This window comes from Microlunatus sp. GCM10028923 (genome assembly GCF_042666975.1).
GTDB lineage: Bacteria > Actinomycetota > Actinomycetes > Propionibacteriales > Propionibacteriaceae > Microlunatus.
This window is the reverse complement of the sequence record NZ_JBHTFF010000002.1, coordinates 114,457-169,153: the sequence shown is the minus strand read 5'-3', so window position 1 is coordinate 169,153 and position 54,697 is coordinate 114,457. Positions and strand designations below refer to the sequence as shown.

Genomic DNA, 54,697 nt, shown 5'->3' with positions numbered 1-54,697 from the left:
CCGGCCGCCTCGTACTCGGCGATGATCACCTCGGGATCGGCCGTGTCGTGGACGACCAGGTCGCGGAACTCCGTGATCTCCAGCGGCGTGGTGGTGATCGACGTCAGGTAGCGGCGGATCGGCTCCCGGCCGCGCAGGTGGGCCGGCACCCCGGGCGGGGCGAACGGCAGCTCGTGGGTGCCGTCCTCGGCGAACAGGTCGGCGAAGGCGTCGAGATCCTTGCTCAGGAACAGTTCCTGGGACCGCTCCAACAGCCGGCGCGGGGTGTCGAGGGTGGTCGGGTCGGGCATCGGGTCGCTCCATTCAATCAACAACTGTTGACTGAAACCGTAGCTCGCTCTCCGGGTTCAGTCAACAGCTGTAGACTGAATTCGTGAGCACCGAACCAGCGCCGTCCAGTCGAGCCGAACGCCGGGAACGGACCCGGGCCAGGATCCTCAGCTCGGCCCGGGACCTGTTCGCCGAGAACGGCTTCGACCGCACCACCATCCGAGCCGTCGCGACCGCCGCCGCGACCGACCCGGCCCTGGTGATGCGCTACTTCGGCACGAAGGAGGAGCTCTTCCGGCAGGTCGCGGAGGCCGGTGTGGAGGAGCCGATCGCCGGCCCGCCGGGGCGGATGGAGGAACTGCTGCTCGCCTCGCTGCGGGACAAGCTGACCACCGAACACGCGGGCACGCTCGCCCTGCTCCGCTCGATGCTGACCCATCCCGCGGCCGCCGAGGGGGTCCGGCAGTCGATCACCGAGCAGCAGCGGCAGGTCGCGGCCGGGCTCGGCGGCGATGACGCGATGACCCGGGCCGCGCTGGTCGGCATGATCACCCTGGCCGCCGTGCTCGGCCGCGACCTGCTCCGGCTGGAGGGCCTGCAGGACGCCGACCCGGAGGTGATCATCGAGCTGCTCCGGCCCGCCCTGCAGACCTTGATCAGATGATCTTGCGGACCGCCGGGATCCGGCGGAGCAGTGCGGCGAGCAGCCAGCAGGCCGGGATCGACAAGATCAACAGGACGGCGAACTTGACGATCGCGGGCGCCACCAGGCCCTGCAGCAGCAGGGCCAGTGCGACCAGGACGACCGGGTGGATGACGTACACCGCGAACGCGTTGGCCGAGAGGAACTGCCGGATCGGGCCGGTGCCCGGGGCGAACCGGCGGAAGATCACCAGGACGACCAGGCTCAGACCGACCCCGAGGACCGCCATCGCGACTCCGCCGGCGATGCTCGAGGCGACGGGGTCGGCGGACATCAAGACCGGTCCGAGGAAGATCGCCGCCAGGACGGCCAGGCCGGCGCCGACGAAGGCCAGCGACCCCGGCATCCGTTCCAGCCAACGGCGACGGGCCGCCAGCACGCCGGCCGCGAACATCAGCGCATACTGCGGCAGGAACGATGGGGTGGGCAGGCCGACGATCGGCCAGTAGGTGCCGTCCGGGACGAACTGCCGCCAGACCGCCATCAGGATTCCCATGATCACGATCAAGCCGACGACGGTGCCGGCAGCGACGATCCAGCGGAGCTTGCCGTCGCCCTCCGGCTTCCGTACCGCTCGGGAAGTCAGGGCCCGGTAGCCGGCGTAGATCAGCGAGAAGACCAGCAACACCTCGAGGAACCAGGTCGGGCCGGGATCGATGGAGGTGACGTAGTAGAGCGGGTACGGCACGTCGGCGTGGTTGGTCCGCCAGGACCAGAGGGTGGCCAGGGGCCGGACCAAGATCACGAAGGCCAGCAACGGCAGGCCGAGCCGGATCAGCCGGTCCCGGGCGAACGCCGCCGGACCCTTGCGGTCGAGCGAGGCAGGCACGAAGTAGCCGGAGATCAGGAAGAACAGGCCCATGAAGTAGCTCTGGTTGATCACGACCAGGATGTCCAGCGCCGAGGCGGACGGGTCGTGCGGCGGCTCGTTGTAGAACCAGACCGGGATATTGCCGTAGGTGACGGCACAGTGATGAGCCAGCACCAAGATCGTCAGGGCGATCCGTACGGTGTCGATCCAGTGCAGCCGGGGCCGACCGGATGGTCGGGCGGTGTCGGCCGCCGCAGCGGCGCGAATCTCGGTGTTCATGACTTCTTCCTCGTCGTTCGCAGGGTGGGTTCGCGCCGGATGGCGTGGATGAACAGGTCGGCCAACTGCTCGGCGTGCGCGAGCAGGTCGTGCTCGGGGTGGTTGGCCCAGTAGGCGAACATCGCGTCCAGCGAGGCCTGCTGGGTGATCGCCATCACCCGGACATCGAAGTCGCGCAGCTCGCCGGTCTCCTGGCCGTGCCGATACAGCTGCTCGAGTCCGTCGTAGAAGATCTCGTTGCCCTCGGCGCCGTAGTGGAGCCGCCCGTCGGGCCGGCGCAGATGCCCCATCACCTCACCGAGGGCGAGCAGGGTCGGACGGTGGTCGAGGGCGTAGCGGGCGAGTTCGGGGAGGTGGGTCCGCAGGCTGTCGGCGACGGTCTCCTGTTCCAGGATCCTGGGCAGTACGGCTTCGACCATGCCCTGGTAGCCGTGCTCGACGACCTTGATCATCAGGTCGTCCTTGGACTTGAAGTGGTACGAGATCACGCCCTTGGAGACGCCGAGATCCTGGGCGATCCGGGCCAGCGAGGCCCCGGCGAACCCGACCTCGGAGAGCGTGGCGATCGCTCCCTCGAGGATCTGCCGACGCCGATTGGACCGGATGAAGCTCTCCGGCTTGTCCTCGGTCCGCTCAGAATCTGACCCCATGGCCAAAAATTTAGCCGACGGGTCAAATCGTGTCTACCGGGGTGTTCCCTGATTCGTCAGCGCCGCGATGATCGGGGTGTGCTCGTCGACGATGACCTCGGCGCCGGCCTGGTCCAGCGCCGGCCGCCGGCCCGACCGGGCGTAGCCGATCGTCGCCGTCCCGGTCCGCTGGCCGACCTCGATGTCGGTGACCGAGTCGCCGATCAGCACACAGTCGCGGGCGGTCCCGACGCCGTGCCGGGCCAGCAGGGCGAGCGCGCGCCGGATCGGGTCGGGATCCGGCTTCATCAGTTCCGGGCGGCCGGGGACCCGGCCGACGATCCCGTCGACCAGGTCGCGCAGCTGATGCCGCTCGAGGAAGGCCGCGACCGCCTCGGCGGAGTTGTTGCTGACCATGATCACCGGCAGCCCGGCCGTGCGGCAGGCCCGGAGCAGGGCGTCCGCGTCGGTGGTCGGCGCCGCGAGCCCGGCCGCGTCGACCTCGCCCTCGGTGCACGCGCGGTCGGCCGCCTCGGCGGCGTCGGTGCCGAGGCGCGCCGGGGTGGCCCAGTCCAGCAGGTCGAGCGGGTCCGCGGTGGTCCGGAGCGCGTCGGGGAGCTCGATCCGGCGTGCGGCCAGCGCCTGCCGGACCCGGTCGGCGACCCCGGCGTCCCGGCCATCGGCCAGCAACGGGGTCACCGGGCCGTCGAAGTCGAGCAGCACCGCCCGGATCGGAACCAGCAGGCGGCGCAGGGCGCGGTCCAGGGCGCCCGGCGTGGTGTAGCGGAGGATGGCCACCTCGCCCAGCCGGCGCACCTCGGCGAGGTGGAGCCGGTCATCGAGGCGAGCCCGAGCCAGCCCGGGTGCCTCCGGGTCACCGACGACGATCGGCGCGATCGCCAGGTGCAGTTCGTCGTAGCACCCCCGGGCCAGGAACTCGCTCAAGATCATCCCGCCGCCCTCGACCAGGAGCCGGTGGATCCCGCGCCCGGCCAGGTCCTGCAGCAGCCGGTCCAGGTCGACCTCCCGGCCGGCGTCGACGACCGCCGCGTCGAATCCGCGTTCGGCGACCTGGGCCCGGGCAGTCGAGGGCGTGTAGATGATCTTCGCTGCCGTACCGGCGACGAAGAAGGGGGAGTCCGGATCAAGATCGCCGGACGCCGTGATCGTGATCTTGACCGGATCGACCGGCAGGCCGCGGGCGACCCGGGCCGTGCGGCGCTGCGGTGACCTGATCATCAGCCGCGGCCGGTCCCGGCGGACCGTGTTGGCGCCGACCAGGATCGCGTCGTGCCGAGCCCGTACCGCATCGACGCGGTCGAAGTCCTCCGGATTGGACAGCAGCAGCCGGTCCGGCGAGGTGTCGTCCAGCCGTCCGTCCAGCGAGACGGCGCAGCTGAGGGTGACGTACGGCCGGTCGATCATGGGCAGCCGTGCCTGTGCGACGATCGGGCGATCATGACCGAGGAGGACCGATGAGCGATCGGCACTGGATGGAGTTGGCCGTCGAGCTGAGCCGGCTGTCGCCGCGCAGCGACAGCGCCTTCGCGGTCGGCGCAGTGATCATCGACCCGGCCGGGCAGGAGCTGGCCCGGGGCTATTCGCGGGAGACCGACCGGGTGCACGCCGAGGAGTCCGCCTTCGCCAAGCTGGCGGCCGGCGCCGCCGCCGGCGGCACCCTCTACTCGACCCTGGAGCCGTGCTCGACCAGGGCGTCGCGCCCGTACAGCTGCGCCGCACTGACCATCGAGGCCGGCATCCGCCGCGTCGTGATCGCCTGGCGCGAGCCCCCGATCTTCGTCGCCCGCTGCGAGGGCGTCGAACTCCTCCGAGCTGCCGGGATCACCGTCGACCTGCTGCCCGAGTACGAGACCGCCGCCCGCGAACCGAACCTTCACCTCGGACTCTGATCAGTAGCTGGCCCGGTCATGATCACCGCTGCTGGTGCGCCAGCTCGAACCGCCGCAACCGGGGCTGGGACAGGGCGAGCAGGGTGGAGCCGAGGACGATGATGCCGCCGCAGATGAACGGGAGTTTGGCCCCGAACGGTCCGGTCAGGAAGCCGGTCAGCCAGTTGCTGATCGGGACGACGCCTTCGAGGGCGAGCGAGAGTAGGCCCATCACCCGGCCGATCTCCGCCTTCGGCGTGATCGCCATGAGGTGCCCGAGCAGCAGCGTGCCGTACGCGCCGGTGCCGAACCCGAGCAGGACGGCCGTCACAACGGCCGCTTCGAGCGGCATGGCGACCGCGTGCAGGCACAACGCGATGCCCATCACCGCGAGGGCGGCGAAGGCGAACAGGCCGGCTCGCGGCGGCCGCTTGATGATCAGGAGGACGGTGGCGGTGACGGCGGCGCCGAGCCCGAGGCCGCCGAACAGGTAGCCGATGCCGACCGGTCCCCAGTCGCTCTCCTGGGCGAGCAGGGGATAGCCGAGGGTGACCGGCCCGGCGAAGCCGAAGTTGACCGCGGCGATCACGACCAGCAGCCAGAACACCGGCCGGTTGGCCCAGGTCGATCGCAGGCCGGCGACGGTGTCGCTGAGGATGGAGCGTTCCGCCATCTCGCGAAGTTCGTACGGCAGCGGGCGGGGCACCTGCAACAGCACCAGCGAGCTGACCGAGGCCACGAACAACACCGCGGCGGCGGCGAACGCGGCGGCCGGACCGAACAGGACCATCAGCCAGCCGGTGAGTGGACCGGCGGCCAGCAGGACCAGTCGCTGTCCGACCGTGCGCACGGCCGCCATCCGGCTCAGTTGATCATCGGAGGCGATCCGGGCCGGGACGGCGCCCATGGCCGGTGCGAACAGGCCGTCCAGCGCGCCGAACACCAGCGCGATCACCAGCAGTCCGATGGCGCCGATCGAGTCGGCCTGGGTGAACAGCACTACGGCCATCCCGATCAGGATCAGCGCCCGGGCGGTGTCGGTGATCAGGATGATCCGCTTCGCACTGACCCGGTCGGCGATGGCGCCGCCGACGAGCAGGATGAGCAGTCGCGGAATCGCCGAGGCCGCCACGATCACGCCCGCCATCGCCGGATCGGTGGTCTGGATCGCGACCACCGAGAGCGCGATGAAGTAGATGTTGTCGGCAAGCAGGGAGGACACGAATCCGAAGATCCAGCCGACCACGTTGCGCGGCGCGTTCATCGGGAAGACGGCGCGGCGCGGAGCGATCACCGCCTCAACCTACTCAGTCCCTGCCGGCTCATCCTCACCCCGCCCGTAGCCAACGATGTGCCGCCCGATTGGTCCCGCGAGCCGCCAGGGACCCGATGCCGGTGCCAAGTCAGGCCTCCCGCTTGGGAATCCCCGGTGCCAATCCTGGACGAACCTGCACCCTTCCGACAACAGGCACGGCGTTCGAACGACACATCGGGCCGCTCGGACAACACCTCCGCCAACACCCGGTCGCCAGCATGGACACCACAACGGACAACGACCCGGAAAGGAGCCCGATCGTGCCAACGAAGTTCGAAAGACCGAGCCGACCGGTCCGATCCGTGGTCGGTCCGGGCCGCCGTCCGGGGGACCTCGTCGGGGGAGTCCACCCGGCCGGGCGGCACCACGAGCGTCGATCCGGGCACGGACCGGAGGTCGAGTGGCCACTCACGGAGTTACTCCAGGGCCGTGCTCGGATCGGCATCCAGGCGGCGGTGATCGCGACGACACGCCGGGAGAGATGCGTCCGGTTGAGGACATGTCATCAAGCGGTCACGGTGTTTCCGATCGGATCTGCGGCGGGTTGGCCTAGCGTTAGCGGGAACACGTACTTCCGGGCAGGGGTCATCGGGGACCCGGCTCGGCACCACGGACCAGAGCGACCGGCGGGGCAAGTGCGGCCGTTTGCTGCGGACCACCTCAGGGCGGCTTCACCGGTCACGCCCGCATTCGACCGGTGGTGAAGGAGGAATTCGATGCACCAGCTCCGGCAACAACTCCAGCTCCTGATCGGCATGGTCGTGTCGCTGCGATCTCCGGCGGTCCGTGACGAGCGAGGACTCAGCCAGTCGGCCGAGAACGCGATCCTGCTGGCCGGTGCGGTCGCGGTCGCCACGATCGTCATCGGCGCGATCACGATTTACGTCACGAATCACATGCCCAGGTGATCCGGGGTGACGACCTCGCGAAGACCGTCGGAGCGTGGCGCCGCCGAGTCGCTTCAACTCGTGCTGATCTGGCCGGTGGTGCTGATGGCCACCGTCGCCGTCATCCAGGCAGGCCTGTGGCTGCACGGCCGCAACGCGGCGATTCGCGCGGCCAACGTGGCCGTCGACGAGGCTCGCGGCGCCGCCGGGTCGCCGGATCGGGCCCGGGCCCTCGCCCTTGACGTGGCGGCCCACGCCGGCCTGACCGAGGTCAAGGTCCGGGTGCTGCGGATCGAGGGCCGGGTCGAGGCCCAGGTCACCGGGCAGGCCCACTCCGTGATCGGGTTCGGGCTCGGCCGGGTCGAAGAACGGGCGACCGCGCCCCTGGAACGAGTGCCGGGTCGATGAACGGGGGCGGCGGTCGAGGACCCTTCGGCCCGCGGGACCAACGTGGTGCCGCGACCGCCGAACTGGCCATGATCGTCCCGGCCTTCATGCTGATGCTGGCGCTGCTCGTCGCCGGCGGTCGACTCTGGTACGCGCGGACGATCGTCTTCGAGGCGGGTTACGCGGCGGCCCGGGCCGGTTCGCTGGCCCGTACCGCGAACGAGGCGCGGATCGCCGGGGACTCGGCCGGCCGCCAGTCGCTCGCCACCGCCGGCCTGGTCTGCGAGCAGGCCGGCGTCTCGGTGAGCACGGCGGCCTTCCGGGTCCCGGCCGGGCGGCCCGCGACCGTCTCGGCGACGGTCCGCTGCACCGTGTCCCTGGCCGACGTGGTGCTGCCGGGGCTGCCCGGCGCGATGGAGCTGTCCGCGACCGGGGCGGCAGCGCTCGACACGTACCGGAGCCGGGGATGAGACCGGCGCCGGAGCGTGATCAACGGGGCCAGTCGGTCAGCGTGTACGCGATCGTCGTGCTGGCCGCGCTGATCATCGCCACCGGACTGGTCGTCGACGGCGGTCAGCAGATCGCGGCGGCCAGCCGGGCCGAGGCGGTGGCGGCCGAGGCGGCGCGCGCGGCCGGCAACGCGGCGGCGTCGCAACGGCTGGCGGGGTACCGGCAGGCCACCGCCGCCGTCCGGGCCGCCCGGACCTATCTGGCCGGGCAGCCCGAGGTGACCGGCGAGGTCAGGGTGAGCGGCGGCACCGTCCGGGTGGCGACCGTGACCCGCGAACCGACGCTGTTCCTCGGCGTGATCGGGATCCGTGAGGTGACCGCGCGCGGGTCGGCCGAGGCGCGGCTGGTCCCGACCGGGGCCGACGGCTGACGGGCGGGTGCTGGAACCGGCGGGGTGCAGGTGAACGGTGGGCGCGTTTGACGGGTGGGTCGATGGGGAGAGGGGTAGGCACGGATGCTCAGGATCGAGCGACGGGACAGGGGCCGCGACGGTGCAGCGGGTGACGGCTGGCCGGATGACGGTGCGGCCGCGGGCGAGGCCGGCGCCGCGGTCCCGGACGGCCAGACCTCGCTGCCGCCGCGGCTTCCCGGCCGCCGCAACCCGAAGTGGATCGCGCTCGGAGTGATCGCGATCTGCCTCGGCGCCCTGCTCTCGTACCTGATCTATGCGAGGGTCGCCGCCGAGAGTTCCGTGTTGATCATGACCAGGACGGTCTATCGCGGCTCGGTGATCGCCGCGGCGGACCTGGCGACGGTGACGGTCAGCGGGTCCGGACTCGGCAACGCGCTGCCGGCCGCCCGGTCCGCCGATCTGGTCGGGCAGACCGCGGTGTACGACCTGGTGGCTGGGAACATCGTCCCGGCCGGAGCAATCGGCGAAGTGATCACTCCGGCGGACGGCCGGACGGTCGTCGGCCTCCGGCTGGTCGAGGGCCGGGCACCGACCGGCCTGCTCCACCCGGGCGCACCCGTCCGGCTGATCGCGATCCCGCCCCAGGGTGCCGAGCCCGACTTCACCGACCAGCACACCGGCAGTGCGTATCCGGCCCTGGTGGTGGACGCGGTCCCCGGCGCGGACGGCATGTCCGTGCTGGTCAACGTCGACGTACCGGCCGATCAGGCCGCGGCCGTTGCGCTGCTCGCCGCCCAGGACCGGCTGGCCGCGGTCCGTGACGCGGACGGCGGGCGCTGAGATGGCGATCCTCGCGTTGACCGCGGCCGGCGGAAGTCCGGGCGCCACCACGACGGCGGTCGGCCTCGCCCTGTGCTGGCCGCGCTCGGTGGTGTTGGTCGACGCCGACCCGGGCGCTCACCAGGCCGTGCTCGCCGGCTTCCTGGCCGGGCAGGATCCGGGCGGCCGGGGCCTGGTCCGGGTCGCCGAGGCGCACCGGGACCAGCGTCCGCTGCGCGAAGTGATCATCGACCAGGCGATCCAGCTCGCCGAGGACGGTGGCTCGCGGCGACTGTTCCTGCCCGGCTTCGCCAAGCCCGGCAACGCCCGCCTGTTCGCCGGGGTGTGGCCGGAGCTGCTCGAGGCGATGCGGCGCCTGGACGAGTTCGGCATCGACGTGATCATCGATCTTGGCCGCTCGACTGGGGACGGGCTGCCGCCGGCCCTCGTCGACGCGGCCGAACTGGTCGGGATCGTGCTCCGGTCCAGCCTGCGTTCGGTGATGTCGACCAGGGTGCTGCTGTCCGCGATCGAGGACCGCGGTCTACCCGCCGGCGGCGCCACCGGGCTCGGGCTGGTCGTCGTCGGTGAGGGCCGGCCCTATCCGGGCGGTGAGATCGCCGCCGCGCTCGGTCGGCCGGTGCTGGCCAGGCTCGCGCTGGATCCGGTGGCCGCCGCGCACCTCTCGGACGGGGCCCCGCGACCGCGCCGGTTCGAGCGGTCGGCGCTGACCCGTTCGCTGCACACGACCGCGCAGGCGTTCCGGGACCGGTGCGCCGAGGCCGCGGAACTGGTCGGGCGATGATCATGGACGATGCGACGACCACCGGTCCCGCCCTGGCCGACAGCCCGCTCTTCGCCGGCTACTCCGCCGCCGGCCGGGAGGTCCCCGAGACCGACGCCGATGATCATGGTGCGGAGGAGCTCGAGCGGATCGACGTCTTCGGTCGGGAGACGCTCGAAGCACACCGGGAGGCGCTGCCGACGCATGACGTCGACTGGGCCCAGGTGGTCGAGCTGCGCCGGCTCGCGTCGGATGCGATCACGGCCGAGACGGAGGCGGCCCGCTCCCGTACCGGAACGCCGCTGACCGAGACCGACCGGGTGCTGCTCGGCCGATCACTGATCCGGCGGATCGTCGGTGATCACGTACGGGCCCTGCACCGGTCCGGCGCTGAACTGTGGTCGACCGGCCAGGAGGAGACCTACGTCCAGGCGGTCGAGGACGCCGTCTTCCGGTACGGCCGCCTGCAACCGCTGCTGTTGCGGCCGGACGTGGAGAACATCGAGATCAACGGCTGGGACTGCGTTACGGTCCAGTACGGCGACGGCCGCCGGGAATCCATGCCGCCGGTCGCCGACAGCGATGCCGAACTCGTCGACGCGATCCGCTTCATCGGACAGAACAGCCAGCCCTCGCGTCCGTTCGACGATGCACACCCGACCCTCACCCTCGCGCTCGGCGACCGGTTCCGGCTGCACGCCATCGGGTTCGGCCTGTCCCACCGGCCGAGCGTCGTGATCCGGCAGCACACGCTGACCAACGTCACCCTGGCCGACCTGGCCCGATCCGGCACCATGCCGGTCGAGGTGGCCCGATTCCTCGACGCCGCCGTCCTGGCCCGGAAGTCGATCATCATCTCCGGGGACCAGGGAGCGGGAAAGACCACGCTGCTCCGCGCCCTGATCAGTTCGATTCCGGAGACCGAGCGGTTCGGCACGCTCGAGACCGACTACGAGCTGATGACCCACCTGCAACCCGGCCGGCAGCACGTCGTCGCGCTGCAGTCCCGGGTCGGGCACGGCGAGACGGCCGGCGGTGCCGCGGTCGGCGAGTTCGGCCTGTCCGAGTTGATGCCGGAGGCGTTGCGGCAGAACCTGTCCCGGCTGATCGTCGGCGAGGTCCGGGGACGGGAGGCGGCCGCGATGTTCGAGGCCGCCCAAACCGGCCTGGGCACGATGTCCACGACCCATTCGCACTCGGCCGAGTCGACGATGGACCGGCTGGCCTCCCGGGTCGCCCAGGGCGGCGTGCTGACGATCGACGAGGCCTACCGTCAGATTGCCCTGAACGTTGACCTGCTGCTGCACCTCGCGCTGGTCGACGAGACCTGGCGGGGTGGCGGGCGGCGGCGCTACGTGGCGGAGATCAGGCAGCTCACCCGGGCGATCGAGAACAACCGGCCGGTCACCCACCTGACCTATCAGGCCGCACCGACCAGCAGCGAGCCGGCCGGCTTCTTTCCGCACCCCGACCTGGCGAACGAGCTCGACGCCTTCCGGCGCCCCCTGCCCGCGGCGATCGACGGGGAGGCGCGATGAACGCCGTCGTCGCCGCAGCCGCCGGCATCCTCGTCGCGGCCGGTCTGGTCGCGGTCGTCGCCGGGCTGCAGCGGACCTGGACTCCGCCGACCCGGCGCAGGATCGGGCTCGGCGCGACGTGGTCGCGGCTGACCCGCCGCCCGCCGGGGCGTCGCGGCCGGCAGCGTGACCTGGTGCTGGTCGGCAGTCTTCTGGTCGGTTTTGTGTTCGCGCTGATCACCGGCTGGCTGATCGCCATCCCGTTGGGACCGGTGCTGGCCTTCGGGATCCCGTACCTGTTGCTGCTGCCGAAGGCGCAGGACGTGATCATGCTCGAGGCGCTGGATCGTTGGGTACGGTCCCTCGCCTCGACCCTGTCCACCGGGAAGTCGATCACCGACTCGATCCGGACCTCCCGCCGGACCGCGCCGCCGATCATCGCGGAGTCCCTGCAGCTGCTGGTGAATCGGCTGAACAACCGGTGGCCGACCGCAGACGCACTGCTCCGGTTCGCCGACGAACTGGACTCCGCCGATGCGGACTCGGTGATCGCCGCGGTGATCTTGGCGGACCGGCGCGGGGCGACCGGTGCCTCCGTGACGCTGCAGGCCCTGGCCGATTCCCTGCAGGCGCAGTTGAAGGGGCGCCGGCTGATCGAGACGGAACGCGCCAAGCCCTACATCGTGGTCCGGCAGGTCACGGTGATCACGTTGGTCGTGCTGACCCTCGCGTTCGTCTTCAACGGTGCCTTCTTCGAGCCGTACCGGACACCGCTCGGGCAGGTGCTGCTGGCGGTGTTGATCATGGCCTACGTCGGGTCGCTGGTGCTGATGCGCCGCAAGGCCCGGCATCGCGCCGGTGATCGAATCCTGGTCGGGACGCCGTCATGACGGGAGCCACCGGATGACCGTCGGAATGGTGTTGCTGGCCGGGCTGCTCGTCGCCGGCGGCGTCGTCGCGTGCCTCGCCGCCGTCCTGCCGTCCACGCCCCGGCTCGCCTCGGCGCTGGCCCGGATCGAGGGCCAGTCCGGCTGGGCTGCGTCGCCGCAGCGTGATCAGCTCACCGCCGACGGCACGTCGGAACGGCTGGGTGCCTGGCTCCACCGCCGGCTGCCGTTCGCGATCACGGCGGGGCAACGTCGGCGGCTGCTGATGCAGGGCAAGTCGATGGCCGAGTTCTACGCCGACAAGGCGGTGATGGCGGTCGTCGGTGCCGTGATGCCGGCCTTCGTCTGCACCGCGTTCAGCCTGCTCGCCGGGGTCACGCCGGCGCTGCCGGTGATCGTCGCCCTGATCGGACTGGTGATCGGCTTCTTCGTGCCGGACCTGTTGTTGTTGCGTACGACGGCGCAGCGGAAGTCGTCGGCGGTGGAGGCCCTGCTGGTGTACATCGACCTGGTGACGCTGGAGCGGCTGGCCAACGCGTCGGCGACCCAGGCGTTGCACAACGCGGCGGAGATCAGTGACGTGCCGCTGTTCCGGCAGCTCCGGCTGGCGCTGGACCGGGCCCGGCTCGAGCAGCAGCCCCCGTACGGGGAACTGCGCCGGCTGGCCGACCAGCTGGAACTCCCGGAGCTGGCGGACCTGGCCGACATCATGCAGCTGGACGAGACCGGTGCCGCCCTGGCCGGGACGTTGCGGGCCAGGGTGCGCGAGCTGCGGGACGCCCACATCAACGCCGAGCAGGTCGCGGCGAGCAGTGCGTCCGAGGGTATGACGATCTACATGACGGTGCCGGTGTTGATCTTCGGCCTGATCTTCATCACGCCCGCCGTACTGCGGATCGTCGGAGGCTGGTGACCATGATCATCATCGGACAACATCGCGCATCGACGGACAACACCGCAACCCTTCATTGGTGCGTTGGGATCGGTCAGGCTGGACGGATGAACGGCCCGACGCACCCGAACGATCCCCCGGAACGCGGTGCCTGATGGGGAGATTCCTGCGCGGACTCGGGGCCCTGGTCCTCCTGATCGCCGTCGTGGCGGGAGTCCCGTTCGCGCTGATCCTGCTCGGCGGCAACCCGTTCCCCGAGCGCTTCGGCTGGGACGAGTTGGTTGCCGCCCTGTTCCGGCCCGACGACGGCACCGTGTTGATGGGTTTGATCACGATCGTGGCCTGGCTGGCCTGGCTGGTGTTCACGCTGTCGATCTTCGTGGAGGTCATCGGCCGGATAGCCGGGTATCAGATCACGCTCCAACTGCCCGGCATGGCGGCACCGCAGCGGTGGGCGGCGGGCCTCGTGGTTGCGGTGATCACCATGATCGGGATCCCGGCCGAGGCCGAGCCGCGAGCGGAGCCGGCCCCGATCGTCCTGATCGAGCGCGGTGATCAAGGTGATCAAGCGGAACGGGCTCCTGACGTGTCCGCCCCACCTGCGGTGGGCGCGCCGAGGTCCACCCGGGACCGGCCACCGGAGGCGCGGACACCTCGCGCCGAGGCTCCCGCCAAGCCGCCGGCGGCGGGCTCCGAACGGCACGTGGTCAAGCCCGGCGACGATCTGTGGAGCCTGGCCGAGCACTACTACGGCGACGGTCGGCAGTGGCGCAAGATCGCCCTGGCCAACCCCGGCCTGCTGAGCGGCGGGCCCGACGTGCTGAAACCCGGTTGGCGGTTGATCATTCCCGACGCCGGCCGCCGCGCCGCACCCCCGGGCGACACCCTGCGGGTGAAGCAGGGTGACTCGCTGTGGTCGATCGCCGGCAGGATCTACGGCGATCCGGAGCGATGGCCGGAGCTGTATCGAGCCAACCGGTTCCAGCTCAGCGACCCCGACGAGATCGACGCCGGAATGCTGCTCCTGCTGCCGTCCGGGGCTGCCGCACCGCGCGACGAGGGGAGCCCTGAGCCGGGCAGGGAACCGCGCCGGGAGTCGGAGCAGGGTCGAACCTCGGAGCGGGATGGGTCGCGGGAACGGGACCGGGGGGCGGAGGACCGAGGCTCGGAGCGGGGCGGTGGATCCGATCGAGACCGCGGACCTGAGCGGGACGGTCGTTCCGAACGAGACGGAGAGACCGAGCGGGGCAGGGGTTCTGAGCGGGGCGGGGGTTCCGAACGGAGCGAGGAGTCCGAGCGGGGCTCGCGGCGCGGGCCGAGCAAGGAGTCGGAGCAGGGTCGGGAGACCGAGCATGGCAAGCCGGCGGACCGGGACGGGAACGGGGAGCGGGGGCGGGACCGCCGGGCGGAGCGGGAACGGCAAGCCGAGCAGGACCGACAATCCCAGCAGGACCGGCAAACCGAGCAGGACCGGCAGGCTGAGCGGGACCGGCAGGCTGAGCGGGACCGGCAGGCTGAGCGGGACCGGCAGGCCGAGCGGGACCGGCAAGCCGAGCAGGACCGGCAGGCCCAGCAGGACCGGCAAACCGCGCGGGGAAGGCAGGCGGAGCGGGACGGAAGCACCGAGCGGGACGGGAATTCCGAGCGGAGCAAGCAGGCGGAGCGGGACAAGCACACCGAAGGCGGGGACGGCGGGTCCAGCGGTGATCGCGAAACGCGTCGGGGCCAGGCGTCGGATCGGGACGGAGCTCCGCAGCACGAACGAGGCCCGGGTCGGTGGCGCGGGGGCCCGCAGCCCGGGCCGGAGGTCGGGACCGGGTTCGGTGCACCCGACGAGCGGACCAACGGGACGGGGCCGGGGCAACCCGGGTCCGTGCCGAGCCCCGGCCTACCGGCGGCGACGCCAGGTCCGGGGTCGCCGACCTCGGCCGGCCCCGACCGGACGCCGGTCGCTGGGCCCGGTTCGACGGGAGACGCGCCCGGCCAGCCGACCGGGTCGCAGGCGCTCGGTGCGGTCGAGTTCGAGGCACCCGAGGTTGCGGCGGCGGTGGCGGGCCTGGCCGGAGTCGGCGGCCTGTTCGCGGCGGCGGTGCTGAACGGCCTGGCCGCACGCCGGCTGGTGCAGCTGCACCGGCGGCCGCTGGGCCGTCGGCTGCTCCCGATCGCGGCGCCCGCCCGTGCGGTCGAGTCGGCGCTCGGCCGGCGGCAGCGGCCGCTCAACCTGCGCGACCTGGACCAGGTGTTGCGGGCGCTCTCGGCCCACTGCCACGCGGCCGGCACCGCGCTACCGCCGCTGCGGCTGGCGGTGGTGGGCGACGACGAGCTGGAATTGATCATGGAACAGTTCGTGGACCGGGCACCGGCCGGGTTCACGGTCCGCGGCACCACCTGGGTGATCACCGCCGACGATCTTCGTTATCTGCGGACGATTCCGGGCTTCGGTGAGGCGACCAGGCCCTATCCGGCCCTGGTCGGGATCGGCACCGACCCGCGCGGCCGGGCGGTCCTGGCGGACCTCGAAGGCATGGGCGTCCTGGCCGTCGACTCCGAGGACCCGGAGCTGGCGCCGGCCTTCCTCGCGGCCGCGGCGACAGAGCTGTCCTTCTCGCCCTGGGCCGACGAAATGGTGCTGACCCTGGTCGGCGAGCACCCCGGCCTGGCCGGGCCGTTGGGCCGGCACAACGTGACCCAGACCGACGATCTCGACCGCCTGCTGACCCAGCTGGAACACCGAGCCACCATCCAGCGCCGGGAACAGGCCGAGCGCCCGGTGGCCCTGCTGCGCAGCGATCCCGATCTCGCCGACCCGTGGGCACCGGAGATCGTCCTGATCGACCGCCGTCCCACGGATCAGCAACTGGAGCGCATCAGCCGGGTCGTCGGCGACCTCCCGACCGTGACCATGGCGATCGTCGTCCCGGGCGGTTCGGACCGGTCGGACTGGACCCTGCGACTGCACCCGTCCGATCCGACCGCGCCGTCCGTCCGGGCCGAACTCCTACCGCTGGGCCTCGAACTCGTACCGCAGCTGCTGCGGCCGGCGGCGGTCGACGCCGTGGTCGAGCTGATCGCCGCGACCGGCACCGAGGAGACCGGACCGGCGCCGTGGTGGCGGCACGACACCAACGGGCATCCGGCCCGGGGACACCGGCTCGACCAAACGGCGTTGCCCCAGCCGGACCCGCCGCCCGGAACACCACCCGACGGGACGGCCGAATCGCCACCGCTCGGCGCCGATCCCCCGGACCCGGTGCCGGCTCCGGACCGGAGACCTGGGGAGTGGGGCGAGTCAGCGACTGGGCACGAACGAGCGAGGGCGGCGATGGACGGATCGGGAGCGAATGGACCGGGCACGGTTCATCACCCGACCCTGCGCATCCTCGGTGCGATCGAACTCGCCGGCGCCTCCGGTCCGGTCCCGCCGCGCGCCGACAAGCAGTGCCTGGAGTACTGCGGCTGGCTGTTGGAGCATCCCGGCAGTACGGCTCGGGCGATGGCCGCGGCGCTGGCGGTCGCGGAGGGGACCCGGCGGTCGAACATGAGTCGGCTCCGGACCTGGCTCGGTACGTCGAGCGACGGCGATCCGTACCTGCCCGACGCCTACAGCGGCCGGATCGCGCTGCACCCGGCGGTCAGTTCCGACTGGCACCGGCTGCAGATCCTGACCCTCGGCGGCGTGAACCGGGCCGGGGACGACGCGCTGTTCGCCGCGCTCGAACTCGTCCGCGGCGCCCCGCTGGCCGACGCCGCTCCCGGCCAGTGGCACTGGGCCGAGGAGTTGCGGACCGACATGGTGTCCGTGGTCCGCGATCTCGGGGTCGAGTTGTGCCGACGGGCCCTGGACCGGAACGACATCGACCTGGCCCGCTGGTCGGCGGCGCGTGCCCTGGTGGCGGCGCCGGCTGACGAACTGCTGATGGTGGCGAGGATCCGTACCGAGCACCAGGCCGGCAACCACGCCGAGACCGAGCGGCTGGCGCTGCAGTTGGCCGGGCACGCCCGCATCCTCGGCGTCGATCTGGACCCGGAGACCGTCCGGGTACTGCAACAGGTGATGGAGGGCCAGGTCAGGGCGCGGCTCGTCTGACCGGCTCAGGAAGCAGTGATCAGGAACGGACGAGGCGGGCGATCGCCTGGGTCGCCTCGTTCAGCTTCGCGTCGGCCTCGGCGCCACCGTTCTCAAGCGCACCGGCGACACAGTGGTTCAGGTGCTCCTCGAGCAGGCCGAGGGCGACGGACTGCAGCGCACTGGTCATCGCGGACACCTGGGTGAGGATGTCGATACAGTACTTTTCCTCGTCGATCATCTTCTGCAGGCCTCTGGCCTGCCCCTCGATCCGGCGCATCCGCTTCAGGTACGCCTCTTTGTTGCTGATGTAGCCGTGACTGTGATCGTGCTCTTCGGTCATCCTGCACCTCCACCAGGCAGTGTACCCCCCTAGGGTATAGAAGCGAACTGGTTGGCAAGATCCGGCTATTCAGCCACATGTCGACAAAGTCACATAGCGATGGACTGCTTTGGTTATCCCCAGTCGCTGTGCGTAACTACTGGTCGCGTGGGGTCGGTGTCAAGTCGAACCAGGGTTACCCAAGCCGCTGGAGATTCTCGCCAACCGATTTTCGTCCACCGTGTGTAGATCACGTCGTACCTGGTCAGAAGCCCATTCAAGAAGTTGTCCCGAAGTTGTCCCCAGCTTCGTACCCAGGCTGCGCACAACGTCTGAGCGTGTCCCGCACAGGCTGCACGGAGTTGTCCCCAGGACCTGTGGATAACCGGCTTTCCGCTGGCTCCCGCAAGGCGTACGGTTGCGCGAAGTTGAGCGACACACGTCCGGAACGGCGACCTGCTGCGGGGTTGTCAGTCCTCGGTCCTACCGTTGTTCTTGCATCGGCGTCAGCGGCTCTCGCGGGTGGTTTCGGCCCTCCCGGAGCCGTACCGACCGGGTGCGGAACGACGGGCCGGTCGGAGGTGTCGCCGGCGCACGAACGAGCCACGGACAGAAGGTGTGATGAGCGTAGCCGAGGTGATGCCGTCCTACGACGAGGCTCCGCGACCCCCGGATCGCACCCCGCCGCAGGACATGGCGGCCGAGCAGTGCGTCCTGGGCGCGATGCTGATGAGCAAGGACGCGATCGCCGACGTGGTCGAGGTGATCCGCGGCGTCGACTTCTACCGCCCGGCGCACGAGCTCGTCTACGACGCGATTCTCGACCTGTACGGGCGCGGCGAGCCGGCCGACGCGATCACGGTGGCCGACGAGCTGACCAAGCGGGGCGAGGCGACCCGGGTCGGCGGCGCGCCGTACCTGCACACCCTGCTGGCGAGCGTGCCGATCGCCGCCAACGCCGGCTACTACGCCGAGATCGTGCGCGAGAAGGCGATCCTGCGCCGGCTGGCCGACGCGGCGCTGCGGATCTCGCAGCTGACCTACGCCGGGGAGGGCGACGCCGACGCCATCGTCGACCGGGCCCAGGCTGAGGTCTACGCGGTCACCGACCGACGGGCCAGCGAGGACTACAAGCCGCTGTCGGAGCTGATGCAGCCGACCCTGGACGAGATGGAGGCGATCTCCTCCCGCGGCGGCGGCCTGGCCGGCGTGCCGACCGGGTTCGCCGAGGTGGACGAGCTGACCAACGGGCTCCATCCCGGCCAGATGATCATCGTCGCGGCCCGACCCGGTTGCGGTAAGTCGACCCTGGCGCTCGACCTGGCCCGCGCCGCCTCGATCAAGAACGGCCTGACCTCGGCGATCTTCTCGCTGGAGATGAGCCAGATCGAGATCACGATGCGGCTGCTGTCCGCCGAGGCCTCGATCCCGCTGTCCCACATCCGCGGCGGCCGGATGAGCGACGACGACTGGCAGCGGGTCGCCACCAAGATGGGGCAGGTGTCGGAGGCGCCGCTCTACATCGACGACTCGCCGAACCTGACCATGATGGAGATCCGGGCCAAGGCCCGCCGGCTGAAACAGCGCCACGACCTCAAGCTCGTGCTGATCGACTACATCCAGCTGATGACGTCCGGCAAGAAGGTCGAGTCTCGCCAGCTCGAGGTCTCGGAGTTCTCCCGGCAGCTGAAGCTGCTGGCCAAGGAGCTCGAGATCCCCGTCGTCGCGCTGTCCCAGCTGAACCGTGGTCCGGAGCAGCGCACCGACAAGAAGCCGATGCTGTCCGACCTCCGCGAGTCCGGCTCGCTGGAGCAGGACGCCGACCTGGTCATGCTGCTGAACCGGCCGGATCTCTACGACAAGGAGTCCGAGCGGGCCGGCGAGGCCGACTTCGACGTCGCCAAGCACCGTAACGGCGCGACCAAGACGATCACCGTCGCCTTCCAGGGCCATTACTCGCGCTTCGTCGACATGCAGCACTGATCACTGACGCTGCGGGGCGCCGAGGGGTTCGACGCGGGCCGGTGATCTGATCAGGGTCAGCGCGATCAGCCACGAGGCGAGCATCGGCACCAGCATGATCAGGTACGTCAGCCCGGCGGCCGGGCCGAGCCGCGGGAGCAGGGCCGCGCGCTGGTCGGGATCGAGCTCGAGCAGGGTGCCCAGGCCACCGGTCAGGTCCGGCGCGGCCTGGGTGAGCATGATCGTCAGGATCGCGGTGCTGGCGGCGATGCCGAGGGCGCTGGCGATCTGTTGCAGGGTGCCCATGATCGCGGCGCCGTGCGGGGTCTGGTCGCCGTCCAGCCGGCGCAGGGTCGCGGCCATGGTGGGCAGGATCGCGGCGCCGGAGCCGATGCCGAGCAGCAGGTTCACGGCCATGATCACCGGGTAGGCAGCGTTGAGGCTGACCGAGAGGGCCAGGCCGGCCAGGCCGAGCAGGCCGACGCCGGTGCCGAAGATGACGATCCGGCGGGCCGGCAGGCGGTCGATCAGCCGGGTCGCCACCTGCATGGTGATCCCGGCGCCGAGCGCGGTCGTGATCCCGAGCAGGCCGGCCTGGGCCGCAGTGTCGCCGCGCACCGCCTGGACGTAGATCGGCAGCACGGTGCCGACGCCGAAGTACGCGGCACCGAAGAAGAACAGCACCGCGACGCCGGCGGCGAAGCCCGGGGTCTGCAGCAGCCGGATCCGGAGCAAGGGGTGGGCCAGCCGACGAGACCGTACGACGAACATGATCAACAGCACGCCGGCCGCGACCAGGGTGATCATCGGCGGCAGGGTGATCCGGCCGCCGGCGTCCCCGATCAGCGACGCGGCGAGCACCAGCGCGACCACGCTCGGCAGCAACAGGGCCAGCCCGAGGACGTCGAGCGGCCGGCGCTCCGGCTTCGGCTGACGCGGCAGCAGCCGGGCCGCGCAGATCATGGCGATGACCCCGATCGGCAGGTTGATCGCGAGGATCCAGCGCCAGGACGAGACGTCGATCAGCCAGCCGGCCAGCAGCGGACCGACCAGCGGGCCGATCAGGACGGGCAGGCCGAGGTAGCTCATCATCCGGCCGCGGCGCTCCGCCGGGACCGCGCCGAGCGCGATGGTCTGGCCGACCGGGTTGAGTACGCCGCCGCCGAGCCCCTGCAGCACCCGGAAGGCGATCAACGACTCCGGACTCCAGGCCAGGGCGCACAGCACGGAGGCGACGGTGAAGACGGCGAGCCCGCCGAGGTAGACGGGCTTGGTCCCGTACCGGCCGGTCAGGGCGGCGGTGGCCGGCAGGATCGCCACGATCGCCAGGGTGTAGCCGGTGGTGACCCACTGCAGGACCGGCAGGGTCGAGCTGAACTCGGCCACCATCGCGGGCAGCGCGATGATCGTCGCCACCGTGTCGAGGACGACCAGCAGCCCGCCCAGGACGAGGACCACCGCCAGCCGGTGTACGCCGTTCACTGCGGGTGCGGGAAGGGTTCGAGCCGACGCTGCCGGCGTAGGGCGGAGGCCCACCAGGCCAGCTCGCCGAGCGCGAAGCCGAGGGTCCGCTCAGCGGTCGCGGTCGGTTCGAGCCGGCCGTGTTGATCAAGGTGCGCCCAGGGCTCGGCGATGGTGACCGCCCGGCGGGTGGTGACCGCGTGGAGTTCGGCGAAGACGCTGCGCAGGTGTTCGGCGGCGAGGACTCCGCCGGTCATCCCGTACGTCACCGGCAGCACCGGCTTGAACATCCACTCGGCGTAGTGACAGTCGACGGCGTGCTTGAGGGTCGCCGGCAGGCCACGGTTGTACTCAGGCGTGATGATCATGAAGCCGTCGCCGGCCTCGATCCGGTCGGCGATCTCGCTGCGGGTGCCGGCGCCGCCCGGCCGCAACTCCTCCGGACCGGGCAACCGAACCTTGGCCAGGTCGATCACGTCGAGCACGAACCGGTCGCTGCGCTCGACCCGGTCCAGCACCCAGTCGGTGATCGCCGGCCCGACCCGTTCGGACCGGACACTGCCCTGCAGGACGACAAGGCGCAGCGGACCATCGTGCTGATCAGGCAACGTCATGATCAGCACCGTAGAACTTCAAGTGAAGTTCAGGTCAAGGCGGCGGCCCGAAGGGCGGGACTGTGAGTACGGTCACCGGTCCCGGTCGGACCACCAGGACCGGAACCGGGCGAACTCGGCGGCCTCACCGTCGTCGAGCGCGCTCCACGGGTGCAGCTCCGGCTCCGTCGTCGTGGTGGCGGTCCAGTCGGCCCGGACCGCTCCGTAGGTGATCATGGAGCCGGGCATCGCCCCGCCGTGGACCAAGCGTCGCTTCGCCGCGACGAGTCCGATCGAGCCGTCCCGGGAACAGAAGTAGACGTTGTCGAACTCGGGCAGCACGGCGGTGCGCCGGGGCGGCTCGTCGATGACAGGGTCGACGTCGTACGCCTCGCCGATCCGGTGGTCGGTGACCTCGGTCAGCGCCGGGCCGAGCCGGGTCATCCCGGACCAGTAGCCGGCGTCCGCGGCGGTCCGGGGTCCGAAGCTGCGCAGGAAGGTCCGGACCAGGTCGGGCGTGCCGACGTCCGGATCGGCGAGCGGCTCGTCGATCACCTGCTCGGCGAGGACGTAGCGGGTCCGGGCCGGCGACCAGCAGGAGTGGTCGGCGACCTGGACCACCGGCAGCAGCATCCGGATCGCGAAGCCGAGCCGTCGCGGTTCCGGGCCGGGGAAGTCCTCGGTCAGCGCGGCGCCGATCTCGGCGCGGGTCAGGCCCGGGCGGCTTCGGAGCAGCCGGGTGCCGGCGTCCAGGAGTCGATCATGGTCGACCTGCTTCCACAGGCCCGGATTGAAGCCGCGGACCACCCGCTCCAGCATCGGCTGCAGGGCCTGCCGCCAGGTCAGGTACTGGCGGCGGGTCACCAGGTGGACAGTGCCGCGGAGCAGGTTGGCCTTGACCAGCCGGTAATCCTGCAGGGCGGCATCGACGGCGGGTAGCGACGGGTCGGCCATCCGGGTCCACAGCCCGACGAGTGGGCCGCGGGCCGTCTGCGCGTTGAGTCCGCCGAGCGCCTCGACGAGTGGTTCGACGGCCAAGGCGGAGCTTTGGCCGAGTGCCTGGCGGCGAAGGAATGCCTCACGATCCCACATCGTGGCCATTGTGCCGTGAATGGCCGGCAGGATCGGAACAGGCGGGCGGCGGGCGAGGGAGGCAAGCCGTGGAGGAGTCCGACGACATCGAGACCGGGCGGGACAAGCTGATCATTGCGGCTCTTCGCCGGGCTCGCTGTCCTGTTCGGGGTCGCGGCCGGACGCGCCGCACTGCCGTGGACCGATGCGGCCAGAGACGCCGCCGCGGTGCCGGCCCTGTGGGCCCTCGGTGCGGTCACCAGGCGAACGGGATCCGGCACGAGGTCCCGCTCGATCCGAAGGAGGTCGGCCGGCGGGTCGCCAAGACCTTGATCGGTCGGCAGAATCGGAACCATGCCTCGTGAACGGGACGGGCTTCCCGTGATGCAGCGCGTCGAGTCCAGCAGCATCCGCGCCGTCGGGTACGACGACGAGCACGCCCGCCTGGTGATCGACTTCGCCGGCGGCGGCCGGTACGTCTACTACGGGGTGCCGGCGTCCGCGTACCGGGAACTGCTGGCGGCGGAGTCCATCGGACGGCACGTCAACACCGTGATCAAACCGCGCTACCCGGCGGAGTCGCTGGACTCCTGACCCGGCACCCGGGCCGCGAACGGCGGCCCGGGTGTGGTCAGTCTCAGCGAAGCTCGGCGGCGCCGGGTTCAGCCTCCGGCTCGGCGGTCGGCTCACCGGGTTCGTCGGGCTCTGCCTTCGTGGTGCGCAGGAACGCGGCCAGGACGATCGCCGCGATGCCCATCAGGGCGGCGATCCCGAAGGCGAGCTGGATGCCCTGGTTCTGGGCCAGCACCTCGGACGCGCCGGCGCCGAGTGCCGACTGGCTGCGGATGGTCATGATCGTCACCAGCAGCGCGACGCCGGCGGCACCGGCCACCTGTTGCAGCGTGGACAAGACGGCGCTTCCGTGGGAGTGCAGATGCACCGGCAGCGGGTTCAGGGCGGTCGTGAACGCCGGCGTGAACATGGCGGCGAGGCCGAGCGAGAGCACCAGGTGCAGCCCGATCAGCTGCCAGATCGGCGTGGTCGGGGTGACCGTGGTCAGACCCCACATCACCAGCACCATCACGGACGCCCCGAACAGGGCCAGGCCCTTCGGCCCGTACCGGTCGAACAGCCGGCCGACGATCGGGGCCAGCACGCCCATCAGGACACCGCCGGGCAGCACCAGCAGCCCGGTGGACAGCGGATCCAGCCCGCGGACGTTCTGCAGGTAGATCGGCAGCAGGATCACGGTGCCGAACAGGGCCAGCATCGCGACGCAGAGCAGGCCGACGCCGGCCCGGAACATCGGGAACCGGAACACCCGCAGGTCCAGCAGCGGGTTGCCCGGCGCGTAGAGCCGGGTCTGCCGCCAGACGAAGATCACCAGCGACACGACGCCGATCACCAGCGCACCGATCGCCACGACCATGCTGCCGCCGTGGCTCGCCTCACCGAGCTGACTCAGGCCGAACACGATGCCGCCGAAGCCGGGCACCGAGACCAGGATCGACAGGAAGTCGAGCTTCGGCCGGGACTGCTCGCCGACGTTGACCAGCTTCACGGCCCCGTACGCCAGCGCGATCAGGGCGATCGGCAGCACCAGCAGGAACATGAACCGCCAGGACAGGAACTGCAGGATCAGCCCGGACAGGGTCGGCCCGATCGCCGGGGCGACCGAGATGACGATGCTGACGTTGCCCATCACCGCGCCGCGCTTGGCGACCGGCACCAACCCGAGCACCGTGGTCATCAGCAGCGGCATCATGATCGCGGTGCCGGACGCCTGGATCACCCGGGCGATCAGCAGCACCGTGAAGCCCGGTGCCAGCCCGGCCAGCAGGGTGCCGGCGGAGAACAGCGACATGGCGAGCAGGAACACCGTCCGCGTGGTCAGCCGCTGCAGCAGGAACCCGGTGGTCGGAATCACCACGGCCATGGTCAGCATGAACACGGTGGACAGCCACTGACCGACGCCCGGCGTGATCTGCAGTTCGCCCATCAGCTGGGGCAGGGCGACGCCCATGATCGTTTCGTTCAAGATCACCACGAACGCCGCGACCAGCAGCGTGATGATGATCTTCGTATGGGAGACGGGTTTGCCGCTCCGAGAGGTCGCGTCGACGGGTTGGGTTGGCGCGGTCATCCGGTGGTCCTTCGTGACGTCGGGCTGGGGTTCGGGCAGCAGCGGCGCTGTCTTTGGTCAGGGATGAAGACTGGTCGGCGGACCGAAAGTCATCGGTGGAACGTCGGGCCGGGCCCGGATAGTCCCGCCATTCTGGCCCGTCGGCACAAATTTCCGGGATTCCCGGCGGCCTGCGGGCAGCGTGAAACTCACATGCCACCAACCCTACGGGCCGTCACTGACAGGCGTCACCGGTTTTTCGCCAGCGGCAGAGTGACGCCAGTCTCACGGCATCTCCCAGGGCGCCTGGGGCAGCGGCCGCCCGGTCTCCAGGAAGGACTTCAGGTTGGACAGGACGGCGGGCCAGCCGCTCGCCGCGCCGGCCTCGGGGACCAGGTTCTCGTGGGTGACGGTGAGCCGGACGATGCTGCCGTACGGCTCGATGTCGAAGGCGACCCGCTCCGAGTCGGCGTTCTCCGGCGCCCCGTCGTCCACCCAGTTGAACTTCAGCCGGCGCGGCGGGTCGGACTCCAGCACGGTGCCGCCGCCGTCGTTGAGTCCGCTGCCGTCGATCCGCCGGTGCTCCCAGTGCGAGCCGACCTGCCAGTCGGAGGAGACGTTGCTGTGGCCCCAGTAGGCGGCCGACAGGTCCGGATCGGTGATCGCCTGCCAGACCCGCTCGGGCGTGCTCTCGATGTACGTGACGTACACGAAGGTCGGTCGGTCAGTCATGGCTTCCGCCCTTTCCTTGATGGTGGCGAGCGCGGCCAGCCGGGGTTGCTCGAACCGGCCGATCCAGCGCTCCTGGATCTCGTTGATCGGCACCGGGTTGAGGTAGTGCAGCTTGCGCCGCCCCTGCCACACGATGCTGATCAGGTTGGCCCCTTCGAGCAGGGCCAGATGCTGAGTCGCGGACTGCCGGGTCATCGCGACCCCGGCACAGAGCTCGCCGAGCGTCTGGCCGTTCCGCTCGCGCAGCCGGTCGAGCAGCTGGCGCCGGGTCGGGTCGCTCAGTGCTCGGAACACCAGATCAACGTCCTCAGGCATGGCTCCACGATATGCAGGCAAATGCCTGCATATCAAGTCTCGGGCGTGCACAAGTCGGTCTCGGCGGTGGCTCTGCCCGGGCCTCGGGATGCCGGGCACGGTCTGTGGCACGTTTCAATCGGGTTCGGCAGGATGGAGGCCATGACTCGCCGGCTCCGTGTCGATGATCAACCCGCACCGCTGGCCGTGGCCGGCGAGCGCCCGCGCTTCAGCTGGGCGGTGACCGGGCCGGACGCCCGGCTCTCGGTCTGGCCGGCCGACGCGCCGGACCACCCAGTCTGGCAGTCCGACGAGGTGGGTGATCCGGCCACCGGGGTCGCCTACGCGGGCAGCCCGTTGCAGCCGGGCACCCGCTATCGCTGGCGGGTCGAGGAAGGCGACGGCCGGGCGGAGGCGGAGTTCCGGACCGCGCCGGCGTCGTTCCCCACGGTCGGCCGCTGGATCGGCGCACCGGGTGGTGCGGAGTACGGCGAGCCGGTGCTGCGCCGCACGGTCCGGATCGACCGGCCGGTCACCGAGGCGATCTGGTACGTCTGCGGTCTCGGCCTGCACCGTCCGTCGATCGACGGCCGGCCCGCCAACGATCACCGGCTCAGTCCGCCGTTCGCGGCGTTCGACCGGACCGTCTGGTACGTGCCGAGCGACGTCACCGACCGGTTCGGGATCGGCGAGCACGAACTCGAGATCACCCTCGGCAACGGCTTCTTCGCGGTGCCGACGCCCAACGTCTGGGACTGGCACACGCCGCCCTGGCTCGGCCCGCTGCGCGTCGTGGCCGAACTCGAGCTGCGGTACGCCGACGGCAGCCGGGAGTTGATCGGCACCGACGAGAGCTGGACCGTGACCCGCGGCGGCACGACGCTGAACTGCTACTACGCCGGCGAGGCCTACGACGCCACCGTGCCGCCCGGTGACCCGGAGCCGGCGGTTCCGCTCGACCCGCCGGCCGGCGTCCTCCGGCCGCAGGCCCATCCGCCGGTCCGGGTGACCTGGACCGGCGGTCCGACCTGGACCCGGGTCGGCGACGCCTGGGTGGCCGACTTCGGCCGCACGATCGCCGGTTGGGTCCGGCTGCGGACGGATCAGGCCGCCGGGGCCGAGGTGATGATCACCTACGCCGAGGCGGTCGAGGAGGACCGACTGCTCCGGCCGCGCAGCGTGCACGTCGAGGGTGACCGGTTCCAGGTGGACAGCTACCGGGGCAACGGCGAGCTTGATCAGGAGTGGGAGCCTCGCTATTCGTACAAGGGATTCCGGTATGTCCAGCTGGACGGGCTGACCCACCTGCCCGATGCCCGCACCCTGACCGCCTGTGCCGCGCACAACGACGTCGACCGGGTCGGCGTCTTCGACTGCGCCGAGCCGCTGTTCGTGACGTTCGCCGAGGCGATGGCCCGGACGATCAGCAACAACCTTCATCACCTGCCGACCGACACTCCGGTGTACGAGAAGAACGGCTGGACCGGCGACGCCCAGCTCGGCGCCCCGACCATGATCAACTTCTTCGATCTCCAGTCCCTGTTGGGAAAGTGGCTCGATGATCTTCGGGACGGGATGACCTCGGAGGGTGCGCTGCCGGTGATCGCGCCGACCGCCGGCTGGGGCTACAACCAGCTCGCCCCGTCGCCGGAATGGACCACCGTCTATCCGTACCTGGTGCGCGAGCTGTACCGGTACTACGGCGACCGAGGCCTGCTCGATGATCATTGGCCGGCGATGACCCGCTACCTGGACTGGGAGCTGGACAAGCTGGTCGACGGGCTGCCGGTGTCGGAGCTCGGCGACTATCTCGCGCCGGGCACCCAGGGGACCGGTCCGGACGACTCCGTGCTGACCGCGACCGCCTTTCTGATCAGGGCATTGCGGGCGGCGGTGGAGATCGCCGACCTGATCGGGACCGACGGTGCCCGGTTCGGCGCCGCGGCCGACGAGCTTCATGATCGACTTCTGCGGCGCTGCCTGGCGCCGGAGCGGGACGCGATCATCGTGGGGCCGCACTACAGCCAGACCGCGAACGCCACCGCGCTGGTGCACGGGCTGATCCCGGACGACGCGGTCGCCGCCGTCGCGGCGAGGCTGGCGGCCGATGTCGAGGAGCGCGGCCGGCACCACAACGTCGGCTGCATCGGTGCCCAGACCCTGCTCAAGGCCCTGACCTGGAACGGCTACGGCGAGCTGGCGCTGGCGGTGGCCCGGCAGCGCACGTACCCGAGTTGGGGCTACTGGTTCGATCAGGGCGCCGACACGATGTGGGAGTTCTGGGAGGACACCGCCCGGTCCCGTGATCACTACTTCCACGGCACCGTCGTGCAGTGGCTGATCGAGGACCTGGCCGGACTGACCTGCGGTGATCACGGTTGGCGGACCTTCCAGGTCCGGCCCTGGCTGCTCGGCGATGTTGATCATGCCTCGCATGCGGTCGACACGGTCCGGGGCCGGGTCGGCGTGCGCTGGTCCCGCACCGGTGGCCGGGTCGAGCTCGACGTGACCGTACCGCCTGGTGCGACGGCCACGGTCTCGGTGCCGGGCGTCGACCTGGAGCCGCCGGCCGGCGTGGCGGTGGACGCCGCGGGCGAGTTCGTCGCCAGCTCGGGCGTCTGGCGGTTCACCGGATCGCTGGCCGGCTGACTAGCTGTCGGCGACCGAACTCGGCAGCAGCGGCAGGGCGGCCCGGACGGACCAGCCGTGCGGCTCGCGCGGACCGGCGACGAAGCTGCCGCCGGCCCGGTGCACCCGCTGGGCCATCCCGGGCAGGCCGAAGCCGGCCGTGGTCGGGGTGCCGGGGCGGGCGGTGCCGTCGTCGTCGACGGTGATGATCAGCGAGCCGGTGTCGTGTTCCAGCCCGACCCGGATCGACCGGGCGGAGGCGTGCCGGATGGCGTTGGTCACGGACTCCTGGACGATCCGGTACGCGTCGTGCGGCACCGTGGCCGGGACGTCCGGGCCGATGGCCACGGTGACCGTGCGGTGCGGCGGTTCGCCGGCGTCCCGGGCCAGGGCGTTCAGGTCGGCCAGCGGGACCGGCGGCGCGGGCTCGTCGGCCCGGAGCAGGTCGAGCAGCCGCCGGATCTCGGCCAGCGCCTGGGCCGAGGTGTCGGCGATCGCCTGCAACGGCTCGTCCGTCGGGGTGGTCCGGTCGGCCAGGGCGCCGACGGCGCGCAGCCGGATCGAGCTGAGGTGGTGGCCGACCGAGTCGTGCACCTCGCGGGCGATCCTGGTGTGGTCCTCGGCTCGCGCCTGACGGTGGGCCGCCTCGCGGAGCCGGATCAGTTCGCGGGTACGGTCTCGCTGCAGCCGCAGCACCCAGCCGAGGGTGATCGGCAGCAGGGTCGAGGAGACCAGCAGGAACAGGTCCGTCGCCGTCGGGGTCTGCCCGCCGAGAAGCCCGGCCGCCGCGGTGGCGCCGGCGATCATGACGGCCAGCAGGAGCCGCCACCAGCCGGTCCGGTAGTAGGACGCCGAGGCCGCCGCGATGAAGGCGACGATCATGGGCAGACCGCCGTGGAACAAGGGGATCCGCAGGGCGAGGGCCATGATCATCACGGCGCCGACCGCCACCGCGGTGAGGACCGGGAAGCGCCGCCGGACCAGCAGCGGTGCGCAGAGCAGCGTGGTGAAGCCGAGGTGGACCGCCACCGCGGCGAGTGTCGGTTCGGCGGCCCGGGTGGACGAGTCGAGCAGCGGGAGCAGGGCCGCGCAGAGCCAGAGCACGCCGGCCGGCAGGGCGTCCCGGGCCGGGGTGGGCAGCCGCCGCCACCGTCCGGCGACCCGCTGCCAGCTCCCCGGCCGCGCGGTCATCGGGACCGTCGCTGGAACTCCAGGATGCGGTCCACGGCCTCGGCCACGGCCGCCGGACCGGCGGCCAGCGAGAGGCGGATCCAGGAGTCGCCGTGGACGCCGTCGAAGTCCAGTCCGGGGGTGACCGCGACGCCGCGATCGTCCAGCAGCGCGGTGGCCCACTCGCCGCTGGTCCGGTACCGGGTTCCGAGCTGATCATGGATGCCGGCGTAGACGTAGAACGCGCCGTCCACCGGCGCCAGCCCGGTCCAGCCCAGGTCGCCGACCGCGTCCAAGATCAACTGGCGGGCCTCGCCGTAGCCGGCGACGGCCGCGTCGGCCTCCGCGTACGAGTCCTCGGTGAACGCCTCGATCGCCGCATGCTGGGCCGGCACCGGCGGACAGAGGGCGATGTTGCCGGCCAGTGCGTCGAACCCGGGCACCAGATCCTCCGGCAGCACCGTCCAGCCGAGCCGCCAGCCGGTCATCCCCCAGTACTTGGAGAAGGAGGAGACGATCACCGACTGTTGATCATGGGCTAGCGCGCAGCTGCCGACCGACCCGGTGTAGCTGATCCCGTGATAGATCTCGTCGCTGACCAGTCGTACTCCATGATCACGACACCAGCCGGACAGGGCGGCGAGTTGGTCGTCATCGATCATGGTCCCGGTCGGGTTCGCCGGCGACGCCAGCACCAGTCCGGCCACCGGCCCGTCGGCCAGTGCCTGGTCCAGTTGATCAACACTCGGCTGGAACCGCAGCTCCGGACCGCAGTCGAGTTCGATCACGTCGCAGCCCAATGAGGCCAGGATGTTGCGGTAGGCGGGATAGCCGGGCCGGGCCAGCAGCACCCGGTCGCCGGGGTCGAACGCGGCCAGGAAGGTGTGCAGGAACCCGCCCGAACTACCCGTGGTGATCGCGATCCGGGCCGGGTCGACCTCGAGGCCGTACCAGCGCGCGTAGTGGCCGGCCAGCCGTTCCCGCAGCGGCCGGATCCCGAACGTCTCGCTGTAACCGAGCGGGATCGGCTCGGCCATCAGGTCGGCCATCCGGCGCCGTACCGCGGTCGGAGCGCCCTGGGACGGTTCGCCCGCGCACAGAGAGATCACCTCCCGGCCGGCGGCGCGCAACTCGGCCACCCGGGCCAGCACGGTCATCACCGTGAACGGGGGCACCTGGGAGCGGGTGGAGGGGCCGAGATCCTGCATGGGGCCAGCCAACCAGATCGACCCTGACGACGCAGACGGCCCAAGCCCCAACGGTGCGGGTCGACAGGCGCAGGGCGCGAGGCAGTTCACCATCCGAGCCCGAAGTCTCCCTTGCTGGGGGGAGGATCGGAGTCGCCGACCCGGCGAGGGTTGGGGCATGACTTCCAGCACGTACGCACCCACCGCGCCGCAGACCGGGTCGGCCGCGGTGCGTCGCCTCACGATCGCCGGCGGCATCGCCCTGCTGGTGATCGCGGCCCTGCATCTGTTCGCGATGAGCGCCCACGACCTGTGGCCCGGCTGGCTGGCCGGCGAGCTGCGTTCGGCGGTTCCGGGCGACTACGGCCTGGGTGCGTTCTGGGCCGGCATCGGTGGGTTCGCCGTACCGATCGGGTTCCTCGGCTTCATGATCATCCGTAGTGGTCGACAAGGGCGGCGGTGCGCTCCCTGGATCGGCTACGGACTGCTCGGCTGGGCCGCCGTCTGCTGCTTCCTGCTCGGCCCGAGCGGGTTCCTCACCTTCGGTGTCCCGGCTCTGTTGTTGATCATGGCCGAGCTGCTCGGACGCTCACGCCACCACGGGTTCCGCGGCTGACTGCACGGTACGCACGGCGGCGAGGGCGGCCACCCGGCCGGCCCGGTTGGCGCCGATGGTCGAGGCCGACGGACCGTAGCCGACGAGCTGGATCCGGTGATCACGGGCGGCGGTGGTCGGGGTGTGCTGGTCCAGCCGGGCGATCAGCCGGATCCCGCCGGTGTCCTCGCGCAGGTGCAGCGGTGCCAGGTGTCCGACGGAGGGCCGGAAGCCGGTGGCCCAGATGATCGCGTCGGCCCGCTCGAACCGGCCCTCCGGCCAGCGCACCCCGTCCGGCTCGAGGGTCGCGAACATCGGTTGCCGCCGGTACGCCCCCAGCTCCAGCGCGCGCTGCTCCTGCGGCCGCAGTTGCAGTCCGGTCACCGACACGACGCTCTGCGGCGGCAGCCCGTCCCGGACCCGCTGTTCGACCAGGGCGACCGCGGCCCGGCCGGCGTCCTCGTTGAATTCCCCGGTCCGCCAGACCGGCGGCCGCCGGGTCACCCAGAGCGTCTCGGCCACCGGGGCCAGCTCGCCGAGGATCTGCACGGCGGAGGCACCGCCGCCGACCACGACGACGCGTTGCCCACGGAACGCCTCCGGCCCGGGATAGTCGACCGGGTGCAGTTGCCGGCCGCGGAAGGTCTCCTGCCCCGGGTAGTACGGCAGGAACGGGCTCCGCCAGGTCCCGGTCGCGTTGATCAACGCCCGGGCCCGCCAGTCGCCGCGGTCGGTCCGCACCAGCAGGGTCCCGGCCGGTTCGCTCTCGACCCGGTCCACCCGCACCGGGCGGACGACGGGGAGCTCGAACCGCTGCTCGTACCGCTGGAAATAGTCCGGTACGACCTCGCGGGCCGGCCGCTCCTCGTCGTGGCCCGGGACCGCCATCCCGGGCAGCGCGGCGACCCCGTGCACGTCGGCCATGGTGAGCGTCCGCCAGCGGTGCTGCCAGGCCCCGCCGGCCCGCGCATTCCCATCCAGGACAACGAATTCGGCGCCCAACCGACGCAGGTGATAGGCGGCCGAGAGACCGGCCTGCCCGGCTCCGATCACGACGATGCCGAGCTCGCGGGGCGCCTCCATGTCCGACACAACCGTGGCCGGCGCCGGCTTGTTCCCGCACACCGCGGTGCTTGATCATTCCGGGCGGCCGGGGTTATGGTCAGACCGGTTGATCAGGCAGCCCCCGGTCCGTGGGAAGGGCACAGCCCACCTGAATCTTGATCTTGGAGTTGGCACACACCTGCCTCCTTTCGCCCGACGACACGGACAGCGGGCCAGTCGAAAGGAGGTCGGCATGCCGACCAAGATTCTGCCCGACCAGCCCAACCTCGATCACCTGCGCCAGCAGGCGAAGGCGCTGCAGCGCACCGTGCGCACCGGAGACGCCGAGGCCGCCGGTCGCGTCACCGAGTGCTACCCCGGCGGGATTCCCGCCGATCCGGGCGAGTTCGGGCTCAGTGAGGCCCAGCTGGTGATCGCCCGCGAGTACGGGTTCTCCAGCTGGCCGCGGCTGAAGCGCTACCTGGACACCGTCGCCGAGTTCCGCTGGGACCCGGACCAACCGGGCCACGGCGTCGCCGACGAGTTCTGCTGGCTCGCCTGCTTCGCGTACTCCAACGTCGACGGGCCGGACCGCTGGGCCCGGGCTCGCGCGATCCTCACCGAACACCCGGACCTGACCGCGGGCAACGTCTGGGCCGCCGCCGTGGCCGCCGATCTCGCGGAGGTGACCCGGCTGGTCCGGTCCGATCCGTCGCTGGCCACCCGCCGCGGCGGCCCGAACCGGTGGAGCCCGTTGTTCTACCTCGCCTACTCGCGGCTCGACCCGGACGTCTCGGCGGACCGGGTGCTGGGGATCGCCCGGCTGCTGCTCGAGGCGGGGGCCGACCCGAACGAGGGCTACCTGTGGAGCGGCGGGCCGTACGTCTTCACGGTGCTCACTGGCGCGTTCGGGGAGGGCGAGCAGGGTCCGGTCAAGCAGCCGCGCCACCCGCACTCGATCGCGCTGGCCCGGTTGCTGCTCGAGGCCGGGGCCGATCCGGTGGACGACCAGACGCTGTACAACCGGCAGTTCCGGCCGGACAACGATCACCTCGAGCTGCTGTTCGCGTACGGCCTCGGCACCGGTGACCGGCCGGGCCCGTGGCACGAGCGGATGAGCGACCTGCACCGGGACCCGGCGGACAAGCTCCGGGTCCAGCTGCGCTGGGCGATCGAGCACCGGTTCGCGGACCGGGTCCGGCTGCTCGGCGCGAACGGGGTGGACCTGCGCGCGCCGTACGAGGACGGCCGGACGCCGCTCGGGATCGCCGAACTCTACGGCGGGCCGGACGTGATCGCCGCGCTCCGGGACGCCGGAGTCGACCAGCCGACGGCCGAGAATCCGGCGGACGCCCTGGTCGCGGCGGCCTTCCGGCCGGACCGGGCGGCCGTCGAGGCGCTGGTCCGGGAGCATCCGGAGGCCGTCGAGGCGGTACGCGGGCCGCGCGGCTGGAACCTGCTGCCCTGGGCCGCGGCCGGGTCCGACCGCAGCGAGACCGTACGGCTGCTGGTCGGGCTCGGGCTCGACGTCAACGCCCTCGGCCGGTCCGACGTGCCGGTCGACGGCGGCTGGATCGAGACCGGCTGGGGCCGGGCCGGCGCTGAGCGCGGCGGGCACACGGCACTGCACGAGGCCGCCTACCGCGGCGACGCCGACCTGGTCCGTACCCTGCTCGACCTGGGCGCCGACCCGACCATCCTCGACACCGACCACCACGCCACGGCGCTCGGCTGGGCGGAGCATGCGGCGAGCGGAGGCGAGGACCGGGCCGTCGTGATCACGTTGCTCCGCTGACCGCAACGCTCCCTGAGCTTGTCGAAGGGCAGGCATGGTTCGGGCTTGGCCCTTCGACAGGCTCAGGGCACGGAGAACAGGCTCGGGGCACGGAGAACAGGCTCAGGGCACGGAGCCGAACAGGCTCAGGGAACGTTGTGGCCGACTGCTCCGCAATTGAACCGTGGCCACGGTCACAGGCAGAAGGTCCTAAGCTTGGGTGCTGTGTTGGAACCAACCGCCTCGGGACCGATCCCTGAGGAGCCGTGACCGTTGCTACGCACCATGTTCAAGTCGAAGATCCATCGCGCCACGGTGACCCAGGCGGACCTGAACTACATCGGTTCGCTGACGGTCGACGAGGATCTGATGGACGCGGCGGACCTGCTGCCCGGCGAACAGGTCTCGGTGGTCGACATCACCAACGGAGCACGCCTCGAGACGTACCTGATCCCGGGCGAACGCGGCTCCGGGGTGATCGGCGTCAACGGCGCGGCGGCGCACCTGGTGCAGGTCGGTGACCTGGTGATCGTCATCTCCTACGCGGCGATGTCCGACCAGGAGGCCCGCTCCTACGACCCGACCGTCGTCCACGTCGATGCCGGCAACGCCATCATCACCGTCGGCCACGACCCCGCCGAGGCCGCGCCCGGACTCGTCCTGCAGCGGGACGGCTGATGTCGGAACCCGCGCCCTACGGCCAATCCCGGGACCCTGTTCAACGCAGGGTCCGGATCGGTGACCTGCAACGGGCCAAGCAGGAGGGTCGGCCGTGGGCGATGCTGACCAGCTACGACCAGTACACGGCCGCGATCTTCGAATCGGCCGGGATCGACGTACTGCTGGTCGGCGACTCCGCCGCCAACAACGTGTACGGCTACGAGACGACGATCGGGGTCACCGTCGAGGAGCTGATCCCGCTGGCCCGGGCGGTCGTCCGGGCCACCCGGCGCGCGTTCGTCGTGGCGGACCTGCCGTTCGGCTCGTACGAGAGCGGGCCGGATCAGGCGCTCGCCACGGCCGTCCGGTTCCTCAAGGAGACCGGCTGTCATGCGGTCAAGCTCGAGGGCGGCGTCCGGACCGCGGCGCAGATCGAGGCGATCACCGCCGCCGGGATCCCGGTGATGGCGCACATCGGGTTCACGCCGCAGAGCGAGCATGCGCTCGGCGGCTACCGGGTGCAGGGTCGCGGGGCCGGCGCGGAGGCGCTGCTGGCCGACGCCGACGCGGTGGCGGCCGCGGGCGCGTTCGCTGTCGTACTCGAAATGGTGCCCGGTGAACTGGCCGGCCGGGTCACCAAGGAACTGTCCATTCCCACCATCGGCATCGGCGCCGGGCCGGAGTGTGACGCCCAGGTGCTGGTCTGGCAGGATCTGGCCGGGCTGCGCACCGGCCCGCTACCGCGCTTCGTGAAGCAGTACGCCGACCTCGCCGGCGAACTGCGGCGGGCCGCGGAGACGTACGCGGGCGACGTGCGGGAGGGCAGGTTTCCCACTGCCGAACACACCTTCGGCAACGGCCGGACGAATCCTTCCTAGGGGACGCAGCATGAAAGTCATTCACTCGATCCACGAACTGGAGCTGGCCCGGGCCCAACTCGGCGACGCCCAGGTCGGGCTGGTGCCGACGATGGGCGCCCTGCATCCGGGGCACCTGTCGCTGGTCGAGATCGCCAACAAGCTGACCGACGTCGTCGTGCTGAGCATCTTCGTCAACCCGCTCCAGTTCGGGCCGGAAGAGGACTACGCCCGCTACCCGCGGCCGCTGCAGCAGGACCTGGAGGCCTGTGAGAAGGCGGGCGTCGAGATCGTCTTCAACCCGGGCGTGAACGACCTGTTCCCGGCCGCCCGGCAGGTGAGCGTGCAGGCGGGGCCGCTCGGCACCGTGTTCGAGGGCGCGGCGCGGCCGAGCCACTTCGACGGGATGCTGACCGTCGTTCTGAAGCTGCTCAACCTGGTCCAGCCGACGATCGCGCTGTTCGGGCGGAAGGACGCGCAGCAGCTGGCCAGCGTGAAGCGGATGGTGACCGACCTCAACGTCGACGTCGAGATCGTGCCGGCCCCGATCGTCCGGGAGTCCGACGGGCTGGCGATGTCCAGCCGGAACCAGTACCTGTCGCCGCCGGACCGGCAGTCCGCCCAGGCGATCTGGCGTGCGCTGAAGGCGGCCAGCGGCGAGGTGTCCGCGTCGGCCGCCCGGCGTACGGCGCTCGAGGTGCTCGATCAGGCCGCCCTCGGCAACCCGAACTTCGTCCTCGACTATGCCGAAGTGGTCGACCCCGACACGTTCGCGGTGCTGGACGACGAGGACAGCGGCCCGGCCCTGCTCGCCGCCGCCGCGATGGTCGGCGGCACCCGACTGATCGACAACGTCGAACTCACCCTGGCCGCCCCGGCCGAGGACGAGGACGACACCGCCGACAACCGCGTCGGCGCCGCCCGCCCCTGATCCCGCCCGGCTTTGGCTGAATTCCGCCGGGAGTAACCGGCGGAGATTCACTCCTTACGTACCGGTCGCGTCACGACACGCCGCGAAACGTCGTCCTGCTGTTCCAACGCGTGTAACTTCTGTGACTGGTGTGACGCTTGGGTTGCGGGATATTTGCACGCGCCGCGCGTCCCGGTCGAAGGGGAGGCCGTACTCACATGGTCGTTGTCGCTAACCGGTTCCGGCGTGGGATCCGGATGCTGGCCGGGCTGGCCGTCGGTGGATCGCTGCTGGTCGCCGGGTGCAGCTCGCAGATCCAGTTCGCCGACCCGCTGGCGGGCCAGCCGACTCCGGTCGCCCGCCCGGCGGTGAAGCCGCACGGCCCGGTCGCCCCGACGCCCACCCCCTCCACGGCTCCGTCGACCCCGACGCCGAGGCCGTCCGAGTCCACCCCCGCGCCGACCCCGACACCGACGCCGACGAAGGCGCCGAAGCCCACGGAGGCACCGAAGCCGAAGGCGATCCTGGCCGCCGGCGCCTCCGGTGATCAGGTACGCGAGCTGCAGGCCCGGCTCAAGCAGCTGGACTGGTTCGCGGAGAAGGTCACCGGGACGTACGGCCCGGTCACCACCGCCGGCGTCAAGGGTTTCCAGGGAAAGCGCGAGCTCCGGGTGACCGGCGAGGTCGACCAGAAGACCTGGGACGCGCTGCTCGACCGGACCCGCCAGCCCACCAAGGCCGAGCTCGCCGACAAGCCGGCCAAGCCCGCGATCCTGTCTCGCGGCGACGCCGGCGACAAGGTGAAGGAATTGCAGGCGCGGCTGAAGCAGCTGGACTGGTTCGACGTGGCGATCACGGGAACGTACGGGCCGGTCACCGAGGCCGGCGTCGAGGGCTTCCAGGAGAAGCGGAAGCTGGACGTCACGGGCGCGGTGGACCAGAAGACCTGGGACACGCTGCTCGGCCTGACCCGCGAGCCGACCCGGGCCGAACTGGCCGACGCGGTCCCGACCGCCTCGACCAAGGGCCTGGACGAGCGCTGCCTGACCGGCCGCGCGATCTGCATCAGCAAGCGGACCAACCACCTGGTCTGGCTGATCGACGGCAAGCCGAAGCTCGAGATGGATGTCCGGTTCGGCTCCGACGAGCTGCCGACCCGCGAGGGCACGTTCTCCGTTCTGCGTAAGAAGAAGGACGTGATCTCGAACCTGTACCACACGAAGATGCCGTACTCGATGTTCTTCAGCGGCGGTCAGGCCGTGCACTACTCGGCCGACTTCGCCGCCCGCGGCTACAACGGCGCCTCGCACGGCTGCGTGAACGTACGGAACTGGGACGGCATCGTCGCCCTCTACGCGCAGGCCCGGGTCGGCGACAAGGTGATCGTCTACTCCTGATCAGGTCAGCGACGGGCTGCCGAGGACGGCGGCGAGCGCGAGGCGTTCGGCGTCCTCGCTGCCGGGCTCGGCGGTGTAGACCATGATCCGAAGATCATCCGCGGCCACGATCAAGGTGTCGCAGTCCAGGGCGATCCGGCCGACCCCGGGATGGTCGAATTCCTTGTGCCGTGAGGGTTCCTGCGGTCGCAGGTTGCCGCTGTCCCAGAGTTCGGCGAACCGCGGACTGGTCCTGCGGAGCTCCGTCACCAGCCGACCGACCCGGGGATCGTTCGGGTAGCGGGCGGCGGTCATTCGCAGGTCGGCGACCAGCCCGGTCTGCTGCTCGGCGAGCCCCTCCGGCGTGTGTACGGCAGCGGGTCCGGGTCCGGCGAAGTTCCGCCAAACCGCGTTGCGCTCGATGCCGCGCCAGGCGGAGGCACCGGTGAGGGCGTCGTACGGGGCGTTGGCGTCGATCAGGTTCCAGAGCGCGTCGTAGACCACCACCGGGGTGGCCGACAGCCGGTCGAGCAGGCGCTGCACGCTGGCGGGAATGCGTTGGGGAATCAGTTCGGGTCCGGGCGCGGTCGTACCGCCGAGCCGGAACAGCAGTTCGCGTTCGGGCGCGGAGAGCCGGAGCGTCCGGGCGAGCGCCTCCAGCACCTGGGCCGACGGGGAGGTCGCCCGGCCCTGTTCGAGCCGGGTCAGGTAGTCGACGGAGATCCCGGCCAGGTTCGCCAGTTCCTCGCGGCGCAGCCCGGCCGCGCGCCGATGCCCGCCGTCCGGCAGGCCGACGGCCGCCGGTGCCACCCGATCCCGCCAGCGGCGGACCGCAGTCCCGAAGGTGCGCTGCTCCACCTGGCCCAGTCTGCCCGGCTCCCGGAGAACCAGCCTGGCCCTGTCGTTCCTACGGTCGATCCGACGACTGTTGGGCGCCGGGTCCGGCGCGCAGGCTGGCCGCATGACGACAACTCTCATCACCGGCGGCAACGCCGGAATCGGCAAGGAAACCGCCCGCCTGCTCGCCGCGGCCGGGCACACCGTCTATCTGGGCGCTCGCGAGGAGGCTCGCGGCCGGGCCGCGGCCGAGGAGCTCGGCGTCCGGTTCGTCCGGCTGGACGTGACCGACGACGCCTCGGTCGCCGCGGCGCTCGCCGAGCTCGAGGCGGCCGGCGGGCTGGACGTCTTGATCAACAACGCCGGCATCGCCATCCGCACTGACACCGGCGAGGCCCTGGACGGTCCCAGTGTGCTGGCCGTGTTCGACACCAACGCGGTCGGCGTCATCCGGGTCACCGAGGCGGCGCTGTCGCTGTTGCGCCGCTCCGAGAACCCGGTCGTGGTGAACGTCTCGAGTGCGCTCGGCTCCTTCTGGGCCACCCATGAGCCGTCCCGGCCGGCGGCGCACTTCCCGTCGATCGCGTACGGCTCCAGCAAGGCGGCCGTTTCCATGATCACCGTGCAGTACGCCAAGGCGGTGCCGGAGGTGAAGTTCAACGCGGTCGAACCGGGCATCACGGCGACCCGGCTCGGCGGCGGCGACCCGGGCAGCCATCCCGGCCGGCCCGCCGAGGTCAGCGCCAAGATCGTCGCGGAGCTCGCCTGCCTCAAGGCCGACGGCCCGACCGGCACCTTCCGCGAGGACGGCGGCGTCCTGGCCTGGTGATCATCTTCGACCAAGATCAGAAGCGGATCGTGACGAACCTCGGCCGGTTGTTGTTGGCGTTGGCGAGCAGATCGTCGCCCTGCTGACTGTTCACGTTGTACGAGATCACCAGTTCGCCCGGCTTGCTGAGGCCGGGATGGGCGGCGACGTTGTACGGCGCGTACAGGTTGCCGACGCCGCCCTCCGGCGCGGTGTAGACCGGGGTCTTCGGACTCCACGGGCCGATCGGCGTGGGCGCCGTCGCGACGTACACCCGGTGATCGGTGAAGATCGCCGCGGAGGTGGTGGTCAGGACGAACTCGCCGCCCATCGGGGTGATGCTGTACGAGGCGCCGACGTCGGTGGTGATCGCGACCGTCGAGTGCGGATCGGACGACCAGCCGGAGCCGTTCCAGAACTCCCAGTCGTTGCCGGTCAATCCGCCCGCCCGGGCCCGCGCCAGGTGGATGGTGTTGTCCTTGAGCCCGTAGATGTAGGTGTGCCGGCCGCACTGCACCAGCTCGGTGCCCCAGCTGACGCCGCCGGCCTCGCCGTACGAGGTGGTGACCCGCTCGACCTTGAAGTCCTCCGTGTACGTGACGATGTCGGTGCTGATCCAGCCGAAGTTCCACGGCGGCTCGCCGTCGGTCTTCCCGATCCGGTACTCGAAGACGCGGAGCTTGCCGCCGTCCATGATGCCGTCGCCGTTCCAGTACCAGGGGTCGCCGTCGACCGCGCCCGGCGGGTCCGCGATCGACTTCGGCTCGTCCCGGGTGCCGCCGGTGATCGTGGTGTCCGGCAGGCCGTCCGCGCCGCCGAGCAGGATCGAGCCGTGGATGAAGCCGGGCTCGGTCATGCTCTCGTCCTGATTGACCGGGCCGAGGAACGTGTCGTTCATCAGCCAGACGACGCCCTTCCCCGGGACGGTCGTCGAATAGACCCCGTCCGAGGCCGCCCAGCCGCCCTGGTTCGGCCAGCCGCCGCCGTTGTTGCCGAAGGTCCGGAACGCCTCGGTCACCTCGGTGTTCGCGGTGGCGGTCGGGGTGCCGAGCGGTCCGCGGGAGTGGTACGGCGCGCCGGCGCTGCACCGGTCCGCCGGTACGGTTCCGGCCGCCGGCCCGGTCGTCGCGGCCAGCGCCGACGTACCGAGGACGCCGCACAGGGCGACGCCGGCAAGCAACGCGGCGCCGACGGTCTTCGAAGATCCAGCCATCGCAGGTGGTCCTTTCCGGCCCGGACCACGCACTCGGACGGGCCGCGGTCACGAAATGTCAACGTTGTCAATCGTGTCGGGACGACTGTAGGCAGGCGCGAAATCGGGTGTCAACGCTCCGCCTACAATCCCGAGATGAGCACCGACCGACCGGCCGTCCCACCGCCCGGTCCGCGTCGGCCCCGGCTGCAGGAGGTGTCCGAGGCCGCCGGGGTCAGCATCAAGACCGTGTCCCGGGCACTCCGCGGCGATCCGGGGGTACGCGCCTCGACCCGGCAGCGGATCGTCGCCGAGGCCGACCGGCTCGGCTTCCGCCTGAACGACGTGGCGGCCGGGCTGCGCCGCAAGAGCCAGGCGATGACGACGATCGGCGTCACGCTGGGCGACTGCATGAACCCGTTCTTCGCCCCGATCCTGCGCGGCATCCACGCCGTCGCCGCCGAGCGCGGCTATCTGGTGCTGACCGCCGACGCGCAGAACGATCCCGAGCTGGAACGCCGCCAGATCCAGTCCTTCTTCGCGCACCGGGTGGCCGGCCTGGTCATCGCGCCGGTCGGTGATGATCTTGGTTATCTGGCGCACGAGGCCGCGTACGGCTCGGCGATCGTGTTCGTCGACTCGCCGCCGCCCGGGCTCGGCGGAGCCATGGACGCCGTGACCACGACCAACGAGGCCAGCACCCGGCGCGGCGTTGAGCACCTGCTGGCCGCGGGGCGGCGGCGGATCGCCTTCCTCGGCCACCCCCGCCGGGGCAGCGGCGCGCAGGAACGTTGGGCCGGCTACGTCGCCGCCCTGACCGCCGCCGGCCTGCCCGTCGATCCGGCCCTGGTCCGGGACGAGTTGATCACCGAGGACGACGCCCGGCGGGCGGCCGCCGAGTTGTTGATCAAGGAGGAACCGGACGCGATCTTCGTCGACAACAACCGGCTCTGCGTCGGCCTGCTGCAGTCCGAGGCCTTCGTCGCGGCACGTCCCGACGTGGTCAGCTTCGACGATTTCCCGATGGCTGCCGCCTTCGGCATCACGGTGATCGACAGCCTCCCGTACGAGGTCGGCCGGGCCGGCGCCGAGCTCCTCTTCGAGCGCCTGGCCGACCCCGCCGCACCCCCGCGCCGCCGCGAGCTGGACGCGAAGTTGATCATCAACGCCCAGGGCCGCTACTAGCTGATAGCTTGCTGCAACGACCGAACGGGAGGGCCTGATGCCGGACGAACCCGATGCCGAGCTCCGCCGCCGAGTCGAACAGGCCCTGGGCCGGCCGACCACGTCGTGGGCCGTCCCCGACACCGGTCTGTCGAGCGCGAGCCGGCACTCCGTCGGATTGGCCGACGGCAGCCGCGTCTTCGTCAAGGCCGCCACCGACGACGACACCGAGCACTGGCTCCGCACCGAACACCTTTCCCTGCAACACGTTCCGGAGCGGTTCGCGACGAAGATCATCGCGTGGCTCGACGGGCCCGGCCGCCCGATTCTCGTCACGGAAGATCTCAGCCGGGCGCACTGGCCGGCCAACCATCAGGGCGTGGTCTGGCGCCCCGGCGATGTCGAGCTCCTGCTCACCGCGGTCGCCGAGCTGGCCCGGATCGAGGCACCGGACGTCTTCCCGGCCACGCCGCGCATCCAGGCTCGCTGGCCCGGCCTGCTGTCCGGCCCGGAGCGGACGGCCTTCCTCGCCTTGCAGCTGTGCTCGGAGGGCTGGCTCGACGACGCCGGGCCGCAGCTCGTCGCCGCCGAAGCCCGTTGCGACGAGGGCGGAACGAGCCTGGTGCACGGTGATCTTCGCAGCGACAACATCTGCATCGACGGCGACCGTGCGGTCTTCGTCGACTGGAGCCAGACCACCCGCGGCAGCGCCGACCACGATCTGGCCGGTCTGCTCCCGACCCTGCACCTGGAAGGCGGCGCGCTTCCGTACGACGTCATGCCCGACGGCGCACCCTGGGCCGCCGCCGGTGCCGCCACCCTCACCCGTCGGGTTCTCCACGATCCGCTGCCGGGCTGGCTGGCGGCGGTGATGACCCGGCTGGTCGCGATCGACCTGGCCTGGGCAGCGTCATCGCTGGGGCTTCCGCCGCCCGACGGCACCGCCTCACACAGCTAGGGCAGCCGGCCGGTCTCGTGCAGGGCGTCGAAGACGAGCGCGTCGACGACCGACACCCGATCCCGATCCTCGTAACGGAACCAGGCCTTCTCGGCGATCTCCTGCGACGGCACCAGGTCGCCCCGGTGATCGGCGGAGTAGCAGATCATCCGGAACGGGCCGTGGGCCGGATGGCCGGGCGGGATCTCGGCGGTGTGGACGTGTTGCATCGTCGCCGGGTCGATCGCCGTCTGCAGTTCCTCGTCGATCTCGCGGACCAGGGTCTGGCTGTCCGACTCGCCGGTCTCCCGCATGCCGCCGGGCAGATAGAACACCTCCCGGCCGTGCACCCTCGTCACCAGAAGTTGATCATCGCGGAGCAGGATCCAGGCGACCTTCTCCCGTACCCGATGATCATTGATCATGGTCGGCACCGAGCGTGGTCACGTCGAGTTCCTGCTCGCGGTAGGACCGGCGGAGCCGCTTCTTGTCGAACTTGCCGACGCTGGTCTTCGGGATCTCGGCCACGATCGTCCACCGTTCCGGCAGTTGCCAGCGGGCCACCTTGCCGGTCAGGAATTCCCGCAACTCCTCGAAGGTGATCGTCGCGCCCTCCCGGACCACGACGGCGGCCAGTGGGCGTTCGCCCCACTTCTCATCCGGTACGCCGACGACGGACGCCTCGACCACGTCGGGATGCGCCGCGAGCTGGCCCTCCAGCTCGACCGAACTGATCCATTCGCCGCCGGACTTGATCACGTCCTTCGACCGATCGGTCAGCCGCAGGTAGCCGTCCGGGCTGATCACGCCGACGTCGCCGGTACGCAACCAGCCGTCGTGGAACTTCTCCTGATCATCGACGCCGTAGTAGGCGTCGGCCACCCACGGCCCACGCACCTCCAGCTCGCCGACTGACTCGTCGTCCCAGGGCAGGACGGCGCCGTCCGGCCCGATCAGCCGCGGCTCCACCGACGCGACGAACCGGCCCTGGCTGAGCCGGTAGCGCTCGACGTCGACCTCGGCGGCGCCGGCCGGCGGCCGGGCCAGGGTGCCGAGCGGGCTCATCTCGGTCATCCCCCAGGCGTGCACCATGGTGATGCCGCGATCGCCGTACGCGCGCAGCATGCCGGGCGGCAGGGCCGAGCCGCCGACCACCAACTCCTCCAGCGAGGACACGTCGGCGTCCGGGTTGGCGGCCAGATACTGCAGCAGGCCGGCCCAGACCGTCGGCACCCCGGCACCCTTGTTCGGCCGGGCCTCGGCGATGAACCGGGCCAGCGGTTCCGGCGCCAGGAATCGGTCCGGCATCGCCATCGAGCACCCGGTCGCGAACGCCGCGTACGGCAGTCCCCAGGCGAGCACGTGGAACTGCGGGACGACGCCGAGGATCAGGTCGCGCGAGGACAGGCCGAACACGTCCGGCAGCGACTCGCCCAGCGCGTGCAGGTAGATCGAACGGTGGCTGTAGACGACGCCCTTGGGTTCGCCGGTGGTGCCGGAGGTGTAACACATCGCGGCGCCGCTGCGTTCGTCGACGTCGGGCCAGTCGTAGGTCGTCTCCCGGTCCTTGATCAACTCCTCGTACGACAGCACCGCGACATCAAGATCATCGAAGACGGCGAGATCGGCCCGGTCGCCGGCGACGATCACGTGCTCGACCTTCGGCAGCGCCGGCAGCAGCTTGGCGAAGCCCGGCACCAGCGAGTCGTCGACGATGATCACCCGGTCGACGGCGTGATTGGCGGTGAAGATCAACTGCTCCGGGAACAGCCGGATGTTCAGCGGGTGCACGACGGCACCCATCGACGGCACCGCGAGGTAGGCCTCGACGTGCCGGTCGTTGTTCCAGAGGAAGGTGCCGACCCGATCGCCGGCGCCGATGCCGAGGTCGCGCAGGCCGTGCGCCAGCTGGGCCGCCCGCGCTCCGGTCTCGGCGAAGGTCCGGGTCCGTATCCCGTCATCGGTCGCCGTCACCACCCGGCTGGACCCGTGGATCCGGGTCCCGTGTTCGAGCAGCCGCCGGACTTGCAGCGGGACGTCCATCATGGTGCTGGCGAAACTCATCCCCGGTCCCCTCTCACTCCGGCTTGACGACGCGCGCCGCGCCGCCGCCACCGCGCTCGGTCTCGGCCGCAGCGGTCAGCCGGTCCTCGGCGACGGCGATCCCGGAGGCGTTGCCGATCCAGGTCGCCGCCTCCAGGTTGTGGCCGAGCGACCGCAGCGCCGCGCCGGTCTCGGAGTCGACCAGGCCGAGGTCGGCCTGCTCGGTCCCGTTGCGCGAGCTCAGCCGGGCCGCCGCGATCGCTTCGACCAGCGGCAGCCCGCGGCCGAGGTGGCCGGCGATGATCTGGGCGACGCTGGTGATGATCGTCGCGCCACCCGGGGTACCGGCGGCCAGCACCGGCTGGTCGCCCTCGAGGATGATCGTCGGGCTCATCGAGGAGCGCGGCCGCTTGCCCGGGCCGGGCAGGTTCGGGTCGGGCACGCCCGCCGTCACCGGGACGAAGTTGAAGTCGGTCAGCTCGTTGTTGAGCAGGAATCCGTGGCCCGGCACCGTGATCCCGGAGCCGCCGGTCTGCTCGATGGTCAGCGTGTACGCGACCACGTTGCCCCACCGGTCCACCGCGTTGAGGTGGGTCGTCGAGCGCCCCTCGTACGGCTCGGACTGCCGGTCGCCGCTGACCGGCGGCTCCTCGTAGTCGCCGTCCGGGAAGCCGAACGGGATCGGCCGCGGCTGCGCCTTGTCCGGATCGAACAGGCTCGCCCGCTCGTGCGCGAATCCCTTGCTGAGCAGCTCTTTCACCGGCACGTCGGGCACGTCGCCGATCCAGCGGTTCCGGTCCGCGAAGGCGGTCGCGCAGGCCTCCGAGAACTGGTGCAGATACTCCACCTCGGTCAGCTCGGACAGCGGCAGCCCGGACACCTCGAGGTAGGCATCGAGCAGGTTGAGCACCGCGCCGACCGCGATCCCGCCGGAGCTCGGCACGCTCATCCCGTACACGTCCAGGTGGCCGAACTTGCTCTTGGTCGGCTGCTGCACCGGCGCCGAGTAGTGCCGCAGGTCGCCCGGCGTCATCTTGCCGCCGAGCACCTCGACGCCCGGCGCCGTGGACGGCCGGCGGGACTCGGAGACCACGGCGCGGGCCAGCCGGCCGCGGTAGAAGTCGCCGATCCCGCGTTCCCGGAGCCGCCGGTAGGTGTCGGCCAGGTCCGGGTTGCGCAGCGCGCTGCCGACCTCGGGGACCTCGCCGCCGGGCAGGAACACCCGGATCGTCTCCGGGAACATCGCGAACCGCTCGGCGTTGGCCGCGGTCTGAGCGTTGAAGTTCGCGTCGACGACGAAGCCGCGCCGGGCCAGGTCCTCGGCCGGCCGGAGCAGCTCGTCCAACTTGCGGGTGCCGAACCGGCGGGCCGCCACGGCCCAGGTGGCCGGTGTGCCGGGCACCCCGACCGACAGGCCGGAGTTGACCACCGTGTCGAAGTCGAGCGCCTTGCCGCTGCCGTCGGTGAACTGAGCCTCGGTGAAGCTGGCCGGCGCGGTCTCCCGCCCGTTGATCGTTCTGATCTTGCCGCTGCGGGCGTCGTAGAACACGAAGAAGCCGCCGCCGCCGAGCCCGCAGGAGTACGGCTCCGTCACGCCGAGCGTCGCCGCCATCGCGATCGCCGCGTCGGCCGCGTTGCCGCCGTCCTGGAGCACCTTGATCCCGACCTCGCTGGCGTACGGGTCGACCGAGGCCACCGCACCGCCGCGCCCGATCGCCTCCGGCACCTTGAGCGGTTCCGGCACCGTCCCGCCGCCACCACCACCGCCACGTCCGCGGCGGTCGGCGTACGCCACCGGGACGCCGGCCACCGTCGCTCCGAGTGCCGCCGACCCTCCGGCCGCGATCAGGGTTCGTCGGGACACTCGATCGGACATCGCCGTCTCCTTCGGTTCGCAGGCTCCCATTCTTGGCAGAACGGGTGCCCGTGCCAAGTGGCGACGCGCGATCGTCCGGCGGGTCGGATCGATGAACCGGATTCTCTCCGGCGCCGGGCCAGGTTTCGTGTCGTCATCGCGGGCTCGGGTCGGACCAGGATGCTGGATTTGTTCAAGCCATCCGGGGTCGGTCCTTCGTACCTTCGAGCCATGGCTGACCTGGAACCGACCCTGCACCGGGTCCCCGATCTCGTGATCATCGAATGGCGTGGGGCCTGTGACCGCGGAGCCGAGCGATGATCCTCGTCACCGGCGGTCTCGGCATGATCGGCGCGAACACCGCCGCCGCGCTCGCCGACCTCGGCGAAGAGGTGATCGTGACGGGGCATCGCTCGACGGACCTGCCCTCCTTCCTCGCCGGCCGCGTCACCGTGGAACGCCTGGACATCACCGACCGGGACGCGTTCCTGGCTCTCGGTGACCGGTACGCCATCGACGCCATCGTGCATCTGGCCGGCAGCATCCCGGAGCCGGATCCGATGGACTTCTTCCGGCGCGACCTGGCCGGGCTCGTCAACGCCTTGGACGCGGCGCGAACCTGGCGGGTGCGGCGGTTCGCCGTCGCCAGCAGCATCAGCGTGTACGAGGGACGGCCGGAGCGGCCCTGGACCGAGGACCTCGACCTCCCGCTCGCCGAGCTGCCGCACGCGATCGCCGCCTTCAAGAAGGCCGTCGAGCCGATCACCCAGTTCGCGCTCGCCGGCACCGGGGTGCAGCCGGTGCTGCTGCGGATCGGTAGCACCTGGGGGCCGCTGATGCACCCGGAGTCGCCGTTCAATCCGGTCCCGCCGCTGGTGAGCGCCGTCCTGCGCGGCGAGCGACCGGGTGCCCTCGCCGCCGACGGGGGAGGAGACTTCGGCTACGCCCGCGACACCGGGCGCGCGATCGCGCTCCTGATCACCGCCGAGGTGCTCCGGCACACCGCCTACAACGTCGGCAGCGGGTTCCCGTACACGCCGCGCGAACTCGCCGACGCCCTGACGGCCGCCCTGCCCGGCACCGGGATCGAGCTCAGCGGCGCTCCCGCAGCGGATGCGCCGGAGCACCCGTACCTGGACATCTCGCGCCTCCGCGCCGAGACGGGCTTCGAACCCGCGTTCGATGTGGCGGGAGCGGTCGCCGATTACGTGGCCTGGCGCACGGAGAACCCGCGTTGACGGCCGACGGCAGGCCTCGTCCGGGCGTGCGCAGCTTCGACCACGTCGGGATCACCGTCGCCGACCTCGAAGGCGTCACCGCCTTCTTCGCCGCGCTCGGGCTGGAGGTGCTCGGCGATCCGATGACCGTGGAGGGCGAGTTCCTCGACACGGTGATCGGCATCCCCGACTCCAGCACCCGGATCGTCATGCTCCGCGCGCCCACCGGCGGCACCACCCTCGAGCTGTCCAGCTTCACCCGCCCCGACCACCGGCCGGGCTCGCCGACGGCGATGGCCAACGAACTCGGATTGCGGAACGTGGCCTTCATGGTCGACGACCTCGACGCGATGGTCGACCAGGTCACGGCGGCCGGCTACCGGCTGGTCGGGTCGGTCGGTGAGTGGCAGCACGCCATCCGGATGGCCTACGTCCGCGGTCCCGAAGGCATCATCGTCTCCCTTGCCGAGTCGATCGGCTGAGCGGCCCTGCTGTCGCCAGGGCGACGTCGAGGGCGTCGGCCGCCGGACAGGGATGGTCCGGGACGACGCCGACCTGCTCCCAGTTCGTGCCGGTCACCGCGTTCACCGACCGGGCGATCGGGATCAGCGTCTCGAGCACCTCGGTCAGCCGGAACGCCTCGACCGGATGGGCGCCGCCGCCGGTCGTCTCGCCGATCACCGTCGCCCGGCCCAGGGCCTGCAGGTTGTACGCGAGCTCCTCGCCGCCGGACACCGTCCCGGAACCGGTGAGGACGTCGACCCGTAGGTCGGGCCGCAGCGGCCGGGGTACCGGCCGGGTCCAGAACTGCCGCGGCGGCGCGCCGCGGAACACCATGTCCTGCAGGTGCACCGGCTGCCGGCCGGTCAGCTGGGAGCAGATCAGGGCGACCGTCTCCGGGGTGCCGCCCCGGGTCTCGCGGACGTCGATCACCAGGTGCCGCGCGTCGGCCAGCAGGGTGAACGCGGCCTCGACGTACGGGGCGGCCAGATGCACCTCGGACAGGTACGGGGCGATGCCGAGCAGCCAGACCCCGTCCTGGATCCGGCGGACCTCCTTGATGCCGCCGGAGTTGGTCCGGGCCTCGGCCGCGTATTTCCGTTCGTACGCGTCGGAGTCGAAGCCGTCGATCGCGCCGTCCGGACGATGCCGTACCCGCAGATGGCCGTCGTGGTTGACCGACTGGAGGCGCCGGGTCAGTTCTCCGGCGAGCTCTTCCGGCGGTTCGGGCAGCGGGCCGCCGGCGTGCAGCGCGGTCACGATCGGGTCGATCGCGGGTTCGAGGATGTAGTGGTTCCGGACCAGCCGTTCCAGGTCGTCCAGCAGGGTCGTCGTCATGGTCCGCAGTTCAGCAACGGGCTTGACCAAGCGACAACAGTTCTTGACGCTTGATGGATGGACCAGGATCTTGCCGATGTCATCGACGCCACCCGGCCGGACCAGCTGCGGGCGCTGTCCCATCCGCTGCGGAACCGCATCCTGACCTCGCTCGACCGGGACGGGGCGACGATCAGTCAGCTGGCCAACCGGCTGCGCATCAACAAGGGCAACGTGGCGCACCACCTCGGCGTCCTCGTCAGCGCCGGGCTGGTCCGCAAGGGCCGGACTCGTACGGTGCGCGGCGGCACCGAGCAGTACTTCCAGCCGGTCGGTCGGCGGGTCCGCTTCGGCACCGGCCCGGACGGCGCCCCGATTCGGGCGATGCTGGCGACCGTCGCGGACGAGATCCCGCCCGATGATCACCTGCTCAACCTCCGGCACCTTCGGCTCACGGCGAATCAGGCCGCGGCGCTCAGTGATCACCTCGAGAAGTTGATCACCGACCTGCGCCCGGCGGGTCCGCGCGAGCTGGAGCACGGCGTGATCGTCGGCGTCTGGCGCAAGGCCGAGTGAGTGGTCAGAAGTCCTTTCGCTGACGGGCTCGGAGCCGGCCGATGATCGAGATCAGCAGGGCGAGCACCAGCAGGCTGAGGATGATCACGGCGATCGGGCTGCTGACGAAGACCGCGTAGTCGCCGTCGGAGCTGAGCAGGGCGTCGCGCAGGTTGGTCTCGGCGAGCGGTCCGAGCACCATCCCGATCAGCAAGGGCGCGATCGGGAACTCGTACCGGCGCATCAGGAAGGCCAGCATGCCAATGCCGAGCAGCAGGAACAGGTCGAACACCGACGACGAGGTCGCATAGACGCCGAGGCCGCAGAAGACGGCGATCCCCGCATAGAGGTAGGGCCGCGGGATCAGCAGCAGTTTCGCCCAGAGCTGGGCGAACGGCAGGTTCAAGATCAACAGGACGATCATGGCCAGGAAGAAGCTGGCCAGCAGGCCCCAGACCAGCTCGGGTGCCCGCTCGAACAGCAACGGTCCCGGCTGCAGGCCGTACTGCCGGAAGGCGGCGAGCATGATCGCCGCGGTCGCGGAGACCGGCAGGCCGAGGGCCAGCAGGGCGCCCATCGCGGTGCCGGTGGTGGCGTTGCCCGCCGCCTCCGGCGCGGCCAGGCCGCGGATCGCGCCCTTGCCGAACTGCGGATCCTTGCGGCGCCGGTCCAGGGCCCGCTCGGCTCCGTACGCGATGAAGGTCGGTACGTCGGCGCCGCCGACCGGGATCACCCCGAACGGCAGCCCGATGCCCGTGCCGCGCAGCCAGGCCGGCAGCGCCTCCCGGAACTCGCGCAGCGAAAGGAACGGCCGGCCGGAGCGCCGGATCGAGCTCGACGCCGGGTCCCGCCGGATCCGGGAGGCGATGTGGAACACCTCGCCCAGCGCCAGCAGGGCCACCGTCACGGTGACCAGCGAGATGCCGTCGAACAGGTCGGGGACGCCGAAGCTGAGCCGCTCGGTGCCGGTCACCGAGTCGATCCCGATGGTGGCGATGCCGAGCCCGAGGACCAGCGAGGCGATCCCCTTCAGCACCGAGTCGGCGACCACCGACGACGTCGCCACGAAGGCGAACAGGGCCAGCGCGAAGTACTCCGCCGGGCCGAAGCTGGTCGAGATGTCGGCCAGCGTCGGCGCCAGGAACACGACGACGATGCAGGAGATCATGCCGCCGATGAACGCGCCGATCGCGGCCGTCGCCAGCGCCTGCGGGGCGCGACCGCCGCGGGCCATCTTGTGTCCCTCGTACGTGGACGCGATGGCCGACGCCTGACCCGGCGTGTTCATCAGGATCGCCATCGTGGAGTCGCCGAACAGCCCGCCGAAGTAGACGCCGGCGAACATGATGAACGCCGCGGTCGGGTCGAGCGCGAAGGTCATCGGCAGCAACAGCGCGACCGCCATCGACGAGCCGAGGCCGGGCAGGATGCCGACCGCGGTGCCGAGCAGGCAGCCGACCACGACGAAGAGCAGATTGATCGGGGTGAACGCGTGCGCGAACCCCTCCATCAGCATGGTCAGGGCTTCCATCACAGACCACCTCCGATGATCCCGGACGGAAGATTGAGGCCCAGCGCGACGTCGAAGGCCAGGTAGACCAGGCTGCTCACCGTCAGCGCCAGGGTCAGGTCGAACAACGGCCGCCGGCTGCCCATCGCCCGCGCCACGCACCAGAACAGCAGCGCGGCGGCGACGATCCAGCCGGCGAACTCCAGCAGCGCGGCGAAGGCGACGAAGCCGCCGAACGCCCAGGCGATCGAGGTCCAGTCGGAGAAGGCGCGGTAGGGCACCTTGGCCGCTTCCTCGGCCTCCCGGCGTTCCTCGTCGGAGACGTCGTCGTCCTCGGCGTAGGTGGCCGGCGTGGCCGGGGTCGGAGTCCGCAGCCAGCTGATCGCGAGCAGCACCGCGATCACGTACCCGGCGATCGCGATGATCGTCGGGAACACCTCGGGCCCGGGCGGGTCGGTGCCCTCCGGAATCTCCATCACGGCGACGCCGATGATCAAATAGGTGGCGAACCCGGCCATGATCGCGGCCATGATCAAACCGGAATGCCCTTCCCTCCAACGGGTCTTGGGCTGATCGGAAACGGCCGTGGCGGTCACAGTCCCAGCTCCTTGATCAGTTCGGCGATCCGTTGTTGATCTTGGGTGATGAACTGGTCGAACTCGGCTCCGGTCAAGTAGGAGTCGATCCACTTGTTCCGGGTCAGCGCGTCCTGCCAGGCGGCCGAGTTCCGGGTCTCCTCGATGATCGCCTTGAGCTCGGTGTATTCCTCCTCGGTGATCCCGGGCGGCGCCAGCACGCCGCGCCAGTTGACCAGGTCGACCTGGTAGCCGGCCTCGACCAGGGTCGGCAGGTCGACGCCGGGCAGCCGGTCGGGTGCCGAGATGGCCAGCGCCCGGACCCGGCCCGACTCCACCTGGTCGGCGATCTCGTTGTAGCCGGTGACCGCGACGTCGGTGGTTCCGTTGAGCAGGGTCTGCATCGCCTCGCCGCCGCCGGACTTGGGGATGAAGGTCATGCCGGCCGGGTCGACGCCGACGTCCAGGGCCAGCGCCGCGATGATCAAATGGTCGATCGAGCCGGCCGAGCCGCCGGTCCAGGTGACCGCCTTCACGTCCTTGCGCCAGGCCGCGACGATGTCGTCGATGCTCTGGTACGGCGAGTCGGCCCCGACCACGATCGCGTCGTAGTCCTCGGCCACCCGGGCGATCGGCCGGACGTCGCTCAGGTCCACCGGCGAATCGTTCAGCTCGATCCCGCCGAGCATCGCGGTCCCGGTCGCCATCACGTTGGTCGACTGGCCGGTCATGGTGGTGAACTTGCTCAGCCCGATCGTCCCGCCGGCACCGGGGATGTTGACCACCTGGACGTTGTTGACGATGCCCTCGGTCCGCATGGCCTGTTGTTGTTCCCGGGCGAACGAGTCCCAGCCGCCGCCGACGCCGGCCGGCGCGATGTAGGTCAGGTTGGACCGCAGATCGGTGTCGGAACTCGCCGACCGTACGGAGAAGACGACGGCGGTCGTGGTCGCGGTGACGAAGACAATCGCGTAGATGATCAAGCCGATCAACTTCGGCCTGGAGCGGGGTGGGGACATGGCACCTACTCGGCGTCGGGCGGGCTCGGAACCGAGGGCCCGGTCGCAGGAATCCTGGACCCCCGAGGTTGTCCGCAGGCTACAACACGCCATCGCGACTGACCATGTGGTAAGTTCACTGACCATTCGGTTAGGAGGATGGAGATGGCGCAACGACGAGGACGGGTCCTGGTTCCCGTGCTGGCCGGTCTGCTGGTCGCCGCGGGGGTGGTGACGTTCGTGCTGCGGGAGCCGTCGCCGGTCGGGCACTTCCGGTCCGCCGACGGGTACGACCGGTTCGGCACCGCATACGACCGGGCGATGGCCGAGCTGCCGAAGCCGGACCAGGTGCTCGACCTGCGGACGAGCTTCGGGGTGGTCCGGCTCTACCGCTGGACCGGCACCGCGACGGGAACGCCGCCGGTGGTGCTGCTGCCCGGCACCTCGGCCTCGGCGCCGATGTGGGCGGACAACGTGCCCGCGCTGCTCCGGTTCGGCGACGTCTACGCGCTGGACATGATCGGCGAGCCCGGCCGCAGCGTCCAGGAGCGGCCGATCACGTCGGGCGCTGACCAGGCGCGCTGGCTGGACGAGGCGCTGGCCCAGTTGCCCGAGGAGAAGGTGCTGCTGTTCGGGGTGTCGCTGGGCGGCTGGAACGTGCTGAACCATGTCGTGCACCGGACCGGGAAGGTGGCCGGGGCGGTGGTGCTCGATCCGGCGGGGTCGTTCAACGACCTGCCGCTGTCGGTGATCCTGCGGTCCATCCCGGTGTCGCTGCCGTTCGCGCCGAAGAGCTGGCGGGACGACTTCAACAGCTGGACGGCCAACGGGGCGTCGGTCGAGGACGTACCGGTGGCTGACCTGATCGAGGTCGGCATGCAGAGCTACGCCAAGCAGCTGCCGGCCCCGGCCCGCTTCCCGGCCGAGCAGCTCGCCGCGATCGACGTACCGGTCCTGGTGATCATGGCCGGGAAGTCCGTCATGCACGACTCGGCGGAGGCCGCCCGGGTCGCCGAGCAGACCCTGCGGCACGGCACGGTCAAGGTCTATGCGGAGGCGTCGCACGCGATCAGCGGTGAGTATCCGCAGGAGATCGCCGATGATCTTGCTGCTTTCGCCAAAGGCCTGTGATGGCAGCGAAGAGGACGACCTTCACGGAGCAGGCCCGGCGGACGCAGCTGGTCGAGGTGACGATCGACCTGGTCGCCCGGCACGGCTACGCGGGCACCTCGCTGCAGCGGATCGCTGACGCCGCCGGGATCACCAAGGCTGCCGTGATCTACCACTTCGCCAGCAAGAACGCGGTGATCAAGGCCGCGTACGACTTCGTCGTCGCCGGCGTGGTCGAGTACGTCGGCGCCCGGGTCGAGGCGGCAGCCGATCCGGCCGGCGCCGTCGAGGCGTACCTGACCGGCATGATCGACTACGTCGCCGCCCATCCGGCGCAGGCCCGGCTGCTCACCGAGACCATGATCGAATCCGGCGCGAGCGAGGCCGCCGGGAACCCCGATCCGTCGGCCAAGAACGCGGCCCTGGTGACCTTGATCAAGTCCGCCCAGCGGTCCGGCGCGTACCGCAAGAACCTCGACCCGGACTGGCTGGCGACCATCCTGGGCGGTGCCGCCGACGGCATCGCCGCCCGCTTCCTCACCGACGATCCCGCCCCCGACCCGGCCGCCGCGACCGCGGAACTACTGGCCCTGCTGCGCCGCGGTGCGACCACCGAATTGCGTTGACGCTCCGCGCCGGGTGCTGCGACCGTGTCCCGATGGCCACGTCCGTCCGGATCGGCACCGCGCTGGCCGATGTCGCCTTCGTCACCCGGCATGCCTTCGCCGCCGACCGGCGGTCGGCGACCGCCTTCGCGGTCCTCTCGCTCGTCCTGGCCGCGCTGCCGGCGGCCCAGGTCGCGGCGATCGCGACCTTGATCAACA

At 71.0% G+C, this 54,697-nt stretch carries 53 protein-coding genes (2 of these 53 running past the window's edge); 30 read left to right on the top strand and 23 right to left on the bottom strand.

What is annotated here, in order from left to right; translation table 11 throughout:
- On the bottom strand, nucleotides 1–290 hold the 5' portion of the coding sequence (locus tag ACFQU4_RS04940) for a nuclear transport factor 2 family protein (RefSeq protein ID WP_377487655.1). The gene continues 256 nt to the left of window position 1, outside the view; only the first 290 of its 546 coding nucleotides appear in the window; it begins with the start codon at nucleotides 288–290; its stop codon lies off the left edge, out of view.
- An 83-nt stretch (nucleotides 291–373) separates the two neighbouring features.
- Between ACFQU4_RS04940 and ACFQU4_RS04935 the strand changes: the two genes are divergently transcribed.
- The gene (locus ACFQU4_RS04935) at nucleotides 374–934 is read left to right on the top strand and encodes a TetR/AcrR family transcriptional regulator (RefSeq protein WP_377487653.1); all 561 of its coding nucleotides are present in this window, start codon (nucleotides 374–376) and stop codon (nucleotides 932–934) included.
- Here ACFQU4_RS04935 and ACFQU4_RS04930 read toward each other — a convergent pair.
- Genes ACFQU4_RS04930 through ACFQU4_RS04920 form a run of 3 tightly spaced genes read right to left on the bottom strand, consistent with a single transcriptional unit; the run spans nucleotide 927 to nucleotide 4,117 of the window.
- Nucleotides 927–2,063: an acyltransferase family protein gene (locus ACFQU4_RS04930; protein WP_377487651.1), complete on the bottom strand. Its 1,137-nt coding sequence runs from the start codon at nucleotides 2,061–2,063 to the stop codon at nucleotides 927–929. The genes ACFQU4_RS04935 and ACFQU4_RS04930 overlap by 8 nt on opposite strands.
- Entirely contained in the window at nucleotides 2,060–2,713 is a 654-nt protein-coding gene (locus ACFQU4_RS04925; RefSeq protein ID WP_377487649.1) for a TetR/AcrR family transcriptional regulator, read from the bottom strand. Before ACFQU4_RS04925 ends, ACFQU4_RS04930 begins: the two co-directional genes overlap by 4 nt.
- Nucleotides 2,714–2,746: 33 nt before the next feature.
- Nucleotides 2,747–4,117, bottom strand: a complete 1,371-nt coding sequence (locus tag ACFQU4_RS04920) for a dihydrofolate reductase family protein (RefSeq protein ID WP_377487647.1) — start codon at nucleotides 4,115–4,117, stop codon at nucleotides 2,747–2,749.
- A 50-nt stretch (nucleotides 4,118–4,167) separates the two neighbouring features.
- Between ACFQU4_RS04920 and ACFQU4_RS04915 the strand changes: the two genes are divergently transcribed.
- A complete protein-coding gene (locus ACFQU4_RS04915) occupies nucleotides 4,168–4,602 on the top strand; it encodes a dCMP deaminase (protein ID WP_377487645.1) in 435 nt (144 codons plus the stop codon).
- Nucleotides 4,603–4,624: 22 nt separating this feature from the next.
- Here the strand turns inward: ACFQU4_RS04915 and ACFQU4_RS04910 are convergent, their stop codons facing one another.
- On the bottom strand, nucleotides 4,625–5,875 hold the full coding sequence (locus tag ACFQU4_RS04910; protein ID WP_377487643.1) for an MFS transporter: 1,251 nt from the start codon (nucleotides 5,873–5,875) through the stop codon (nucleotides 4,625–4,627).
- A 737-nt stretch (nucleotides 5,876–6,612) separates the two neighbouring features.
- On the opposite strand from ACFQU4_RS04910, the gene ACFQU4_RS04905 reads away from it, so the two are divergent.
- The 10 genes from ACFQU4_RS04905 (at nucleotide 6,613) to ACFQU4_RS04860 (ending at nucleotide 17,018) form a co-directional block, all read left to right on the top strand.
- Nucleotides 6,613–6,804 (top strand): hypothetical protein, encoded by a 192-nt coding sequence (locus ACFQU4_RS04905; RefSeq protein WP_377488811.1) that lies wholly within the window; start codon nucleotides 6,613–6,615, stop codon nucleotides 6,802–6,804.
- A gap of 6 nt (nucleotides 6,805–6,810) precedes the next feature.
- Entirely contained in the window at nucleotides 6,811–7,191 is a 381-nt protein-coding gene (locus ACFQU4_RS04900) for a TadE/TadG family type IV pilus assembly protein (RefSeq protein ID WP_377487641.1), read from the top strand.
- Entirely contained in the window at nucleotides 7,188–7,640 is a 453-nt protein-coding gene (locus ACFQU4_RS04895) for a TadE/TadG family type IV pilus assembly protein (protein ID WP_377487639.1), read from the top strand. Before ACFQU4_RS04900 ends, ACFQU4_RS04895 begins: the two co-directional genes overlap by 4 nt.
- Nucleotides 7,637–8,050, top strand: coding sequence for a pilus assembly protein TadG-related protein (locus ACFQU4_RS04890; RefSeq protein WP_377487637.1), 414 nt, complete (start codon nucleotides 7,637–7,639; stop codon nucleotides 8,048–8,050). Before ACFQU4_RS04895 ends, ACFQU4_RS04890 begins: the two co-directional genes overlap by 4 nt.
- Nucleotides 8,051–8,134: 84 nt before the next feature.
- Nucleotides 8,135–8,872, top strand: coding sequence for a hypothetical protein (locus ACFQU4_RS04885; protein ID WP_377487635.1), 738 nt, complete (start codon nucleotides 8,135–8,137; stop codon nucleotides 8,870–8,872).
- 1 nt (nucleotide 8,873) lies between these two features.
- Nucleotides 8,874–9,656 carry a hypothetical protein gene (locus tag ACFQU4_RS04880; RefSeq protein WP_377487633.1) on the top strand — a complete coding sequence of 261 codons (783 nt, stop codon included), beginning with the start codon at nucleotides 8,874–8,876 and terminating at the stop codon, nucleotides 9,654–9,656.
- Nucleotides 9,653–11,173, top strand: a complete 1,521-nt coding sequence (locus ACFQU4_RS04875; RefSeq protein WP_377487631.1) for a CpaF family protein — start codon at nucleotides 9,653–9,655, stop codon at nucleotides 11,171–11,173. Before ACFQU4_RS04880 ends, ACFQU4_RS04875 begins: the two co-directional genes overlap by 4 nt.
- A complete protein-coding gene (locus ACFQU4_RS04870) occupies nucleotides 11,170–12,042 on the top strand; it encodes a type II secretion system F family protein (RefSeq protein WP_377487629.1) in 873 nt (290 codons plus the stop codon). Before ACFQU4_RS04875 ends, ACFQU4_RS04870 begins: the two co-directional genes overlap by 4 nt.
- Nucleotides 12,043–12,055: 13 nt before the next feature.
- On the top strand, nucleotides 12,056–12,952 hold the full coding sequence (locus tag ACFQU4_RS04865; protein WP_377487627.1) for a hypothetical protein: 897 nt from the start codon (nucleotides 12,056–12,058) through the stop codon (nucleotides 12,950–12,952).
- A gap of 133 nt (nucleotides 12,953–13,085) precedes the next feature.
- Complete coding sequence (locus tag ACFQU4_RS04860; protein ID WP_377487625.1) at nucleotides 13,086–17,018, top strand: LysM peptidoglycan-binding domain-containing protein; 3,933 nt, start codon at nucleotides 13,086–13,088, stop codon at nucleotides 17,016–17,018.
- A gap of 19 nt (nucleotides 17,019–17,037) precedes the next feature.
- On the opposite strand, the gene ACFQU4_RS04855 is transcribed toward ACFQU4_RS04860, so the two are convergent.
- Nucleotides 17,038–17,340 (bottom strand): metal-sensitive transcriptional regulator, encoded by a 303-nt coding sequence (locus ACFQU4_RS04855; RefSeq protein ID WP_377487623.1) that lies wholly within the window; start codon nucleotides 17,338–17,340, stop codon nucleotides 17,038–17,040.
- 618 nt (nucleotides 17,341–17,958) lie between these two features.
- On the opposite strand from ACFQU4_RS04855, the gene dnaB reads away from it, so the two are divergent.
- Nucleotides 17,959–19,302, top strand: coding sequence for a replicative DNA helicase (gene dnaB / locus ACFQU4_RS04850; protein ID WP_377488757.1), 1,344 nt, complete (start codon nucleotides 17,959–17,961; stop codon nucleotides 19,300–19,302).
- On the opposite strand, the gene ACFQU4_RS04845 is transcribed toward dnaB, so the two are convergent.
- The 3 genes from ACFQU4_RS04845 to ACFQU4_RS04835 form a co-directional block, all read right to left on the bottom strand.
- Nucleotides 19,303–20,763 carry a DHA2 family efflux MFS transporter permease subunit gene (locus tag ACFQU4_RS04845; protein WP_377487621.1) on the bottom strand — a complete coding sequence of 487 codons (1,461 nt, stop codon included), beginning with the start codon at nucleotides 20,761–20,763 and terminating at the stop codon, nucleotides 19,303–19,305. It lies immediately after the preceding gene.
- Entirely contained in the window at nucleotides 20,760–21,356 is a 597-nt protein-coding gene (locus ACFQU4_RS04840) for an NADPH-dependent FMN reductase (RefSeq protein WP_377487619.1), read from the bottom strand. The genes ACFQU4_RS04845 and ACFQU4_RS04840 overlap by 4 nt, the downstream gene beginning before the upstream one ends.
- Before the next feature lie 72 nt (nucleotides 21,357–21,428).
- On the bottom strand, nucleotides 21,429–22,373 hold the full coding sequence (locus tag ACFQU4_RS04835) for a winged helix DNA-binding domain-containing protein (protein WP_377487617.1): 945 nt from the start codon (nucleotides 22,371–22,373) through the stop codon (nucleotides 21,429–21,431).
- A gap of 387 nt (nucleotides 22,374–22,760) precedes the next feature.
- Here ACFQU4_RS04835 and ACFQU4_RS04830 point away from each other — a divergent pair, with 387 nt between their 5' ends.
- Nucleotides 22,761–23,000 (top strand): KTSC domain-containing protein, encoded by a 240-nt coding sequence (locus ACFQU4_RS04830; protein ID WP_377487615.1) that lies wholly within the window; start codon nucleotides 22,761–22,763, stop codon nucleotides 22,998–23,000.
- Nucleotides 23,001–23,043: 43 nt separating this feature from the next.
- Here the strand turns inward: ACFQU4_RS04830 and ACFQU4_RS04825 are convergent, their stop codons facing one another.
- Together ACFQU4_RS04825 and ACFQU4_RS04820 are read right to left on the bottom strand one after the other, a co-directional pair.
- Nucleotides 23,044–24,549: an MDR family MFS transporter gene (locus ACFQU4_RS04825; RefSeq protein ID WP_377487613.1), complete on the bottom strand. Its 1,506-nt coding sequence runs from the start codon at nucleotides 24,547–24,549 to the stop codon at nucleotides 23,044–23,046.
- 264 nt (nucleotides 24,550–24,813) lie between these two features.
- Complete coding sequence (locus ACFQU4_RS04820) at nucleotides 24,814–25,575, bottom strand: ArsR/SmtB family transcription factor (RefSeq protein WP_377487611.1); 762 nt, start codon at nucleotides 25,573–25,575, stop codon at nucleotides 24,814–24,816.
- A 141-nt stretch (nucleotides 25,576–25,716) separates the two neighbouring features.
- On the opposite strand from ACFQU4_RS04820, the gene ACFQU4_RS04815 reads away from it, so the two are divergent.
- A complete protein-coding gene (locus tag ACFQU4_RS04815) occupies nucleotides 25,717–28,203 on the top strand; it encodes a family 78 glycoside hydrolase catalytic domain (protein WP_377487609.1) in 2,487 nt (828 codons plus the stop codon).
- Here ACFQU4_RS04815 and ACFQU4_RS04810 read toward each other — a convergent pair whose 3' ends face one another.
- Nucleotides 28,204–29,373, bottom strand: a complete 1,170-nt coding sequence (locus ACFQU4_RS04810) for a sensor histidine kinase (RefSeq protein WP_377487607.1) — start codon at nucleotides 29,371–29,373, stop codon at nucleotides 28,204–28,206. It abuts the gene before it with no gap.
- Nucleotides 29,370–30,560 carry a pyridoxal phosphate-dependent aminotransferase gene (locus tag ACFQU4_RS04805; protein ID WP_377487605.1) on the bottom strand — a complete coding sequence of 397 codons (1,191 nt, stop codon included), beginning with the start codon at nucleotides 30,558–30,560 and terminating at the stop codon, nucleotides 29,370–29,372. Before ACFQU4_RS04805 ends, ACFQU4_RS04810 begins: the two co-directional genes overlap by 4 nt.
- A 157-nt stretch (nucleotides 30,561–30,717) precedes the next feature.
- Here ACFQU4_RS04805 and ACFQU4_RS04800 point away from each other — a divergent pair, with 157 nt between their 5' ends.
- Nucleotides 30,718–31,155, top strand: coding sequence for a hypothetical protein (locus ACFQU4_RS04800; RefSeq protein WP_377487603.1), 438 nt, complete (start codon nucleotides 30,718–30,720; stop codon nucleotides 31,153–31,155).
- Here the strand turns inward: ACFQU4_RS04800 and ACFQU4_RS04795 are convergent.
- Nucleotides 31,129–32,217, bottom strand: coding sequence for an NAD(P)-binding domain-containing protein (locus ACFQU4_RS04795; protein WP_377487601.1), 1,089 nt, complete (start codon nucleotides 32,215–32,217; stop codon nucleotides 31,129–31,131). The two genes, ACFQU4_RS04800 and ACFQU4_RS04795, sit on opposite strands and share 27 nt — an antisense overlap.
- A 214-nt stretch (nucleotides 32,218–32,431) precedes the next feature.
- Between ACFQU4_RS04795 and ACFQU4_RS04790 the strand changes: the two genes are divergently transcribed.
- The 5 genes from ACFQU4_RS04790 (at nucleotide 32,432) to ACFQU4_RS04770 (ending at nucleotide 37,776) form a co-directional block, all read left to right on the top strand.
- Nucleotides 32,432–33,973, top strand: coding sequence for an ankyrin repeat domain-containing protein (locus tag ACFQU4_RS04790; RefSeq protein WP_377487599.1), 1,542 nt, complete (start codon nucleotides 32,432–32,434; stop codon nucleotides 33,971–33,973).
- 264 nt (nucleotides 33,974–34,237) lie between these two features.
- The gene (gene panD / locus ACFQU4_RS04785; RefSeq protein ID WP_377487597.1) at nucleotides 34,238–34,630 is read left to right on the top strand and encodes an aspartate 1-decarboxylase; all 393 of its coding nucleotides are present in this window, start codon (nucleotides 34,238–34,240) and stop codon (nucleotides 34,628–34,630) included.
- A complete protein-coding gene (gene panB / locus ACFQU4_RS04780; RefSeq protein WP_377487595.1) occupies nucleotides 34,630–35,490 on the top strand; it encodes a 3-methyl-2-oxobutanoate hydroxymethyltransferase in 861 nt (286 codons plus the stop codon). Before panD ends, panB begins: the two co-directional genes overlap by 1 nt.
- A 10-nt stretch (nucleotides 35,491–35,500) precedes the next feature.
- The gene (panC, locus tag ACFQU4_RS04775; RefSeq protein WP_377487593.1) at nucleotides 35,501–36,400 is read left to right on the top strand and encodes a pantoate--beta-alanine ligase; all 900 of its coding nucleotides are present in this window, start codon (nucleotides 35,501–35,503) and stop codon (nucleotides 36,398–36,400) included.
- A 197-nt stretch (nucleotides 36,401–36,597) separates the two neighbouring features.
- The gene (locus ACFQU4_RS04770; RefSeq protein WP_377487591.1) at nucleotides 36,598–37,776 is read left to right on the top strand and encodes a peptidoglycan-binding protein; all 1,179 of its coding nucleotides are present in this window, start codon (nucleotides 36,598–36,600) and stop codon (nucleotides 37,774–37,776) included.
- Here ACFQU4_RS04770 and ACFQU4_RS04765 read toward each other — a convergent pair whose 3' ends face one another.
- Nucleotides 37,777–38,613 (bottom strand): helix-turn-helix transcriptional regulator, encoded by an 837-nt coding sequence (locus ACFQU4_RS04765; protein WP_377487589.1) that lies wholly within the window; start codon nucleotides 38,611–38,613, stop codon nucleotides 37,777–37,779.
- Nucleotides 38,614–38,716: 103 nt separating this feature from the next.
- Between ACFQU4_RS04765 and ACFQU4_RS04760 the strand changes: the two genes are divergently transcribed.
- Entirely contained in the window at nucleotides 38,717–39,421 is a 705-nt protein-coding gene (locus ACFQU4_RS04760) for an SDR family NAD(P)-dependent oxidoreductase (protein ID WP_377487587.1), read from the top strand.
- Between the two features lie 16 nt (nucleotides 39,422–39,437).
- On the opposite strand, the gene ACFQU4_RS04755 is transcribed toward ACFQU4_RS04760, so the two are convergent.
- Nucleotides 39,438–40,613 (bottom strand): hypothetical protein, encoded by a 1,176-nt coding sequence (locus tag ACFQU4_RS04755; RefSeq protein ID WP_377487585.1) that lies wholly within the window; start codon nucleotides 40,611–40,613, stop codon nucleotides 39,438–39,440.
- Nucleotides 40,614–40,748: 135 nt separating this feature from the next.
- On the opposite strand from ACFQU4_RS04755, the gene ACFQU4_RS04750 reads away from it, so the two are divergent.
- Nucleotides 40,749–41,777 (top strand): LacI family DNA-binding transcriptional regulator, encoded by a 1,029-nt coding sequence (locus ACFQU4_RS04750; protein WP_377487583.1) that lies wholly within the window; start codon nucleotides 40,749–40,751, stop codon nucleotides 41,775–41,777.
- A 37-nt stretch (nucleotides 41,778–41,814) separates the two neighbouring features.
- Nucleotides 41,815–42,714 (top strand): phosphotransferase, encoded by a 900-nt coding sequence (locus ACFQU4_RS04745; protein ID WP_377487581.1) that lies wholly within the window; start codon nucleotides 41,815–41,817, stop codon nucleotides 42,712–42,714.
- Here the strand turns inward: ACFQU4_RS04745 and ACFQU4_RS04740 are convergent.
- From ACFQU4_RS04740 to ggt, 3 genes are read right to left on the bottom strand one after another with little or no spacing between them, the layout of a single operon-like run.
- Nucleotides 42,711–43,118: an NUDIX domain-containing protein gene (locus ACFQU4_RS04740; RefSeq protein WP_377487579.1), complete on the bottom strand. Its 408-nt coding sequence runs from the start codon at nucleotides 43,116–43,118 to the stop codon at nucleotides 42,711–42,713. The genes ACFQU4_RS04745 and ACFQU4_RS04740 overlap by 4 nt on opposite strands.
- Nucleotides 43,108–44,757, bottom strand: a complete 1,650-nt coding sequence (locus ACFQU4_RS04735) for a long-chain fatty acid--CoA ligase (RefSeq protein WP_377487577.1) — start codon at nucleotides 44,755–44,757, stop codon at nucleotides 43,108–43,110. The genes ACFQU4_RS04740 and ACFQU4_RS04735 overlap by 11 nt, the downstream gene beginning before the upstream one ends.
- A 13-nt stretch (nucleotides 44,758–44,770) precedes the next feature.
- A complete protein-coding gene (gene ggt, locus ACFQU4_RS04730; protein WP_377487575.1) occupies nucleotides 44,771–46,612 on the bottom strand; it encodes a gamma-glutamyltransferase in 1,842 nt (613 codons plus the stop codon).
- Nucleotides 46,613–46,908: 296 nt separating this feature from the next.
- Here ggt and ACFQU4_RS04725 point away from each other — a divergent pair, with 296 nt between their 5' ends.
- Both ACFQU4_RS04725 and ACFQU4_RS04720 read left to right on the top strand, forming a co-directional pair.
- A complete protein-coding gene (locus ACFQU4_RS04725; RefSeq protein WP_377487573.1) occupies nucleotides 46,909–47,829 on the top strand; it encodes an NAD-dependent epimerase/dehydratase family protein in 921 nt (306 codons plus the stop codon).
- Between the two features lie 26 nt (nucleotides 47,830–47,855).
- Complete coding sequence (locus ACFQU4_RS04720; RefSeq protein WP_377487571.1) at nucleotides 47,856–48,290, top strand: VOC family protein; 435 nt, start codon at nucleotides 47,856–47,858, stop codon at nucleotides 48,288–48,290.
- Here ACFQU4_RS04720 and ACFQU4_RS04715 read toward each other — a convergent pair.
- A complete protein-coding gene (locus ACFQU4_RS04715; protein ID WP_377487569.1) occupies nucleotides 48,259–49,146 on the bottom strand; it encodes a S41 family peptidase in 888 nt (295 codons plus the stop codon). The genes ACFQU4_RS04720 and ACFQU4_RS04715 overlap by 32 nt on opposite strands.
- 57 nt (nucleotides 49,147–49,203) lie before the next feature.
- Between ACFQU4_RS04715 and ACFQU4_RS04710 the strand changes: the two genes are divergently transcribed.
- On the top strand, nucleotides 49,204–49,701 hold the full coding sequence (locus ACFQU4_RS04710; protein WP_377487567.1) for an ArsR/SmtB family transcription factor: 498 nt from the start codon (nucleotides 49,204–49,206) through the stop codon (nucleotides 49,699–49,701).
- A 4-nt stretch (nucleotides 49,702–49,705) separates the two neighbouring features.
- On the opposite strand, the gene ACFQU4_RS04705 is transcribed toward ACFQU4_RS04710, so the two are convergent.
- The 3 genes from ACFQU4_RS04705 to ACFQU4_RS04695 are packed head-to-tail and all read right to left on the bottom strand — an operon-like array spanning nucleotide 49,706 to nucleotide 52,784.
- Nucleotides 49,706–51,211, bottom strand: a complete 1,506-nt coding sequence (locus tag ACFQU4_RS04705) for a tripartite tricarboxylate transporter permease (RefSeq protein ID WP_377487565.1) — start codon at nucleotides 51,209–51,211, stop codon at nucleotides 49,706–49,708.
- Nucleotides 51,211–51,786: a tripartite tricarboxylate transporter TctB family protein gene (locus ACFQU4_RS04700; protein ID WP_377487563.1), complete on the bottom strand. Its 576-nt coding sequence runs from the start codon at nucleotides 51,784–51,786 to the stop codon at nucleotides 51,211–51,213. The genes ACFQU4_RS04705 and ACFQU4_RS04700 overlap by 1 nt, the downstream gene beginning before the upstream one ends.
- Entirely contained in the window at nucleotides 51,783–52,784 is a 1,002-nt protein-coding gene (locus tag ACFQU4_RS04695) for a Bug family tripartite tricarboxylate transporter substrate binding protein (protein ID WP_377487561.1), read from the bottom strand. Before ACFQU4_RS04695 ends, ACFQU4_RS04700 begins: the two co-directional genes overlap by 4 nt.
- Before the next feature lie 144 nt (nucleotides 52,785–52,928).
- Here ACFQU4_RS04695 and ACFQU4_RS04690 point away from each other — a divergent pair, with 144 nt between their 5' ends.
- The 3 genes in view from ACFQU4_RS04690 to ACFQU4_RS04680 are tightly spaced (at most 32 nt apart) and all read left to right on the top strand, a layout consistent with a single transcriptional unit that may run on beyond the window.
- Nucleotides 52,929–53,894 carry an alpha/beta fold hydrolase gene (locus ACFQU4_RS04690; RefSeq protein WP_377487559.1) on the top strand — a complete coding sequence of 322 codons (966 nt, stop codon included), beginning with the start codon at nucleotides 52,929–52,931 and terminating at the stop codon, nucleotides 53,892–53,894.
- Nucleotides 53,894–54,499, top strand: a complete 606-nt coding sequence (locus ACFQU4_RS04685) for a TetR/AcrR family transcriptional regulator (protein ID WP_377487557.1) — start codon at nucleotides 53,894–53,896, stop codon at nucleotides 54,497–54,499. The genes ACFQU4_RS04690 and ACFQU4_RS04685 overlap by 1 nt, the downstream gene beginning before the upstream one ends.
- A gap of 32 nt (nucleotides 54,500–54,531) precedes the next feature.
- Nucleotides 54,532–54,697 carry the 5' portion of an ATP-binding cassette domain-containing protein gene (locus tag ACFQU4_RS04680; RefSeq protein ID WP_377487555.1) on the top strand. 1,580 nt of this gene lie beyond the right edge of the window, so the window shows 166 of its 1,746 coding nt (coding positions 1–166); its start codon is at nucleotides 54,532–54,534; the stop codon falls past the right edge of the window.

Excerpts from the sequence above, each read along its gene's own strand:
- dnaB (WP_377488757.1), top strand. The coding sequence starts at position 17,959 with ATGCCGTCCTACGACGAGGCTCCGCGACCCCCGGATCGCACCCCGCCG.
- panD (WP_377487597.1), top strand. The coding sequence starts at position 34,238 with ATGTTCAAGTCGAAGATCCATCGCGCCACGGTGACCCAGGCGGACCTG.
- ACFQU4_RS04820 (WP_377487611.1), bottom strand. The coding sequence starts at position 25,575 with ATGCCTGAGGACGTTGATCTGGTGTTCCGAGCACTGAGCGACCCGACC.
- ACFQU4_RS04690 (WP_377487559.1), top strand. The coding sequence starts at position 52,929 with ATGGCGCAACGACGAGGACGGGTCCTGGTTCCCGTGCTGGCCGGTCTG.
- ACFQU4_RS04695 (WP_377487561.1), bottom strand. The coding sequence starts at position 52,784 with ATGTCCCCACCCCGCTCCAGGCCGAAGTTGATCGGCTTGATCATCTAC.
- ACFQU4_RS04810 (WP_377487607.1), bottom strand. The coding sequence starts at position 29,373 with ATGACCGCGCGGCCGGGGAGCTGGCAGCGGGTCGCCGGACGGTGGCGG.
- ACFQU4_RS04685 (WP_377487557.1), top strand. The coding sequence starts at position 53,894 with ATGGCAGCGAAGAGGACGACCTTCACGGAGCAGGCCCGGCGGACGCAG.
- ACFQU4_RS04790 (WP_377487599.1), top strand. The coding sequence starts at position 32,432 with ATGCCGACCAAGATTCTGCCCGACCAGCCCAACCTCGATCACCTGCGC.
- ACFQU4_RS04925 (WP_377487649.1), bottom strand. The coding sequence starts at position 2,713 with ATGGGGTCAGATTCTGAGCGGACCGAGGACAAGCCGGAGAGCTTCATC.
- ACFQU4_RS04895 (WP_377487639.1), top strand. The coding sequence starts at position 7,188 with ATGAACGGGGGCGGCGGTCGAGGACCCTTCGGCCCGCGGGACCAACGT.
- ACFQU4_RS04875 (WP_377487631.1), top strand. The coding sequence starts at position 9,653 with ATGATCATGGACGATGCGACGACCACCGGTCCCGCCCTGGCCGACAGC.
- ACFQU4_RS04880 (WP_377487633.1), top strand. The coding sequence starts at position 8,874 with ATGGCGATCCTCGCGTTGACCGCGGCCGGCGGAAGTCCGGGCGCCACC.
- ACFQU4_RS04750 (WP_377487583.1), top strand. The coding sequence starts at position 40,749 with ATGAGCACCGACCGACCGGCCGTCCCACCGCCCGGTCCGCGTCGGCCC.
- ACFQU4_RS04905 (WP_377488811.1), top strand. The coding sequence starts at position 6,613 with ATGCACCAGCTCCGGCAACAACTCCAGCTCCTGATCGGCATGGTCGTG.
- ACFQU4_RS04860 (WP_377487625.1), top strand. The coding sequence starts at position 13,086 with ATGGGGAGATTCCTGCGCGGACTCGGGGCCCTGGTCCTCCTGATCGCC.
- ACFQU4_RS04760 (WP_377487587.1), top strand. The coding sequence starts at position 38,717 with ATGACGACAACTCTCATCACCGGCGGCAACGCCGGAATCGGCAAGGAA.
- panB (WP_377487595.1), top strand. The coding sequence starts at position 34,630 with ATGTCGGAACCCGCGCCCTACGGCCAATCCCGGGACCCTGTTCAACGC.
- ACFQU4_RS04735 (WP_377487577.1), bottom strand. The coding sequence starts at position 44,757 with ATGAGTTTCGCCAGCACCATGATGGACGTCCCGCTGCAAGTCCGGCGG.
- ACFQU4_RS04870 (WP_377487629.1), top strand. The coding sequence starts at position 11,170 with ATGAACGCCGTCGTCGCCGCAGCCGCCGGCATCCTCGTCGCGGCCGGT.
- ggt (WP_377487575.1), bottom strand. The coding sequence starts at position 46,612 with ATGTCCGATCGAGTGTCCCGACGAACCCTGATCGCGGCCGGAGGGTCG.
- ACFQU4_RS04855 (WP_377487623.1), bottom strand. The coding sequence starts at position 17,340 with ATGACCGAAGAGCACGATCACAGTCACGGCTACATCAGCAACAAAGAG.
- ACFQU4_RS04745 (WP_377487581.1), top strand. The coding sequence starts at position 41,815 with ATGCCGGACGAACCCGATGCCGAGCTCCGCCGCCGAGTCGAACAGGCC.
- ACFQU4_RS04770 (WP_377487591.1), top strand. The coding sequence starts at position 36,598 with ATGGTCGTTGTCGCTAACCGGTTCCGGCGTGGGATCCGGATGCTGGCC.
- ACFQU4_RS04710 (WP_377487567.1), top strand. The coding sequence starts at position 49,204 with ATGGACCAGGATCTTGCCGATGTCATCGACGCCACCCGGCCGGACCAG.
- ACFQU4_RS04885 (WP_377487635.1), top strand. The coding sequence starts at position 8,135 with ATGCTCAGGATCGAGCGACGGGACAGGGGCCGCGACGGTGCAGCGGGT.
- ACFQU4_RS04740 (WP_377487579.1), bottom strand. The coding sequence starts at position 43,118 with ATGATCAATGATCATCGGGTACGGGAGAAGGTCGCCTGGATCCTGCTC.
- ACFQU4_RS04920 (WP_377487647.1), bottom strand. The coding sequence starts at position 4,117 with ATGATCGACCGGCCGTACGTCACCCTCAGCTGCGCCGTCTCGCTGGAC.
- ACFQU4_RS04795 (WP_377487601.1), bottom strand. The coding sequence starts at position 32,217 with ATGGAGGCGCCCCGCGAGCTCGGCATCGTCGTGATCGGAGCCGGGCAG.
- ACFQU4_RS04815 (WP_377487609.1), top strand. The coding sequence starts at position 25,717 with ATGACTCGCCGGCTCCGTGTCGATGATCAACCCGCACCGCTGGCCGTG.
- ACFQU4_RS04915 (WP_377487645.1), top strand. The coding sequence starts at position 4,168 with ATGAGCGATCGGCACTGGATGGAGTTGGCCGTCGAGCTGAGCCGGCTG.
- ACFQU4_RS04715 (WP_377487569.1), bottom strand. The coding sequence starts at position 49,146 with ATGACGACGACCCTGCTGGACGACCTGGAACGGCTGGTCCGGAACCAC.
- ACFQU4_RS04865 (WP_377487627.1), top strand. The coding sequence starts at position 12,056 with ATGACCGTCGGAATGGTGTTGCTGGCCGGGCTGCTCGTCGCCGGCGGC.
- ACFQU4_RS04805 (WP_377487605.1), bottom strand. The coding sequence starts at position 30,560 with ATGCAGGATCTCGGCCCCTCCACCCGCTCCCAGGTGCCCCCGTTCACG.
- ACFQU4_RS04705 (WP_377487565.1), bottom strand. The coding sequence starts at position 51,211 with ATGGAAGCCCTGACCATGCTGATGGAGGGGTTCGCGCACGCGTTCACC.
- ACFQU4_RS04830 (WP_377487615.1), top strand. The coding sequence starts at position 22,761 with ATGCCTCGTGAACGGGACGGGCTTCCCGTGATGCAGCGCGTCGAGTCC.
- ACFQU4_RS04840 (WP_377487619.1), bottom strand. The coding sequence starts at position 21,356 with ATGACGTTGCCTGATCAGCACGATGGTCCGCTGCGCCTTGTCGTCCTG.
- ACFQU4_RS04890 (WP_377487637.1), top strand. The coding sequence starts at position 7,637 with ATGAGACCGGCGCCGGAGCGTGATCAACGGGGCCAGTCGGTCAGCGTG.
- ACFQU4_RS04800 (WP_377487603.1), top strand. The coding sequence starts at position 30,718 with ATGACTTCCAGCACGTACGCACCCACCGCGCCGCAGACCGGGTCGGCC.
- ACFQU4_RS04825 (WP_377487613.1), bottom strand. The coding sequence starts at position 24,549 with ATGACCGCGCCAACCCAACCCGTCGACGCGACCTCTCGGAGCGGCAAA.
- panC (WP_377487593.1), top strand. The coding sequence starts at position 35,501 with ATGAAAGTCATTCACTCGATCCACGAACTGGAGCTGGCCCGGGCCCAA.
- ACFQU4_RS04725 (WP_377487573.1), top strand. The coding sequence starts at position 46,909 with ATGATCCTCGTCACCGGCGGTCTCGGCATGATCGGCGCGAACACCGCC.
- ACFQU4_RS04755 (WP_377487585.1), bottom strand. The coding sequence starts at position 40,613 with ATGGCTGGATCTTCGAAGACCGTCGGCGCCGCGTTGCTTGCCGGCGTC.
- ACFQU4_RS04930 (WP_377487651.1), bottom strand. The coding sequence starts at position 2,063 with ATGAACACCGAGATTCGCGCCGCTGCGGCGGCCGACACCGCCCGACCA.